At 64.7% G+C, this 56,071-nt stretch carries 53 protein-coding genes (2 of these 53 only partly in view); 9 read left to right on the top strand and 44 right to left on the bottom strand.

All coding sequences use genetic code 11. The annotated features are described in order from the left end of the window. From ACOOFO_RS07955 to ACOOFO_RS07935, 5 genes are all read right to left on the bottom strand, one after another. On the bottom strand, window positions 1-1,894 hold the 5' portion of the coding sequence (locus ACOOFO_RS07955) for a YjbH domain-containing protein (protein WP_420426264.1). Its footprint begins 212 nt before the window's first position; 1,894 of the gene's 2,106 nt are visible here — the first part of the coding sequence; the start codon lies at window positions 1,892-1,894; the stop codon falls past the left edge of the window. 89 nt (window positions 1,895-1,983) lie between these two features. Next, a complete protein-coding gene (locus ACOOFO_RS07950) occupies window positions 1,984-2,817 on the bottom strand; it encodes an SLBB domain-containing protein (RefSeq protein ID WP_420426263.1) in 834 nt (277 codons plus the stop codon). Between the two features lie 174 nt (window positions 2,818-2,991). Beyond that, entirely contained in the window at window positions 2,992-3,747 is a 756-nt protein-coding gene (locus ACOOFO_RS07945; protein ID WP_420426262.1) for a hypothetical protein, read from the bottom strand. A gap of 114 nt (window positions 3,748-3,861) precedes the next feature. Continuing rightward, on the bottom strand, window positions 3,862-4,212 hold the full coding sequence (locus ACOOFO_RS07940) for a hypothetical protein (RefSeq protein ID WP_420426261.1): 351 nt from the start codon (window positions 4,210-4,212) through the stop codon (window positions 3,862-3,864). 94 nt (window positions 4,213-4,306) lie between these two features. Further along, window positions 4,307-4,615 carry an H-NS family nucleoid-associated regulatory protein gene (locus ACOOFO_RS07935; RefSeq protein ID WP_420426260.1) on the bottom strand — a complete coding sequence of 103 codons (309 nt, stop codon included), beginning with the start codon at window positions 4,613-4,615 and terminating at the stop codon, window positions 4,307-4,309. Between the two features lie 1,460 nt (window positions 4,616-6,075). Between ACOOFO_RS07935 and ACOOFO_RS07930 the strand changes: the two genes are divergently transcribed. The 3 genes from ACOOFO_RS07930 to ACOOFO_RS07920 all read left to right on the top strand — a co-directional run bounded on the left by ACOOFO_RS07930 (window position 6,076) and on the right by ACOOFO_RS07920 (window position 9,010). Beyond that, the gene (locus tag ACOOFO_RS07930) at window positions 6,076-6,669 is read left to right on the top strand and encodes a TIGR04211 family SH3 domain-containing protein (protein ID WP_420426259.1); all 594 of its coding nucleotides are present in this window, start codon (window positions 6,076-6,078) and stop codon (window positions 6,667-6,669) included. A 155-nt stretch (window positions 6,670-6,824) separates the two neighbouring features. Continuing rightward, the gene (locus ACOOFO_RS07925; RefSeq protein WP_420426258.1) at window positions 6,825-8,492 is read left to right on the top strand and encodes a nitrite/sulfite reductase; all 1,668 of its coding nucleotides are present in this window, start codon (window positions 6,825-6,827) and stop codon (window positions 8,490-8,492) included. Continuing rightward, window positions 8,492-9,010: a DUF934 domain-containing protein gene (locus ACOOFO_RS07920; RefSeq protein WP_420426257.1), complete on the top strand. Its 519-nt coding sequence runs from the start codon at window positions 8,492-8,494 to the stop codon at window positions 9,008-9,010. Before ACOOFO_RS07925 ends, ACOOFO_RS07920 begins: the two co-directional genes overlap by 1 nt. A gap of 710 nt (window positions 9,011-9,720) precedes the next feature. Here ACOOFO_RS07920 and ACOOFO_RS07915 read toward each other — a convergent pair. The 5 genes from ACOOFO_RS07915 to ACOOFO_RS07895 all read right to left on the bottom strand — a co-directional run bounded on the left by ACOOFO_RS07915 (window position 9,721) and on the right by ACOOFO_RS07895 (window position 15,053). Then, the gene (locus tag ACOOFO_RS07915) at window positions 9,721-10,101 is read right to left on the bottom strand and encodes an endonuclease domain-containing protein (protein WP_420426256.1); all 381 of its coding nucleotides are present in this window, start codon (window positions 10,099-10,101) and stop codon (window positions 9,721-9,723) included. Between the two features lie 61 nt (window positions 10,102-10,162). Then, window positions 10,163-10,480, bottom strand: a complete 318-nt coding sequence (locus ACOOFO_RS07910; protein WP_420426255.1) for a high-potential iron-sulfur protein — start codon at window positions 10,478-10,480, stop codon at window positions 10,163-10,165. A gap of 148 nt (window positions 10,481-10,628) precedes the next feature. Then, window positions 10,629-11,519 (bottom strand): crotonase/enoyl-CoA hydratase family protein, encoded by an 891-nt coding sequence (locus ACOOFO_RS07905; RefSeq protein ID WP_420426254.1) that lies wholly within the window; start codon window positions 11,517-11,519, stop codon window positions 10,629-10,631. Between the two features lie 95 nt (window positions 11,520-11,614). After that, window positions 11,615-13,036 (bottom strand): alkaline phosphatase D family protein, encoded by a 1,422-nt coding sequence (locus tag ACOOFO_RS07900; RefSeq protein ID WP_420426253.1) that lies wholly within the window; start codon window positions 13,034-13,036, stop codon window positions 11,615-11,617. A gap of 802 nt (window positions 13,037-13,838) precedes the next feature. After that, the gene (locus ACOOFO_RS07895; protein WP_420426252.1) at window positions 13,839-15,053 is read right to left on the bottom strand and encodes a multidrug effflux MFS transporter; all 1,215 of its coding nucleotides are present in this window, start codon (window positions 15,051-15,053) and stop codon (window positions 13,839-13,841) included. Window positions 15,054-15,163: 110 nt separating this feature from the next. Between ACOOFO_RS07895 and ACOOFO_RS07890 the strand changes: the two genes are divergently transcribed. Beyond that, on the top strand, window positions 15,164-15,772 hold the full coding sequence (locus tag ACOOFO_RS07890; protein WP_420426251.1) for an LON peptidase substrate-binding domain-containing protein: 609 nt from the start codon (window positions 15,164-15,166) through the stop codon (window positions 15,770-15,772). A 22-nt stretch (window positions 15,773-15,794) separates the two neighbouring features. Here the strand turns inward: ACOOFO_RS07890 and ACOOFO_RS07885 are convergent, their stop codons facing one another. The 24 genes from ACOOFO_RS07885 to ACOOFO_RS07770 all read right to left on the bottom strand — a co-directional run bounded on the left by ACOOFO_RS07885 (window position 15,795) and on the right by ACOOFO_RS07770 (window position 44,005). Further along, entirely contained in the window at window positions 15,795-17,810 is a 2,016-nt protein-coding gene (locus tag ACOOFO_RS07885; RefSeq protein WP_420426250.1) for a hypothetical protein, read from the bottom strand. 172 nt (window positions 17,811-17,982) lie between these two features. Continuing rightward, the gene (locus ACOOFO_RS07880; RefSeq protein WP_420426249.1) at window positions 17,983-19,107 is read right to left on the bottom strand and encodes a methyl-accepting chemotaxis protein; all 1,125 of its coding nucleotides are present in this window, start codon (window positions 19,105-19,107) and stop codon (window positions 17,983-17,985) included. A gap of 8 nt (window positions 19,108-19,115) precedes the next feature. Further along, window positions 19,116-20,204 (bottom strand): protein-glutamate methylesterase/protein-glutamine glutaminase, encoded by a 1,089-nt coding sequence (locus tag ACOOFO_RS07875; RefSeq protein ID WP_420426248.1) that lies wholly within the window; start codon window positions 20,202-20,204, stop codon window positions 19,116-19,118. Continuing rightward, on the bottom strand, window positions 20,201-20,794 hold the full coding sequence (locus ACOOFO_RS07870) for a chemoreceptor glutamine deamidase CheD (protein ID WP_420426247.1): 594 nt from the start codon (window positions 20,792-20,794) through the stop codon (window positions 20,201-20,203). The genes ACOOFO_RS07875 and ACOOFO_RS07870 overlap by 4 nt, the downstream gene beginning before the upstream one ends. Next, window positions 20,791-21,630, bottom strand: coding sequence for a CheR family methyltransferase (locus ACOOFO_RS07865; protein WP_420426246.1), 840 nt, complete (start codon window positions 21,628-21,630; stop codon window positions 20,791-20,793). Before ACOOFO_RS07865 ends, ACOOFO_RS07870 begins: the two co-directional genes overlap by 4 nt. A gap of 196 nt (window positions 21,631-21,826) precedes the next feature. Beyond that, window positions 21,827-24,745: a methyl-accepting chemotaxis protein gene (locus tag ACOOFO_RS07860; RefSeq protein ID WP_420426245.1), complete on the bottom strand. Its 2,919-nt coding sequence runs from the start codon at window positions 24,743-24,745 to the stop codon at window positions 21,827-21,829. Window positions 24,746-24,807: 62 nt separating this feature from the next. Then, on the bottom strand, window positions 24,808-26,859 hold the full coding sequence (locus tag ACOOFO_RS07855; RefSeq protein ID WP_420429680.1) for a methyl-accepting chemotaxis protein: 2,052 nt from the start codon (window positions 26,857-26,859) through the stop codon (window positions 24,808-24,810). A gap of 27 nt (window positions 26,860-26,886) precedes the next feature. Next, window positions 26,887-27,396 (bottom strand): chemotaxis protein CheW, encoded by a 510-nt coding sequence (locus tag ACOOFO_RS07850; RefSeq protein WP_420426244.1) that lies wholly within the window; start codon window positions 27,394-27,396, stop codon window positions 26,887-26,889. A 22-nt stretch (window positions 27,397-27,418) separates the two neighbouring features. Then, window positions 27,419-29,434: a chemotaxis protein CheA gene (locus ACOOFO_RS07845; protein ID WP_420426243.1), complete on the bottom strand. Its 2,016-nt coding sequence runs from the start codon at window positions 29,432-29,434 to the stop codon at window positions 27,419-27,421. A gap of 11 nt (window positions 29,435-29,445) precedes the next feature. Further along, a complete protein-coding gene (locus ACOOFO_RS07840; protein WP_420426242.1) occupies window positions 29,446-29,808 on the bottom strand; it encodes a response regulator in 363 nt (120 codons plus the stop codon). 9 nt (window positions 29,809-29,817) lie between these two features. Then, window positions 29,818-30,129 (bottom strand): STAS domain-containing protein, encoded by a 312-nt coding sequence (locus ACOOFO_RS07835; RefSeq protein ID WP_420426241.1) that lies wholly within the window; start codon window positions 30,127-30,129, stop codon window positions 29,818-29,820. Between the two features lie 232 nt (window positions 30,130-30,361). Then, window positions 30,362-31,135 carry a chemotaxis protein CheW gene (locus ACOOFO_RS07830; protein WP_420426240.1) on the bottom strand — a complete coding sequence of 258 codons (774 nt, stop codon included), beginning with the start codon at window positions 31,133-31,135 and terminating at the stop codon, window positions 30,362-30,364. Between the two features lies 1 nt (window position 31,136). Beyond that, window positions 31,137-31,898: a ParA family protein gene (locus ACOOFO_RS07825; protein WP_420426239.1), complete on the bottom strand. Its 762-nt coding sequence runs from the start codon at window positions 31,896-31,898 to the stop codon at window positions 31,137-31,139. Continuing rightward, window positions 31,895-32,728, bottom strand: a complete 834-nt coding sequence (gene motD, locus ACOOFO_RS07820; protein WP_420426238.1) for a flagellar motor protein MotD — start codon at window positions 32,726-32,728, stop codon at window positions 31,895-31,897. The genes ACOOFO_RS07825 and motD overlap by 4 nt, the downstream gene beginning before the upstream one ends. A 12-nt stretch (window positions 32,729-32,740) precedes the next feature. Continuing rightward, a complete protein-coding gene (locus tag ACOOFO_RS07815) occupies window positions 32,741-33,481 on the bottom strand; it encodes a flagellar motor protein (protein WP_420429678.1) in 741 nt (246 codons plus the stop codon). After that, a complete protein-coding gene (locus ACOOFO_RS07810) occupies window positions 33,481-35,259 on the bottom strand; it encodes a chemotaxis protein CheA (RefSeq protein WP_420426237.1) in 1,779 nt (592 codons plus the stop codon). The genes ACOOFO_RS07815 and ACOOFO_RS07810 overlap by 1 nt, the downstream gene beginning before the upstream one ends. 9 nt (window positions 35,260-35,268) lie before the next feature. Continuing rightward, window positions 35,269-35,874 (bottom strand): protein phosphatase CheZ, encoded by a 606-nt coding sequence (locus ACOOFO_RS07805; RefSeq protein ID WP_420426236.1) that lies wholly within the window; start codon window positions 35,872-35,874, stop codon window positions 35,269-35,271. A gap of 2 nt (window positions 35,875-35,876) precedes the next feature. Further along, window positions 35,877-36,269 carry a chemotaxis response regulator CheY gene (gene cheY, locus ACOOFO_RS07800; RefSeq protein ID WP_420426235.1) on the bottom strand — a complete coding sequence of 131 codons (393 nt, stop codon included), beginning with the start codon at window positions 36,267-36,269 and terminating at the stop codon, window positions 35,877-35,879. Between the two features lie 23 nt (window positions 36,270-36,292). Continuing rightward, window positions 36,293-37,015, bottom strand: a complete 723-nt coding sequence (locus ACOOFO_RS07795; protein ID WP_420426234.1) for an RNA polymerase sigma factor FliA — start codon at window positions 37,013-37,015, stop codon at window positions 36,293-36,295. Next, window positions 37,012-37,875, bottom strand: coding sequence for a MinD/ParA family protein (locus tag ACOOFO_RS07790; RefSeq protein ID WP_420426233.1), 864 nt, complete (start codon window positions 37,873-37,875; stop codon window positions 37,012-37,014). Before ACOOFO_RS07790 ends, ACOOFO_RS07795 begins: the two co-directional genes overlap by 4 nt. Further along, window positions 37,868-39,121, bottom strand: a complete 1,254-nt coding sequence (gene flhF, locus ACOOFO_RS07785) for a flagellar biosynthesis protein FlhF (RefSeq protein ID WP_420426232.1) — start codon at window positions 39,119-39,121, stop codon at window positions 37,868-37,870. Before flhF ends, ACOOFO_RS07790 begins: the two co-directional genes overlap by 8 nt. A 19-nt stretch (window positions 39,122-39,140) precedes the next feature. After that, window positions 39,141-41,219 carry a flagellar biosynthesis protein FlhA gene (flhA, locus tag ACOOFO_RS07780; RefSeq protein WP_420426231.1) on the bottom strand — a complete coding sequence of 693 codons (2,079 nt, stop codon included), beginning with the start codon at window positions 41,217-41,219 and terminating at the stop codon, window positions 39,141-39,143. Beyond that, the gene (gene flhB / locus ACOOFO_RS07775; RefSeq protein WP_420426230.1) at window positions 41,216-42,334 is read right to left on the bottom strand and encodes a flagellar biosynthesis protein FlhB; all 1,119 of its coding nucleotides are present in this window, start codon (window positions 42,332-42,334) and stop codon (window positions 41,216-41,218) included. Before flhB ends, flhA begins: the two co-directional genes overlap by 4 nt. A gap of 129 nt (window positions 42,335-42,463) precedes the next feature. Next, entirely contained in the window at window positions 42,464-44,005 is a 1,542-nt protein-coding gene (locus ACOOFO_RS07770) for a long-chain-fatty-acid--CoA ligase (RefSeq protein WP_420426229.1), read from the bottom strand. Between the two features lie 150 nt (window positions 44,006-44,155). Between ACOOFO_RS07770 and ACOOFO_RS07765 the strand changes: the two genes are divergently transcribed. The 5 genes from ACOOFO_RS07765 (at window position 44,156) to ACOOFO_RS07745 (ending at window position 48,425) form a co-directional block, all read left to right on the top strand. Further along, on the top strand, window positions 44,156-44,734 hold the full coding sequence (locus ACOOFO_RS07765; RefSeq protein WP_420426228.1) for an RNA polymerase sigma factor: 579 nt from the start codon (window positions 44,156-44,158) through the stop codon (window positions 44,732-44,734). Between the two features lie 4 nt (window positions 44,735-44,738). Continuing rightward, on the top strand, window positions 44,739-45,452 hold the full coding sequence (locus ACOOFO_RS07760) for an anti-sigma factor family protein (protein WP_420426227.1): 714 nt from the start codon (window positions 44,739-44,741) through the stop codon (window positions 45,450-45,452). Then, window positions 45,445-46,068, top strand: a complete 624-nt coding sequence (locus tag ACOOFO_RS07755; protein ID WP_420429605.1) for a hypothetical protein — start codon at window positions 45,445-45,447, stop codon at window positions 46,066-46,068. The genes ACOOFO_RS07760 and ACOOFO_RS07755 overlap by 8 nt, the downstream gene beginning before the upstream one ends. A 229-nt stretch (window positions 46,069-46,297) precedes the next feature. Then, window positions 46,298-46,981: a hypothetical protein gene (locus ACOOFO_RS07750; protein WP_420429603.1), complete on the top strand. Its 684-nt coding sequence runs from the start codon at window positions 46,298-46,300 to the stop codon at window positions 46,979-46,981. Window positions 46,982-47,123: 142 nt separating this feature from the next. Then, on the top strand, window positions 47,124-48,425 hold the full coding sequence (locus ACOOFO_RS07745) for a tetratricopeptide repeat protein (RefSeq protein ID WP_420429601.1): 1,302 nt from the start codon (window positions 47,124-47,126) through the stop codon (window positions 48,423-48,425). Between the two features lie 30 nt (window positions 48,426-48,455). On the opposite strand, the gene ACOOFO_RS07740 is transcribed toward ACOOFO_RS07745, so the two are convergent. The 10 genes from ACOOFO_RS07740 to fliJ form a co-directional block, all read right to left on the bottom strand. After that, the gene (locus ACOOFO_RS07740; protein WP_420429599.1) at window positions 48,456-49,895 is read right to left on the bottom strand and encodes a WS/DGAT/MGAT family O-acyltransferase; all 1,440 of its coding nucleotides are present in this window, start codon (window positions 49,893-49,895) and stop codon (window positions 48,456-48,458) included. 233 nt (window positions 49,896-50,128) lie between these two features. After that, a complete protein-coding gene (gene fliR / locus ACOOFO_RS07735; protein WP_420429597.1) occupies window positions 50,129-50,905 on the bottom strand; it encodes a flagellar biosynthetic protein FliR in 777 nt (258 codons plus the stop codon). A gap of 7 nt (window positions 50,906-50,912) precedes the next feature. After that, window positions 50,913-51,182, bottom strand: a complete 270-nt coding sequence (fliQ, locus tag ACOOFO_RS07730; RefSeq protein ID WP_420429595.1) for a flagellar biosynthesis protein FliQ — start codon at window positions 51,180-51,182, stop codon at window positions 50,913-50,915. Beyond that, window positions 51,179-51,925, bottom strand: coding sequence for a flagellar type III secretion system pore protein FliP (gene fliP, locus ACOOFO_RS07725; protein WP_420429593.1), 747 nt, complete (start codon window positions 51,923-51,925; stop codon window positions 51,179-51,181). Before fliP ends, fliQ begins: the two co-directional genes overlap by 4 nt. Further along, on the bottom strand, window positions 51,922-52,272 hold the full coding sequence (gene fliO, locus ACOOFO_RS07720; protein ID WP_420429591.1) for a flagellar biosynthetic protein FliO: 351 nt from the start codon (window positions 52,270-52,272) through the stop codon (window positions 51,922-51,924). Before fliO ends, fliP begins: the two co-directional genes overlap by 4 nt. Before the next feature lie 4 nt (window positions 52,273-52,276). Further along, window positions 52,277-52,714 carry a flagellar motor switch protein FliN gene (gene fliN / locus ACOOFO_RS07715; protein WP_420429589.1) on the bottom strand — a complete coding sequence of 146 codons (438 nt, stop codon included), beginning with the start codon at window positions 52,712-52,714 and terminating at the stop codon, window positions 52,277-52,279. Window positions 52,715-52,717: 3 nt separating this feature from the next. Next, a complete protein-coding gene (gene fliM / locus ACOOFO_RS07710) occupies window positions 52,718-53,740 on the bottom strand; it encodes a flagellar motor switch protein FliM (protein WP_420429587.1) in 1,023 nt (340 codons plus the stop codon). Continuing rightward, a complete protein-coding gene (locus ACOOFO_RS07705; RefSeq protein WP_420429585.1) occupies window positions 53,737-54,240 on the bottom strand; it encodes a flagellar basal body-associated FliL family protein in 504 nt (167 codons plus the stop codon). Before ACOOFO_RS07705 ends, fliM begins: the two co-directional genes overlap by 4 nt. A gap of 69 nt (window positions 54,241-54,309) precedes the next feature. After that, complete coding sequence (locus ACOOFO_RS07700; RefSeq protein ID WP_420429583.1) at window positions 54,310-55,797, bottom strand: flagellar hook-length control protein FliK; 1,488 nt, start codon at window positions 55,795-55,797, stop codon at window positions 54,310-54,312. Continuing rightward, window positions 55,794-56,071, bottom strand: partial view of a flagellar export protein FliJ gene (gene fliJ, locus ACOOFO_RS07695; RefSeq protein ID WP_420429581.1) — the 3' portion only. It continues 151 nt past the right edge of the window; the window shows 278 of its 429 coding nt (coding positions 152-429); the start codon falls outside the window, past its right edge; the stop codon is at window positions 55,794-55,796. Before fliJ ends, ACOOFO_RS07700 begins: the two co-directional genes overlap by 4 nt.

Genomic DNA, 56,071 nt, shown 5'->3' with positions numbered 1-56,071 from the left:
ATTGCTGAGAAGACACATTGGTGAAGGTGGCGAATACACCAAAGCGGGCGCCGCTGCGGAATCCACGAGAGAAATCAAAGGTCATGCCGCGATCTCCGGCAAGGTACTGCCCCGCACTGACGACCGCGCGCACGTTGTACCAGGGGAGATCGTGATAGTAGGTTAGATGCCCCGTAGTAACTTCGTAGTCGCGGAAACTGAAGCGCTGGTCGAAATCCCGTTGCCGGACGCGGTTCACGTCGGCGCCCACGGCCCAACGCGCACCGGTGGGGCGATAGAGCACCTCGGTAGCGAGGCCACCGTACATTTCCTCAAAGATACCCGCCGATACCCGTCCGTAGAGATCGGAGGCGATCGGAAAAAGGTAGTTCGTTTCCAGCTGCGCCAGGTAGTAGTCCTTGCCTTCGCGTTGGTAGAGACCGATGTCGCTGCGTACACGCGGCAGGCCGGAGGGGAACTGCGTCCCCAAGCGGTTACCGATGTTTTCCACCACATTCAAAGCGGCCGCTCCGGTGAAGCTCCAGCCTTTGCTCACCTGCAAGGTGCCAGCCACGCGCGCCAGCACCTGGCCGACCGCAAACTGGTCCGGACCGCCAAGATTGGTGCGCACCTGTGGTGAGAAGTTGTACGTAAAGGCGGGATAGGCGAGCAATCGGTTGAAAGCCGCGTCCGAATAGCCCTTGCGCCGGGGCTGCTCGATGTAGAGGTAGGACAGAAACTCCTCGATGGAGGCGTCGCCAGCGATGGCATGATGAAAAGCGGCGCGTGGAAAGACAAAACGCGCGGACTCCATGCCGCCAGTGAGGTCAACCAGCGCGTACTCCTCATAGGCACGACCGGTGTATCGGATCACGGTACGGGCAATGCGCCCGGCGGCCGGCGCTAGGCTGTCGCTGAGGGACTGGCCAAACCAGATCGTCAGACGGCGGCGCCCTCCCTCGTCATCCATGGCGTGTACGTAAATGCCCTGTAGGCTGAGTTCGCGCGTGATGCGGCGCACAGCCGCGGGGTCAATCCGCTTGGAGGTGGGCCGGAGCTGCGCCGAACTGTAGGCGCGCACCGGAAAGGGCCCCGCCCCGAGCCCATTGGGCCGCTCCGGCTCCTGATCGAATTGCCCATGCGTATGGGCGCTCAGCACCAGTTCGCGTCCCCGCTGAAAACTCACACCAAGGTCAAGTGCACCCAAGACGCGCAGATTTGCACCGACATTGACCCGACTGTCCGCCGGTAGATTGAAGCGGCTGCCGCTCTGCTCGGACTGGTAGTCATTGCCCTCCAACTCCGCGTACAGGGACAACGGTCCGCGATTGGGGGTCCAGACCACTCCGCCGAAGACGGCCATGTCGCCGCGAAACCAGGTTTCCGCTTCGAGCTGGCCGGTGTTCTCGATGCCGCCTTGAAATCCGCGGGGACGTTCGTCAAAGCGGTCAAACACGATTCCCGCGGGGTTACTGAAATCCTCACTGCTGCCCAGGCGTCCCCAGCCAACACCCAGGTGGAAGTCAAAGTCGTAATAGCGTTTGCTGGCGACAAGGTACTCCGACGAGAACAAGCCCGTACCCGCAAAATCCATCAGCCCTAACGCGACCTGCGGCCACAGGTCACTCTCCTGCCATAGCCGCAACTGCAGATCGAAGCCCTTGTCGGTAAAGGTCTCGCCCGTGGTACTGGATGCAAACTGGCGATTGCGTACGTCCGTAAAACGGAAGGTGCCCTGCAGCCACGGCAAGGGCTGGGCATGCAGGGTGTAAGCGCGATAAGGGTCGAACTTCGCGAAGCCGAAATCCAGCGCGCCTTCGCCCATGGAGCGGGCGGTCGGTGTCTGCCCGAGCCCCACCTGGCCGTAGTTGTTCACCCATGTGGTGGCACCGGCGGCGAAAGGCGTCCACAGCATCGTGAGCAGACACGCGGCTGCCCAGTAGAAGGGAGTCTTTGACCGACCTTGCATGCGCGAATCTACGATGTTCCCGAGCGCCGCCGCATTCAGGGTGCGGGGCAGGACATCGTGGCTTCCGCGAGCGGGGGCAGCAGCGTCTGAGTCTGCCCGTCAACGGCGCTGTCTTGCCTGTCCTCGCGCCGCTGCAGGGTATGCAAGGCCAGCGTGGCCTGTGCGTCGCGTGCGTAGCGCTGTAGCGATTCTTCCCGATATGGGATGACGACAACCGACCCCGGGGGAATATCCTGCGGCTGGTACTTCCACGGGCTTAGGGCGAGCGCGCGCAACTGCCCGGAGGGCAGATACACACCTGCCGCCTCCAGACGGGCGCCGTCCAACAGACCGCCTGCCTCTTCAAGGTAATCCTCAACCAAGCGTCCGGTACTGAATCTCACCGTACCGGGTGCGGACACCGCGCCGATAACGGATACCGTTCCGGGCCGCTGCGGCACATACAGCACATCGCCCGCCTGTAGCCGGTGATCGCGGTCTGGGAATCTGCGCCGCATGGCCGGATCCACCGCCACCGGCAGTCGCATGAATCCGCGTTCACGCCGGAGGACGTCAATCAAGGCCTTGCGCGTATCACCGCCAAAAGGGCCGGTCATGGCGATCTGCAACGCTTCTATGGCGCCCGCGGAGAGATCCGCATAGGCCATGCCACCGCGCGGCGCAGTGGCCAACGGGGGAATGCGACGCAAAAGCATGGCGCCTAAGGGATAGGCGTCTTCGCGCAGTCCGCCTGCGCGGGCGAGCGCATCCGCAATGGAAAGGCCTCCATCCGCCCCGGGGGACACAAAGGTTGTCGACCGGTCGCTCAGCGCCCCGGCGACCGTAATGACGTCTGAAGGCAGCGCGATCTCCGTCTGCACCCCTGTCACGCAATACGCCGTGGCACCTGTCGTAAATGCCGCAGCCCAACACCCTATAACGACGCTCAACCAGGTTGATCGACGACGCATCTGCCCTCTCATGCGTTCTTTCGCTCCCAAAGACGGAGGGGGCGGAAAAACCGCCCCCTCGTCAGGCACGCTTACAACAACGGTCTTGTCCCGTTAGGAACCGGTACCGCCGGTGCCACCCGTGCCGCCGGTGCCGCCCGTGCCGCCCGTGCCGCCGGTGCCGCCGGTGCCGCCGGTGCCGCCCGTACCGCCGGTGCCACCGGTCCCGCCACCGTTACCGACCGGGTCCGGATCGGGATCTGGATCGGGGTCCGGATCAGGATCGGGGTCCGGATCTGGATCAGGATCGGGGTCCGGATCGGGATCAGGATCGGGGTCCGGATCGGGATCTGGGTCCGGATCGGGATCGGGGTCTGGATCGGGGTCCGGATCTGGATCGGGGTCCGGATCTGGATCTGGGTCTGGATCGGGGTCCGGATCTGGATCGGGATCAGGATCTGGGTCCGGATCGGGATCGGGGTCTGGATCTGGGTCCGGGTCAGGATCGGGATCAGGCGACGGGTCACCCACCACCCGGTCATCGTCGGCAATCGCCACGATTCCGAGACCCAGGATTGCAACACCAAACATTCCGGCGGTAATCGGAATAAGAGCACCCGACACCAGTCCAAGTGCGGAAGCCTGTTCAAGACCCGCAGAGGTCAGCGCGTAGCCGCCGTCAATGGCGACCAGATGGCCGGCTTTGATTGCATCATCAATACTGGCGTGACCGAGTCGGTCAGCCAGCTCGCGAGCATCCGCCTCGGACAGTGCTTCTTCTACAGGCTGCGCCATCGCGATGGGCGCATGCACCATCATCGATGACCCGGCAAAGGCGCTGGCTGCCAGCACAATTGCAGTTTTTTTCATTCGGGATACCCCTTACATTTTCCTCGGAAGCTAAACAGGCGGCTCGCGCACTGTCAAGCAAAGAACCCAAAGCACAACAACCTCACATACGCCGTCCCGAATAGCTTGGATGCACTATTCGGGCCAATCGTCGCGCAACCTCGCGAGATCCTGGCTTCCACTTCCGCCCCCGGCTACCGCCTGGAACATGGTGACGAACATACTGCTGGCCACTGCTGGCGGTACGCCCTCTGTAGGGGTTTGCCGCTCTGTCCACACCACATTCTGCAAACGCTCGATTAACTCGGCCTGACCAAGCGTGCCGCGTGGGTCGAGCACTTCCATCTCTACCACTTCCGTCGGCTCCGCGGTGACGATGGCCACCCCGGCGCTGCGCTGCTCATCCTCAAGCGCCTGCGCCCACACCGCAGATGGCGAAAACAACGCAATGACGCACGTGGAGATAAGACGGCCTTGCCAAGTCATGCGGGTGACTATACGCAATATATGACGACGGCGTCATCCTTCAGGCACCCCCCGTGGGAGTGCCTGGCAGCAGGTTGTTGCGCTGCAACGGAAATCACCGAATCAGGAAGGTGTCGCGACTCACACCGCGGTCCTCGGCTTCCTTGATCCAGCGCGGCGCGCGCCCGCGGCCCGTCCAGGTCTTGCCCGTGGCGGGGTCGCGATACTTGGGCGCCACCACTCCCTTGCTAGCCGATTTACTGCTTGCCTTGCCCGAGAAACCCAGATCAGCGGGCGTGATGCCGTACTTGGCCATCTTTTCCTTGATGTCGGCCACGACAGTCGCCAACTCGCGCTGACGCTCTTCCTCGGCCTGCGCTTTGAGGTTTTCGATCTGGTCCAGCAGCTCTTTGTACTTACTCATTGTCGTCTCCATTAAAGGATGAACTGAAATGCCCTATATCTGGCGCCGAGGAATATAGGGGATGAATCTCTCATTCACAAGTCTGTCTTTTCTATTTTATTACCACGGCGTTTGACATGAATTGGCAAAAGAGGTTAGCAACCAACACCTCACCCTTCCGTGGCATTGCCCGATGCGCGTTCTGCGCGATTGGAGGGTTGGCCCAAATAGCCACCATTGCACGAATACTGACCCGTCCGTCATATAAAGATGATTGCGAGTGAATCGCTGATGTATCTGCGCTGGGGATCACGTTTGGCTGGTTGCGCAGCGGGCTGGTAATTGATTTACGAGCTATGGATTTCGTTAGGTGATTTCGGTGAGGAAAAGCTTGCGTTGCTGGATTGGGATTGAACGCATCCGGCAGCTCCTCCTTCGCTCAATTTTTGACCATTCACTCTGCTCCCCATCTTGGCGCGACGGGAAATACTGAGGCCCGGTTGTACCCCGAGGGCAACTCATCTCATCTCCCTTCTCCCCTGGAGGGAGAAGGGCCGGGGTTGAGGGGGTGCGCGACGCGCTGCGGGTTCGCTCGCGGCTGAGTAGCAGCTTGCGCTGCTGCCCCTCACCCCTACCCCTCTCCCCATGGGGGCGAGAGGATTTTGTGTGGTCCGTTGTAACCGCAGAGCGTGACTTTGATTCTTCCTTCTCCCCTGGAGGGAGAAGAGTCGGGGATGAGGGGGATGCGCGAAGCACTGCGGGTTCATTCGCCGCTGGGCAGCAGCTGCGGCCGCTGACCCCTCACCCCTGCCCCTCTCCCCACAGGGGCGAGGGGATTTTGTGTGGTCCGTTGTAACCGCAGAGCGTGACTTTGATTCTCCCTTCTCCCCTGGAGGGAGAAGGGCCGGGGTTGAGGGGGTGCGCGAAGCGCTGCGGGTTCGCTCGCGGCTGAGTAGCAGCTGGCGCTGCTGCCCCTCACCCCTGCCCCTCTCCCCATGGGGGCGAGGGGATTTTGTGTGGTCCGTTGTAACCGCAGAGCGTGACGTTGATTCTCCCTTCTCCCCTGGAGGGAGAAGGGTCGGGGATGAGGGGGTGCGCGAAGCGCTGCGGGTTCGCTCGCGGCTGAGTAGCAGCTGGCGCTGCTGCCCCTCACCCCACAGGGGCGAGGGGATTCTTTGCGTCCCGTTGTAGCCACAAAGTGCCCCGTTAATCCTCCCTTCTCCCCCTGAGGGAGAAGGACCGGGGATGAGGGGGTGCGCGAAGCGCTTCGGGTTCACCGAAGGCTGAGTAGCAGCTGGCGCTGCTTCCCCTCACCCCTACCCCTCTCCCCACTGGGGCAAGGGGATTTCCTGTGCTCCGTTGTGGCCAGAGGGCGAGCCATCATTTCTCCCCTCGCCCCTGGATTGAGAAGGGCCGGGATTGAGGGTTGCGAGTGCCTGACCCCAAAGGCCTCTCGAATTCCATGCTGCTAAACTTCAAGCATGCTTTTTCGAACTCTTCTGGCGGCCGCTCTGCTCGCCGCACCTGCCGTTTGGGCGCAAGATCAGGTCCGCTACATCAATGGTGAGCGCACGCTCGCTGTGCGCGAAGAGCCGGACTCCGACTCGCGGCTCATCACCTTCGTGTCCACCGGCCAGAAGATGACGCTGATGCGCTCTCTGGGCGAGAACAGCTACGCCAAGGTGCGCTTGCCGGATGGCCGCGAGGGTTGGCTGGCGGGCCGTTATCTGACGGAGGAGGTTCCCCCGGCCCAGCAACTGGAGCGCACGCGCGAGCAGTTGGAAACCGAGCGCACGGAAGTTGCAGATCTGCAGCAGAAGGTTGAGTCGCTGCAGTCTCGCCTTGAGCAGGCCAAGCCTGCCCTGGAACTGGCGGACCGCAACGCCGAGCTGGAGGCACAGCTCGAAGCACGCCAGGCGGAGCTGGACCGCAGCCTGGAGGCCTTCAATGCGGAAGTGGCCAAGCAGCGCACCCTATTGATTGGCGGCGCCTTGGTCGGCGGCGGCATCATTTTCGGGTTGCTGCTTCCAGCCCTGACGCGCGGACGACGCCGCTCGGGCTACGGCGACCTCTGATCTGCGCTTCCTGACCGCGGCCGCGCGATAGGTCCAGATGGCAGGCAATACCGCCGCGCGCGTGATCTCATAATCTTCCGCTATATACCCTTTGCAAGGGGTCGCTGCGGGAGTATATTCCGCCCCGTTCTTAGGCACCGGCTGATCGATCCCCTATGTACCGTTACGACGCCATCGACAAGCAGCTCGTCAACGAGCGCGTCGCGCAGTTCCGCGAACAGACCCAGCGCTTTCTCGCTGGCGAAATCCCGGAAGATGAATTCAAGGCGCTACGCCTGCGCAATGGGCTGTACATCCAGCGCTTTGCACCCATGCTCCGTGTGGCGATTCCCTATGGCTTGCTGTCGTCAGCGCAGCTGCGTCGCCTGGCGCACATCGCGCGCACCTACGACAAGGGCTACGGACACTTCAGCACGCGCCAGAATATCCAGTACAACTGGCCGAAACTGGAAGAAGTGCCTGACATTCTCGCCGAATTGGCGGAAGTCGAAATGCACGCCATCCAGACTTCGGGCAACTGCATTCGCAATATCACCACCGATCACCTCGCTGGCGCCGCCCGCGATGAATTGGTGGACCCCCGCCCTTATTGCGAATTGACCCGGCAATGGTCGACCTTCCATCCGGAATTCAACTGGCTGCCGAGAAAGTTCAAGATTGCCTTTTCGTCCTCGACCACAGACCGCGCCGCGACCTTGGTCCACGACATTGGCATTCATATCGTCCGTAATGACGCGGGGGAACTCGGCTATCGCATCAATGTGGGGGGCGGGCTTGGACGCATGCCGATGATTGGCCATTGCATTCGCGAGTTCCTGCCCGAGACCGAGCTGTTTTCCTATCTTGAAGCCATTCTTCGGGTTTATAACCGCCTGGGCCGCCGCGACAATATGCACCGCGCGCGCATCAAGGTACTGGTCAAGGCCACCGGCCCCGAAGCCTTCCGCGACATGGTGGACGCCGAATGGCAACAGATTGACCACGCCCAATTCCGCCTGACGCAGGAAGATATTGCGGCGATGAAGGCCTACTTTGCGGATCCGCCCTATGCCGCTGAGGCATCCAGCGCGGATTTCCAGCAGAAGCAGGAAGACAACAGCGCCTTCGCCGCCTTTGTGAAGCGCAACGTGCATGCCCACCGGCAGGACGGGTATCGGGTGGTGTATGTCTCGCTGAAGGCCAAGGGCATCGCGCCGGGCGACTGCACGGCGGATCAGATGGACGTGGTCGCCGACCTGGCCGAGCGCTACAGCTTCGGCGAGTTGCGCACGACCCATGATCAAAACCTGGTGCTGCCGGACGTGGCCGAGAAGGACGTGTACGCGGTCTGGGAGCAGCTCGCCGCGCATGGTCTCGCCACGCCCAATATCGGCCTGGTGACGGACATGATCACCTGCCCGGGACTCGACTTCTGCTCGCTGGCCAATGCTGGCTCCATCGGCGTGTCCAACGAGATCTTCGATCGCTTCGAGTCGCTGGATTATCTCTACGACGTGGGTCCGATCAAGATCAAGATGTCGGGCTGCATGAATGGCTGCGGCCACCACAGCGTGGGCCACATCGGTGTGCTCGGCGTCGATAAGAAGGGCGAGGAGTGGTACCAGATCACCTTGGGCGGCTCGTCCGAGAACGACGCCACCCTTGGCGACCGTACCGGACCCTCCGTGGGGCGCGACGAAGTCGCCGGCGCCGTGGAAACCATCATCCGCACCTACCTGGACGTCCGTGAAGGCGAGGAAGAAACCTTTCTAGATTGCTATCGCCGTGTGGGTATGGCGCCCTTCAAGGACGCGCTCTACCCCGATAAACGGAAGGCTGCCTGATGCCCAAGCAACAACGCACGATCATTCGCGACAAGGCGCTGGCTGCAGACGACTGGCAACTTCTTGAGGAAGAGGCCGCCCTGCCCGACGGCATGCCGGTCATTGTGTCCTGGGAGCGCTGGCAGTCTTTACTGGATAGCGACCAGGACGACGGGCGTCATCCGCATGTGGGCGTGCAGATTCCGAACACCCTCGATCTGACGGAAGCCTGGACGCAGCTTCAGGCGCGTCCCCTCATCGCCCTCAGCTTTCCCGCCTTTCCCGACGGCCGCGCCTATTCGCAGGCGCGCCTGCTGCGCGACCGCTATGGATTTGCGAGCGAAGTGCGCGCTTATGGTGATGCCGTCGTGCGCGATCAGCTGGAGTTCATGGCGCGCTGCGGAATCAATGCCTTCGTGCTGCGCGACGATCAGGACCCAGAAGCCTGCCTGAAGGCCTTCGGCAGCTTCAGCGACGCCTATCAGCCGGCGTGTGACGGCGTGGAGCCGATCTGGAAGCGGCGGCGGGTGGCGGGCTAAAGCCAACGCGTTGCCCGGCTTCGCCTCCTCCTCATTACTGACCTTTCTCCCCTCGGGGGAGGAGGGATTACGGCGCGGGCGACGTGGATCGCGTTATGAAGCCCCTCGCCCCTCGGGGGAGAGGGGTTGGGGTGAGGGGGCGCACCACTGACGAATGCCGACGCTGCCATCCGATGCGCTGCTCGTTCGCTGCGCTCACCCCCCTCATCCCCGACCCTTCTCCTCGCGGGGGAGAAGGGAGCTAATGCCTGGTTGGTGAAGGTGGCGCTTTAAAGCCCCTCGGCCCTTGGGGAGAGGGTTGGGGTGAGGGGCTGGCCCGAACTCGCTGGTCGCTGCGCTCCCGCCCCCTCATCCCCGGCCCTTCTCCCCATGGGGGAGAAGGGAGTCTATTGCCTGCATCAAAGCGTATTCGCATCTAGAGCCCCTCGCCCCTTTGGGGAGAGGGGTTGTGGTGAGGGGCTGGCCCGAACCCGCAGGTCGCTGCGCTCCCGCCCCCTCATCCCCGGCCCTTCTCCCCGCGGGGGAGAAGGGGGTCTATTGCCTGCATCAAAGCGTATTTGCATCTAGAGCCCCTCGCCCCTCCGGGGAGAGGGGTTGGGGTGAGGGGCAGGTCCCAATCCGCAGGTCGCTGCGCTCCCGCCCCCTCATCCCCGGCCCTTCTCCCCGCGAGGGGAGAAGGGAGCTAATGCCTTAGTGGTTGAGGTGTCGCTTTATAGCCCCTCGCCCCTCGGGGGAGAGGGGTTGGGGTGAGGGGGCAACCTACCAGCGCCACCCAACGCAAGAAGGATGGCCTCGAGCACCTGATCCGTCTGGCTCAGGACCTCATCGTTCCAAAACCGCAGAACTCTGAAACCACAGGATTCCAGGTAGGCAGATCGCCGCGCATCAGATGCGCGTTGTTCAATGTGCTGGCTGCCATCCACTTCCACGATCAGACCAGCATCCAGGCAGACGAAATCGACGAAATAGGGCCCGATCGCATGTTGCCGGCGGAATTTCCAACCTGCCAGGCGGCGTCCGCGTAGGTGGTACCACAGCCGACGTTCCGCCTCCGTGCCTTGCTGACGCAGCTGCCTCGCCCGGCCATGCATGAGAACGACCCCGCAACCCACCCATACTCATGGGTAGATTACGTGATCGCGGCGCCGCTGTTTACTGCTGCGCGACCCAGGCCGTGCACCAGCCATCGTGGGCAACCTGCTTGCCAGGGAAGATGCCGCAGGCGCCCCACTCGCTTTCGCCGCCCTGCCACAGCGCGCAGTTGGCACAGATGCTGCCTTCCTTGTAGCGCTCGTGGTCCTTCGCGTCGACTGCGTTATGCACGTAATTCAGGGCCTTGGCCTGACCGGATTCCGGATCGACCTTCGGATCTTCGGCGAATAGCGACGGCGCGCGTGCGGCTGCGAGCGAACCCGTGCCGAGGGCGGCCAGCTTGAGCAGGGTACGGCGGTCGAAGGACTTGTTGGACATCGGGGGAAGCTCCATATCGTGAGTGCGAGTACAGCCTACTCAGGATACTGCCTCCGACCGCACTTGTCGAAAAATTGTCTTCTAAATCAGTGGTTTGCGAATCACTCTTGCATGCAATTGCAACTGTTTTGCATTGCGCTTCCGTGCATCAGCCACGCTTGCGCCACGCCTCGAAGAAGGACGGAAGATCCTTGGATACCGTGGCCTTGAAGTTCGGCGCACGCTTCTCGATAAAGGCCTGCACCCCTTCCTTGCCGTCATCGATGCTGGTGTAGAACATCGCCAGTGAATCAAGCTTGTGCGCCTCCAGCGGGTGTGCCGCGGCACTGTTGCGCAGCATCATCTGGCGCGTCAGGGCCACAGCCACCGGCGAACGGCCCTTGACCAGCGAGCGGGCGTATTCCACCGCGTGTTCGACGATACGGTCGACGGCCACCACTTCCCGGACCAACCCGCCGGCGCGCGCTTGCTCGGCGTCGAGAATGTCCGCCTGGTAGCACCACTCCAGCGCCTGGGTCATGCCGACGATGCGCGGCAGGAACCAGCTGGAACAGGCTTCCGGAACGATCCCCAGCCGACCGAATACGAAGCCGATGCGCGCCTTTTCGGAGGCAATCCGCGCATCCATTGCCAGCGTCATGGTCGCCCCGATGCCGACCGCGGCGCCGTTGATAGCGGCGATCACGGGCTTGCAGCAGTCGTAGATCGCCAAGGTGACGCGGCCACCGGTGTCGCGCACGCCGGCGATAAAGGCCGGATCCTCCAGCTTGCGGTCCATGTCTTCGAGCGTGGGTTGCATGGACTCATCCAGGCCAAAGACATTGCCTTCAGCGGAGAGATCCATCCCGGCGCAAAAGGCCTTGCCTTCACCGGTCACCACGATGGCGCGGACGCTGTCGTCGTCATTGACGCCGCGAAAGAATTGCTCGAGCTCATTGGCCATCTGCACGGTGAAGGCGTTCATCTGATCCGGGCGGTGCAGCCGGAGAATGCAGATGCCGTCTTCATTGGTCTCGGTGCGCAGCGTCTCAAAGGCCATGCGTGTCCCTCTTCCTTGTCGTAATGGAGGCGACAAGTGTGCCTTTCGCCGCCGCGCGGCGCAGCAGCGCGCAGTGCGTGTGCCGAAAGCGCCGATCAGTTACCGAGTTCGGCCGCCGTGATCGTGTGCTCCCAGAGCAGTTGGCCCTGAGTACCGCGTACCGAGACTTCCAGGCGCCGATCCTCCGCCGCGCCGGTTGCATGAATCCGGCAATAGTTGTGACGCGCGTGCAGCGTGCCCTCGACCAGCAAGGGGTTGTCGCCCTCATTGCCGAGGTCGCGCGCCGGGCCGGCCGTGAGCGGCGAGGTCACGATTTCGTAGAGTGGATAGGTGTTTTCACGCTGCTGGCGCAGCAGTTGCGTGAAGTGGCGATCGCCGCTCAGGAAGAGCACGCCGCGCACATCGTTGGTCTTCAGCCACTGCATGAAGCTTTCGCGTTCTGCCACAAAGTTGCTCCACCCTTCCGGTGCGTAGGCCCAATCCTGGCCCTGCATGACCCAGTTGGTCAGCACGCCAGTGCCATTACAGATCAGCTTGAAGCGTGCGGTGGACTGCAACAGGCTGTTCTGCAGCCATCGTATTTGCCCGGGCCCCAGCATCTGCTTGTCCGGCACGCCCTTCAGATACTGATCGTCGCGGTAGTAGCGGCCATCCAGCAGATAGAGATCCACATCCGAGACACGGTCCACGCCGAAAACGCCGTCCAGGCCGGGCAGGCCATAGCTGGCATTGGACCAATAACGCTTGAACAGCGCGAGGCTGGTGTCCTTGAAGATCCATTCCTGGCCCGGGTTGTTCGGCCCGTAGTCGTGATCGTCCCAGATGGCGATATGTCGCGGCCCACGCAGCAGCGGCTGCAGCGCCTCCAATGCGCGCGTGTGACGATAGCGATGATCCATGCCTTCGCGGTCAAAGGCGCGAAGGTGGCCGCTACCGGCGCGGAAGTAGACGTTGTCACCCAGCCAGACCATCGCATCGGCCTGTTCCCGCGCCACGGTCGTGAAGATGTCGTAACGCCCGTCCGTGGGCGCCGATTCGCCAAACAGCGGATCGTGCGTGCGCGCACAACTGCCGGCGAGTAGCGTGGCATCCGCGGCCTGTCCACCGCGCTGGAAGGCTGCCTCCGTGCGGAACACGACCGGCGCCTCGGTGACCTCCTCACCATCAATCAAGAGCCGAACGGCGTAGCTGGCTCCGGGCACGAGCTGTCCCAGGCGTGCGTGGAGGCAATGACTTTCTGCGGGCTGGGTCCGCGTCACCGGAGTCAGTAGCCGTTGGCCAGGGCTCTGAAGGTCCCAATATTCAAGGCGCACATCGCAGGCCCCTTCGGTCTGGAGCCAGAACCAGGCACTGCGCGGCGTGCAGTGACCACGCATGGGGCCGGCGCGAAGCTGGCCGACTGCTGCCCTCGCCGGCCGCACGAAGCCGGTCATCACCAGGGGCGCCGATACCCGCCGGACGCCCTGCGCGAGTGCCGCACCCAGAATGCGCCGCCGCGTCACATTGGTGTCAGACATTGCACGCCCTCACTGGCCTGAATCGGTGAAGGCTAGCGTCATGTGGTGAAGGCTGTGTGGCAGGGTGGTGCAGCCTTTATATCCGCGCCCTCGCCCTCTCGCCCCCTCACCCCCTCACCCCAACCCCTCTCCCCAGAGGGGCGAGGGGCTTCTCTTGTGCTGCATCTTAACCATGCAGCGCCCCCGCCCCTTCCCCGAGGGTCGAAGGGCTTTTGATGAGTAGGGCGTGCGACGCGCGTAAGATTCGATCGCTGCTGATGTTGAATGCGCAGCTGACGCTGTCCCCTCACCCCAACCCCTCTCCCCAGAGGGCGAGGGGCTTTTCTATGCTGCGTCTTGAACATGCAGCGAAGCGCGCCTTTCCCTTCCCCCTTCGGGGACTAAGGCTGGAGAAAGAGGAGGCGCGCGACGTGCGTCAGATTCGATCGCTACTCATGTTGCATGCGCAGCTGACGCTGTCCCCTCACCCCAACCCCTCTCCCCAGAGGGCGAGGGGCTTTTCTGTGCTGCGTCTTGAACATGCAGCGAAGCGCGCCTTTCCCTTCCCCCCTCGGGGACTGAGGCTGGAGAAAGAGGAGGCGCGTGACGCGCGTCAGATTCGCGCACTGCTGATGCTGAATGCGCAGCTTGCGCTGCTCCCCTCACCCCAACCCCTCTTCCCCTCAGGGGCGAGGAGCTCTCGTGTTCCTTGGCACGTAGAGAGCTTTTTCTCCCTTCTCCCCGTCGGGGAGAAGGGCCGGGGATGAGGGGGCATTAGGCGGATGAGGACGAGGGGCGATCAGCGCTCTCGTACCTCGACGCCTTACGCCAACTCGGCTACAAGATAGCGCTGGCCGCGTGCGAAAGCCGCGAAGGCGATGATCCCGCAAGCGGCTACAACAACGGCCAGCGGAATCGGGCTGTCGCTGTAGCTGATCGCCACCGCGATGCCGGCGGCAGCGCCGGCGGAGAGTTGCATGGTGCCCAGCAGTGCGGAGGCAGCGCCGGCTTCATAGACAAAGGGCTGCAGTGCCAGCGCCGTCGTGTTGGCCAGCGTACAGCCCACCGTGAACAGCACCACGGCCATGCTGCATAGAAAACTGAACAAGCCGAAGGCGGGGCTGGCACAGACCGCGAGCATCACCAGCGTCGCCACGGCAAAGGCGCCGACGGTCCAGGGCAGGATCTGTTCGGGTCGACGATGCCGCAGCAGACGCGCGTTGACTTGGGAGCCGACAATGAAGGCCGCGGCATTCAGGCCGAACCAGACGCCGTAGGCTGCCGGCTCGACACCGAGAAGGTCGATCAGCACGAAGGGCGACGCGGAAATGTAGGCAAAGAGCGCCGCCAGGGAGCTGGCCCCGGTCAGCACACAGAAGAAAAATTGCGGATGCGTCAACACGCGGCGGTAATCGCCCGCCACACGACTGACAGGCCGCGCCCGGTTGGTTCGCATCACGCCTTCGGGCAGCGTCTCCGCCAAGTGCAGTGCAACAGCCGTGAAGCAGATGAGCCCCATCAAGGCCAGCGCTCCGAAGATCCAGCGCCAACCCATCCAGATCAATACCTGACCACCCAGTGCCGGGGCGAGGATGGGTGCTGCACCCATCACCAGCATCAGCATGGAATACATGCGTGCGCCGCCCTGCGCGCTGAACAGGTCGCGCACGACGGCGCGCACCATGACCATGCCGGCAGCCCCGCCCAGCGCCTGCAGAGCGCGTAATGCGATGAGGGCATCAATACTGGTTGCCAGCGCGCAACCGATGGATGCAATGGTGAACAGCGCGATGCCGAACAGCAGTGGCCGCCGACGGCCCCATCGATCCGCCACTGGCCCGTAGATGAGCTGCCCTACCGCCAGGCCGAGGAGATAGGCACTGAGGGTAAGCTGCACCCGCGCCTCGGTCGCCCCGAAGACCTCGCCCAGCGTGGGCAGGCTGGGTAGATACATGTCGATCGACAGCGGACCGAAGGCCATGATGGAGCCGAGCAGCAGCACCAGGCCGCGGGGTATGGGTGCAGGCGCGTCGTTCATGGGCATGCGCCATGATACCGCCGCACCCTCTCATCACCTCCTCAATGTGGACGGTGGGCTGTGATTGGACGCCATCCCGCCGACAGGGCATGGCACGTATGCTGTGCGGCATGACGGATCCCGCCCCATCGCTGGAAATCCCCCTTTTTCCGCTGCGCAGTGTCCTGTTTCCTGCGGGCTTTCTGCCATTGCGCATCTTCGAGCCGCGCTATCTGGCCATGACCGAGACCTGCCTGCGCACCAACAGCGTATTCGGTGTCTGTCTCATCCGGGCCGGCTTTGAGACCGGTCAGCCTGCAGTGCCGCACGGGGTGGGCTGTACGGCGCGTATCCGGGAGTGGGAGCAACCGCAGCCGGGCCGCTACACCTTGATGGCCACCGGCGAAAATCGCTTCACCGTCCAAGACAGCTGGACCCGCGACGACGGCCTGCTCATGGCCACCGTGCGCCTGCTTGAACCACCCGACCCCCTCCCCGTGCCAGACGCACACAGCCACCTCGCCGAACTGCTGGAACGCGCCATCACCCAGATCGGTGACGCCCAGTTTCCCTCGCCCAAACGGCTCGACGACGCCGCTTGGGTGGCCAACCGGCTGACAGAGCTGCTGCCCGTGACCCCCGAGCGCAAGCAGCAGATCCTGGAGTGCGAAGACCCGGCACGCGCCCTGGCGAAAGTCGAGCAGATGCTGGCCGAACTGCGCGAAGATCCTCCGCTCTAGTCGCTTCCCGAATCGCGCCGTCTCACGGCCCGCCAAGCGCCCGGTCGTAGGCCCGCGCAAGCCCCAGCTGTGCGTTGACGCGGTGCTCGGCATAACGCTGCCAGACCTGCTCCATCGCCTCCGCCGCGCTGGCGCGGTAGGCCACGGCAAGGGCCTGGCGCAGCGTGAGCAGCGCCTCCACCGTCCGCGTGGCAGCTTCGTCTTCTTGCTCGCGCAGTCGTGCCACCAGCGGTGCCGTGGCAGCAAAGCTGTCCTGCAGGGCCACCGTCTCCGGACGCGTCACCCACTCCCTGAGCCACCAGTGCAGATCCGCTGCGGCGCTGGACGGATCATGGTCCAGTCGGGCGGAGGTCAGGGTCGGCGCAGCGCCCGCTTCGATCAGATCCATGGTCGCGTTCCACCGCGTCTGCACCACATCGAGACGGTCCAGCACCTGTTCGAGCAGGTCGATGCCCTGCCATCCATCGCCTACGGCGAAGGCGGCATCAGCCGCGGCCAGATAGCCTTCAATGACGCTCGGATCTCGGGCGTTGCGTGCAAACAGCGCGTCCCAGAACGGCATGGCGTTCTGCTGCGCCGTCGCCGCCGAATCAGGGACCTGTGCCCGCTCGAAGCGGCTGGCGTTGCGGCACGCGGACACGGTGTCGATGAAGTGCTGCAATTCGAAACAGCCGATGGTTCCTGTCTTGAACAAGGCGCGAAGCGCGGTTTCATTGAGACCGCCGGCGCTGAGATCCGGAATATTCTTGCGCTTGAGAGAGGGATTCTCTCCCGTGAGCATGGCCCAGCCGCGGCCCAGCAGCGCGCCTTCGGCATAGGGCCCGTCGAGTGACACCCGGTCGAAGGCCGCAGCGGCCTCGCGCCCCTGGCGCTGGCGCAGCAGGGCCCAGCCCAGCATGTGATTGGCCTGGTCACTCAGCGTCTGGCCCACTGGGCCGCGGGTTGTGCGCGCCGCCACCAGGTCAAAGACCGACATGGCCTCCACCAGCTTGCCCTGCTGTGCGAGTGCGATGCCGTAGTTGAGCAGCATGAAGAACAGGGTGGGATGGGCCGCCTCGCCCTCGCCCCAGATTTCCCCGACCTGAAGATGCGGACCACGCTGCAGCACCTCCAACGCCTCGGCACTCCGGCCGGCACGCAACAAGGCGACCGACAGGCGATCGCGCAGCTCGATGTCGCTTTCGAGTGGGTCGAGGTCCCTGCTCGCCTGGAGGATGGCAATGGACTGATCGAGTGCACCGCGAGCCGTGTCCATATCGGCAAAGGCAAGTCCGAGGTCGATCAGCGTTTCGTACGGTAGCGCTGCTTCCGACACCGTTTGCAGTACGCGCTCGGCCTCGGCCCGGTAGCCGCGCTGCAGCACGCATTGGGCATAGCTGCTGGCCAGCGAGGCGGGAACCGTCTCCGGGTAGCTTTCGACGGCAGCGCGCAACAGCAGCAATCCGTCGATGGAAGTGGCGTCGCCGCGCTGGCATTGCTGCCGGCCGAGACGCACGTCGGGCGCTTGAAGCGCTTGCGTGTACAGGCTGTTGCGCTGATGGTCGACCTGCACGGACAGGCCAATCCAGCGCACCAGCGACTGGAAGAAGCCCCCGGAGTCGCGTTCACCCCACAGAATGAGGTCAGGCAAGGCCTCGGCATCCTCCGGCAACTGCAGTTCGATGAGGCGCTCGTCCCCCTTCAGTTCCAACTCCATGGCATGCACTGCCATGGCTTCGTCGTAGCGCACGGTGAGCCGGTAGGTCCCCGGACCGGGATGCGGGGCACGGCCAAGGAATTCCGCCTCACCCGCTGCACGCCGGCTGCCCGCCCCCATCCGCGTATCGAATCGCACCAATTCGGCATCGGTAATCTCATGCAGACCTACCGAGACGTCACCAAGCCCTCCCTCCGACTGCACGTACCAGACGAGGGCATTTGGGGTTCGACCGGATTCCGGCAGCGGGAGCTGGGCGATGGCCTGTGCGGTGAGGCTGTCGAAGCGTGCATAGAGCGCCGTCCGGTCCGGCGGTGCCTCCGCCAGTACCGGCGTTGCCATCCAGAGCCACGCTATTGCCGCAAGCCCCTGTGCCCAGTCAGCCCATCGCCGTGAGCGATGACCGCCCGTTGCCATTCCTCCCATCTCGCACGCTCGCTGTCGCTTTTCTGATATGCCTGATCATAACGCGCGGCGGCAGCGCGCTTGTTCTGTTTCGGCGATCCTTCTTGCTTTAGAAGAGTTCAACCGAACCTGCCTTCAGGTCCGACTGGGAGACCGGCTTGTGCACGGGTCGGTTCAATTCGACGACCTTCGAGCGCGCGGCTTCCTTCGATGCCAGCGCCTGCGCCGGGTCCACACCCCGCTTGGTCACGCCATTGGCAGCATCTGCGGTGTCCTGCAATCGCTTCAGGTGGACCTCAGCCGCGCCCAGCGCCTGCGTGGCGATATCGTCAAACTGGAGTGCACGCACGGCCTCATCCACCGACCGCCCCACCTTCTGGCTCCCCTTGGTCGCCTGCTCCGCGGTGCGGTCGAGGGCTTCGCGAATGGCGCGCACGTGGCCCACAAGGGCCTCCGTCTGACGCGAGGCTTCCGCGGACAGATCGCTGTCTTGATCCACCATCTGCTCGACCGCCTCGCGTGCCGAAGCCACCGATTCCTTGGCTTCCGTCGCGAGCTTGCGAATCTGCTCGTTGAAGCTGTTCGAGCGCTGCGACAGCGAACGCACCTCTTCGGCGACCACCGCAAAGCCGCGACCGGCTTCACCGGCGCGCGCCGCCTCAATGGCCGCGTTCAGGGCAAGCAGATTGGTCTGATCGGCGATGGATTTGACGTCCTCAAGCAGCACGAACATGCCGTCCAGGCGCTGCGCCATGTCGTCGATCCGGGCAACCGTTGCCGCCGAACGCTTGCCGACATCGGACAGCCGTCCGGCAAAGGCCTGCATCAACTGCTGGGTTTCCTCTGCGAAGTTGCTGACGCTGATGTCCCGCCCTTCCGGCTGCGCCAGGCGACGCACCAACTGTTCCTGTTCCTTGGCCTGAGCCGCCATATCGGAAAAGTTCTTGCTGAGGCTACCGATGGCTTCGGATATCAGGCCGCGCACGCGCCCGATTTCATGGAAGACGCCACCGATCTCTTCATCCGCGCGTTCGCCCAGTTGCTCGAGCAGCTGATGGTCGCCGGCGCTGCTTGTCGCGTCGGGCGCATGCTGCAATGCCAGCCACAGCGATACCGCCCAGGCCGCGAAGGCGACGGCGCTGGCCGCCGCCACCGCCCAGGCGGGGACCCCTGCTATCGGTAGCAGCAGGGCTACGAGGGAAAGCAATGCGGCGGGAGCGAAATGCTTGATCATGGCCTGTCTCATGTTGAAATCCTCTTTTCGGAATATCGGCCAGCAAGGGAGGAACTTGATGACCGGGTACGGGCCGCATCGGCCACTGTCTGGGCGATGTACTGCAAGGGCACGACCCGATCTGCCGCCCCCAGGGAAACCGCAACGCCCGGCATGCCCCAGACGACGCTGGTGGCTTCATCCTGGGCAATGGTGAAGACGCCCAGTTCGTGCAGGGCCTCCATGCCGCGCGCACCGTCGTCGCCCATGCCGGTCAGCAGGACAGCGGCGACACAATCGTGCTTGAAGGTCTTCGCGCTATCGAAGAGCACGTCCACGGCGGGACGATGCCGATTGACCGGCGGGCTTTCGTCCAACTGGATGCCATAGCCGCCGCGCGAGCGCACCATGCGCATATGCAGGCCGCCCGGCGCGACATAGGCGTGCCCCGATTGCAGGGCCTGTCCGTCGACAGCGTGCCGCACGAAGAGTGGACTGCTGCGATCGAGGCGCTCGGCAAAGGAGGCGGAAAAGGCCGGCGGGATGTGCTGCACGATCAGCACGGCAACCTCGGGCAGCCGCCAGTTTGCCAGTACCTCGCGGATGGCTTCGGTTCCACCGGTCGAGGCGCCAATCAGGCAGAACTTGCTCGCCGTGGCGATATTGCCAGCGAATTTATTGGGGCTGACCGGCGCGGCCTGACGCATGCGCGGCCGGCTCTTCGAGGCCGCGCGGATCGCGCGCACCAGCTCGTCCTTGGCTGCGGCGAGCTCGGCATTGGTCGTGCCCGATGGCTTTTGCAGGACCTCGACCGCGCCAAGCGCGAAGGCCTGCAGCGTGGTCTGCGCCCCTTTCGCGGTCAGTGAGGACACCATCACTACCGGTGTCGGCCTCAGGCGCATCAGATTCTCGAGGAAGCGCAGACCGTTCATCCTCGGCATCTCGACGTCCAGGGTGATCACGTCCGGGTTCAGCGCCTTGATGCGCTCGCGCGCTTCGTAGGCGTCGGCCGCCTCGCCAATGACATTGATGTCTGCCGTATCCGCGAGCAGCTCGCGCAGCAGGGCGCGCATGGCCGCGGAATCATCCACTAGGAGTACACGAATGGGGGTGCTCATGAGAAAAGTTCCACTCGAGGCTTCTGGTACTGAGCCACGCGTTCGCGATACCGGGCCTCGGCATCGGCCAACTCCAGGCTGTGTGCCAGGGGAAGACGACGCACGCGTGCTTCGGAGGTCGCCGGAAAGAAGAGCACCTTGCGCGGATGCGGTCCCATCAGATCCTCACCCGTGATGGGGATGCCCTCGGTTGCAAGAAAGCGTTTGACGAAGGTCGCGTTCTGTCGACCGACATCGATGCTGGTCACGGCGGCGAGTACGGCACCACCTCCGAAGACCTTGGCGCGCAGCCGGTCGCGACGCGCGCCCAACTTGAGTACATCGTTGATCAGCAGCTCCATGGCATAGACGCCGTAGCGCCCGCTGGCCTGGTCACCATTTGGCAGCAGGAAATGATTCATGCCGCCGATGCCCGAGTCGCCCTCCTCATAAATGCAGGCGGCGACGCAGCTGCCCAGCGTGGTGGCCAATACGGGCTGCCCCGAGCGCGAACGCGCCTTCAAGGCCTGGTGTTCGCCCGGGAGAATCTTGATCACCCGCGCGTCCAGCTGTGTATCGATGTAGCCGTCGATGGTTGCCAAAGCATTCATGCCGCAAAACCGACATGCCGGGACCGGACGGGCGCATACACGGTTCGTCCGCAGGCCCGTACGACATCCGCAGCGTGAAAGAAGCTTTCGGAATGCCCTGCAAAAAACAGTCCGTCAGGCCGCAACATCGGCGCCATGCGTTCGAGCAATCGACGTTGGGTCGTTTTGTCGAAGTAGATCATGACGTTGCGGCAGAAGATGGCATCCAGCGGCCCTTGCACCGGCCACTGCCGGTCCAGCAGATTGCTGGGCGCGAAGCTGACCAGCTTCTGCAGCGATGGGATCACGCGGGCACTCCCCATGTTGTTGCCAGTACCACGCTGGAAGTAACGACGCTTGCGCGCTTCGGACAGCCCCTCAATGCGGGTCAGCGGGTACACCGCCCGGCGTGCAGTCTGCAGGCAGGCGGTGTCGATATCGGTGGCGATGATCTCGACCGGGGGCTGCAGCGAATCGAAGGCCTCGCAGGCCGTGATGGCCAGTGTCCAGGCCTCTTCACCGGTGGAGGCGCCCGCGCACCAGATACGCTGCTGTGCCGGTGCGCCCTTGCGACGCAGCAGCTCGCGCAGCATGTCGAAATGGTGGGATTCCCGGAAGAAGCTGGTGAGATTGGTGGTCAGGGCATTGATGAAATCCTGCCAATCGTCCGTCGTACCCTGCCGTTCCAGCTGATCCAGGTAGTCGTTGACGCTGCGCAGATGCGCCTTGCGCAGCAGCCGCGCGAGACGGCTGTAGGCCATGTCCCGTTTGCCGTCCGCCAGGGCAATGCCCGCGCGCTGACGGATCAGGGCGCGGATGCGGTCAAAATCTCGGTCCGTATAGGCAAATTCGCTCATCCAGGCACCCCCGGTGGACGCTGCCCCGTCCGGGCCGGTGGCGGCAGGGAGCGCGCCGAGAGACGCGCTCCGTAGTCGTTCACACCCATTCCGTCCAAGCCCGCTCCCCAGGCCGCGAACACGCGTGCCATGGAAGCGACACCTGGGGGAATCTCACGAACCACCAGCGAGAGCGGATTTTTCATGGCCCTGGCGCCTAGAAGCTCGTCCACTGCTCGTTGTCGTCATGGTCGCTTCCCGTGCTCACGGAAGGCGTGCCATAGGCGGCATGGCCATTAACCCAGGTCGGCGCAGCCTTGCCGTTCTTGCCGTTGTGGCTCCCTCCAGCCTTTACTGAGCCTCCGGAGTTGCCCTGCTTTTGCGCCGCGTAATGGGCGCCGTTCCGCACCGGGGTCTTGTCATTGCCTTCGGCGAGGGCATCCATCGCTTCCTGGCGACGGCGCTTCACTTCACGCGCCGCCTCTTCGCTGATGAGGAACTGCTGCACCAGCTTCTCCATCGTTCCGGCCTGCTCTTCCATTGAGCGTGCGGCGGCGGAAGCTTCCTCCACCAGGGAGGCGTTCTGCTGCGTGACCTCGTCCATCTGCGTCACGGTCTGGCTGACCTGCTCGATGCCCGAGCTCTGCTCCGCCGAGGCCGAGCTGATCTCCGCCATGATGTCCGTCACCCGCTTCACCGAGGCCACGATCTCTTCCATCGTCGAGCCAGCACGGTTCACCAGTTCGGTGCCACCGCTGATCTTCTCCACCGAGTCGGAAATCAGCTGCTTGATCTCCTTCGCCGCAGAGGCCGAGCGCTGCGCCAGATTGCGCACCTCGCCCGCCACCACCGCAAAGCCCCGGCCCTGCTCGCCCGCGCGGGCAGCTTCCACCGCCGCGTTCAGCGCCAGAATGTTGGTCTGGAAGGCAATGCCGTCGATGACGCCAATGATGTCGGCAATCTTCTTCGAGCTGGCGTTGATCTCACTCATCGTGGTCACCACCTGCTGCACCACCTCGCCACCGCGGGTCGCCACATTGGAGGCGCTGATGGTCTGCTCATTCGCCTGCTTGGCGTTGTCCGCGTTCTGCTTCACCGTGGCCGTGAGCTCTTCCATCGACGAGGCCGTCTCTTCCAGGCTCGCCGCCTGCTCTTCAGTGCGCGAGGACAGATCACTGTTGCCAGCCGCAATCTCGCGCGCCGCCACGTTGATCGACTCCGAGGCCTGACGGATCGACACCACCATCTCGGTGAGCTTGTCCATCGTGCTGTTGGCGTCTTCCTTCAGCTTGGCAAAGGTGCCGGAGTATTCCGCCGTGATCCGCTTCGTCAGATCGCCTTCGGCCATGCTGCCCAGAATGCCCAGCACCTCATTGAAGGCCTTCTCGTTGGTGTCCAGCAGCTGGTTCATGCCTTCGGCCAGCCGCAGGAAGAAGTCTTCCTTGTCCACCACCGCCACGCGGGCCGAGAAGTCCCCGTTCACCGCGCCCTGCACAATCCCGCTGATCTCCTGCTCCACCGCCACTTCCGCCGTGCGGTCCAGCCACTCCACCACCGTACCGGCACGCTGGCCACTATCGTCGTGGATCGGGTTCAAGGTCAGTGACATGGTGCGGCCGCCCACCTTGATCTGGGTGCTGAAGGTATCGCGCAGCGCGTCGATGACGCGGATCTGGTGTTCGGGATGCTTGTGGAAGCTGTCGATGTTGGTGCCCAGCACCTTGCGCACATCGAACTGCGGCAGGTCCTTGCGCAGGTCCGATTCCACACTGGCCAGCATTTCGTGCAGCGAGTGGTTGAGATAGACGATGTTGCGGTCGTTGTCCGCAATCATGACGTTGGTGGAGACGTTGTCGAGGGCGTTGCGGATGCGGAGATTCTCCTCGGCAACGGCCTTCTCCTTCTCGGCCCGTTCCTCGATCTCGCGCTGCATCTTGAGCTCGGCGGTGCGGTCCTTCCACTCGACCACTGTGCCAGCGCGCGTGCCGTCATCACTGAAGATCGGACTGGCGATCAAGCCGAAGGTGCGGCCGCCCAGCTTGATCTCGGTCTTGTAAGGTTGCTCGAGTGCTTCCAGCATGCGCTGCTGGTGCTCGGGCTTCTTGTGGAAGCCGTCGATGCAGGCGCCCATCAGCTTCTTGACGTCGAAGGCGCCCAGTTCCTTGCGGATATCGGACTCCGCCTCGCTCAGCATTTCGACGACGGACGGATTCATGTAGATGATGCGGCGGTCGTTGTCCGCGATCATCACATTGGTAGTGACCGAGCCGAGCGCGTTGCGGATGCGCAGGTTCTCTTCGGCAATGGCCTTTTCCTTGCGCGCGCGCTCTTCCACTTCCTGCTGCAGCTGCAGCTCGGCGGTACGGTCCTGCCACTCCACCACTGTGCCGGCGCGGGTGCCGTCTTTCTCGAAGATGGGACTGGCGATGAGCCCGAAGGTGCGGCCACCCAACTTGATCTCGGTCCGATGCGTGGACTGCAGGGCAGCCAGCATCCGCTCCTGATGCTCGGGATGTTTGTGGAAGCGGTCGATGGAGGCATGCATCAAGCCGTCGACCTTGAAAGACGGAATCTCCTTCTGGATATCGGCTTCGGCCTGCGTGAGCATCTCGCGCACCGCCGGATTCATGTAGACGATGCGCCGATCATTGTCGGCGATCATCACATTGGTGGTCACATTCTCCAGGGCATGGCTGACGCGCAGGCTGTGCGCATCGTTGCGCACGGCCTGGGTCACGTCCATGGCGTACTTGATGACCTTGACCGGACGGCCGTGCTCGTCCCGGATCGGGTTGTAGCTGGCTTCAAGCCAGATTTCGCTGCCATCCTTGGCAAAGCGGCGGTAGCGACTCGCCTCGCGTTCGCCCTGCCCCAGCCGCTGCCAGAAGTCGCGGTACGCCTGCGTTGCGGCTTCAGTCGGGTCCACGAAGATGCGGTGGTGCTTGCCGCGGATCTCCTCGAGACGGTATCCGGTGGCGCCCAGAAAGAGTTCGTTCGCATCGAGGATGTTGCCTTGCAGATCGAACTCGATGACGGCCATCGCCTCGCGAACCGCGCGTGCCTGGTTTTCCATCTCGGCGACATGCGTCGCGTACTGCTTGCCGAGGCGGGAAAAGATGTTATGGGGCTTGCTCATGGTGGTGCTCGTCTAGAAATAGTTATGGGTAACTGCGTGGGCGAGCTGGTTCTCCTCGCACACTAGAAATTGGTCCATTGCTGATCTTCCTCGTGTGTACTTCCGTTCAGCGCCTTGTGGGCGATGGACGGCATATGTCCGTTGATGGAATGACCGTTGCGCGGTCTGGCTGCGACCGGAGAAGCCTTCTGCACGGTCTCCGCACGCGGTCGCGGATCGACATCCGCTCGATGCCCTGCCTCTGAAGAAGGCACCATCAGCGAGCGCCGTTGCAGCTCGCGCGTCATCGCTTCGCTGATAGAGAAGCGCTGTACCAGAGCCTCCATGGACCTGGCCTGCTCTTCCATTGAGCGTGCGGCGGCGGAAGCTTCCTCCACCAGGGAGGCGTTCTGCTGCGTGACCTCGTCCATCTGCGTCACGGTCTGGCTGACCTGCTCGATGCCCGAGCTCTGCTCCGCCGAGGCCGAGCTGATCTCCGCCATGATGTCCGTCACCCGCTTCACCGAGGCCACGATCTCTTCCATCGTCGAGCCAGCACGGTTCACCAGTTCGGTGCCACCGCTGATCTTCTCCACCGAGTCGGAAATCAGCTGCTTGATCTCCTTCGCCGCAGAGGCCGAGCGCTGCGCCAGATTGCGCACCTCGCCCGCCACCACCGCAAAGCCCCGGCCCTGCTCGCCCGCGCGGGCAGCTTCCACCGCCGCGTTCAGCGCCAGAATGTTGGTCTGGAAGGCAATGCCGTCGATGACGCCAATGATGTCGGCAATCTTCTTCGAGCTGGCGTTGATCTCACTCATCGTGGTCACCACCTGCTGCACCACCTCGCCACCGCGGGTCGCCACATTGGAGGCGCTGATGGTCTGCTCATTCGCCTGCTTGGCGTTGTCCGCGTTCTGCTTCACCGTGGCCGTGAGCTCTTCCATCGACGAGGCCGTCTCTTCCAGGCTCGCCGCCTGCTCTTCAGTGCGCGAGGACAGATCACTGTTGCCAGCCGCAATCTCGCGCGCCGCCACGTTGATCGACTCCGAGGCCTGACGGATCGACACCACCATCTCGGTGAGCTTGTCCATCGTGCTGTTGGCGTCTTCCTTCAGCTTGGCAAAGGTGCCGGAGTATTCCGCCGTGATCCGCTTCGTCAGATCGCCTTCGGCCATGCTGCCCAGAATGCCCAGCACCTCATTGAAGGCCTTCTCGTTGGTGTCCAGCAGCTGGTTCATGCCTTCGGCCAGCCGCAGGAAGAAGTCTTCCTTGTCCACCACCGCCACGCGGGCCGAGAAGTCCCCGTTCACCGCGCCCTGCACAATCCCGCTGATCTCCTGCTCCACCGCCACTTCCGCCGTGCGGTCCAGCCACTCCACCACCGTGCCAGCGCGGCTGCCGTCGTCCTCGAAGATCGGACTGGCGGTCAGCCGGAAGGTGCGTCCACCCAGCGTCATCTGCGTGCGGTGACTGCTTTCCAGCCGCGACAGCAGGGTCATCTGGTGTTCTGGGTGCTTGTGGAAGCGATCGATCAGTGCGTTTTCGAGTTGATCGACCGTGAATCCGGGTACGTCCTTGCGGATATCCTCTTCGGCGTGCGTCAGCATCTCGCGCACCGAGGCGTTCATGTAGACGATGCGCCGGTCGTTGTCGGCGATCATCACATTGGTCGGCACATTTTCCAGCGCACCGCGGATGCGCAGATTCTGCTGGTTGTCCTTGGCCACCTGCGTGCGGTCCATCGCGTACTTGATGACCTTGATGGGGCGGCCGGCGGCGTCGAGGATGGCGTTGTAGATGGCTTCCAGCCAGACCTCATTGCCGTTCTTGTCGAAGCGCCGGTAGAGCCCCGATTCGCCCAGACCGCGCCCGAGGCGGTCCCAGAACTCGCGGTACGCTGGCGTTCTCGCTTCCTCGGGGTCGACGAAGATCTGGTGATGGCGTCCCTGGATTTCGGGCAGGGTGTAGCCCACCGTCGTCAGGAAGTTCTCGTTGGCATCGAGAATGTTGCCCCTAAGGTCGAATTCAATGACGGCCATGCCTTCATTGATCGCCCGTACGCGGTTCTCAAGCTCGTTCACGTACTCGGCGTGGCGCTTGCCGAAGCGAGAGAAGAATCCAGTGGGCTTGCGCATCATGACGGGCGTTGTCCTTGGTGTGCGTTACTGGGTCAGCCGCTGCACCAGCTGCATTTCGCGGCTGCTCATCAGGCCTTCGATATCCAGCAGGATCAGCATGCGTTCGTCGACCGACCCCAGGCCGGTGATGAAGGCGATATCCACCGTGTGCCCGAACTCGGGCGGATCGAAGATCTGGTCGGGCTGGAGGGCGATGACATCCGAGACGCGGTCCACCACAGCGCCCACCACGCGATCCGAGAGATTGAGCACGATCATGACGGTGAATTCGTCGTATTCCGCCTTGTCCAGCTTGAACTTCAGGCGCAGATCGATCACCGGCACGATCGTGCCGCGCAGGTTGATGACGCCCTTGATGAAGGAGGGCGCGTCGGGGATGCGAGTCACGGTGTCGTAACCGCGGATCTCCTTCACCTTGAGAATGTCGACGCCATACTCCTCGTCGCCCAGCACAAAGGTCAGGAATTCGCGCGAAGCCCCGCTTTTGACGTGGCTCTCCTCGGTGGCGCGTTCGGCAATGGCTTGTGCTTGCATGGATACTCCGTGATGGAAGCGGCTAGGCAGCCTGCGGTTGACGCAGGCCGCGGACGATGTCGCCCACATCGAGGATCAGCGCCACCCGGCCGTCGCCGAGAATGGTCGCGCCCGCGATGCCGTCGACCCGTCGGAAATTGGTACTCAGGCTTTTCACGACGGCCTGTTGCTGGCCGATGAGTTCGTCGACGATGAGCGCAATCCGACGTCCCTCGGCCTCGACCAGAATGGCAATGGATTCGGTCAGCGGCGGCGCCTCTCCTGGCGTGCCGAGCCGGGCGCGCATGGGTACGATCGGGACAAACTCCCCGCGCATGCGCAGCAGACGCGGATGGCCCGCCACCCCTTCGATATCGCAGGGGCGCGGCTGCATCGACTCGATGACCTCGCCCAGTGGCAGCACCAGTACCTGGTCCCCCACAGCGATCTGCATGCCATCGACAATGGCCAGCGTCAGCGGCAGCCGGATGGTGAGGCGGGTGCCGGCACCAGGCGTGGAGCTGATGTCCATGCGTCCGGACAAGGCGGCAATATTGCGCCGCACCACATCCATGCCCACCCCTCGCCCGGAGACATCGGTGACGTTCTCCGCGGTGGAGAACCCAGGCTCGAAGATCAACTGCCAGATTTCCTCATCGCTGGCAGGGTCTTCCTGGATGATGCCGTTGGCGCGGGCCTTTTCCAGAATGCGTTCACGGTTGAGGCCGCCGCCGTCATCGCTGATCTCGATCAGCACCTGACCCGACTCATGCCGGGCGGCAAGAGACAGCGTGCCCTCCGGCGACTTGCCGGCGGCGGCGCGCTTCTCGGGCGTCTCGATACCGTGGTCCACGGCATTGCGCACCAGGTGCGTGAGCGGATCGGACAGGCGCTCGATCAGGCTCTTGTCCAGCTCGGTTGCCTCGCCGGTCATCTGCAGCCGCACCTGCTTGCCCAGCTTGCTCGCCAGGTCGCGCACCATGCGCGGGAAGCGGCTGAAGACCATGCCGACCGGCATCATGCGGACCGACATCACGGCTTCCTGCAGATGCCGGGTATTGCGTTCCAGTTCGGACAGGCCGTTGAGCAGTCGCTCATTGGCCACCGGGTCCAGTCCACTCGAATCCTGCGCGATGGCCGCCTGGGTGATGACCAGTTCGCCGACCAGATTGATCAGGGCGTCGACCTTGTCGACCGGCACGCGGATCGACGCCTGCTCAGATGCCTGCGCAGGCGCTGCCTTGCGTGCCGCAGCGGTTGCCGCCCGCTTGGTATCCGGCTTCTGCGGAGCGTTTGATTCCGACTCCGCAGTGCTCGCGCCAGAGGCGACGGTGGCTTCCACGCTCAGTGTGCAATCGTCCTCGACCCACTCGAAGATTTCGCGAATCTGCGCTTCGCTGATGCCGCCGCCGAGAGTGATATCCCAGGCCAGCAGCAGGGCTTCGGCATTGAGTTCCTGCAAGGACGGCAGGGCCGTGATGTCGCATTGCGCGCGACAGTCGCCGAGATGGTGCAACTCGCGCAGGATGCCGATCGGGTCATTCCCCGTTTTCAGCAGGTGCGGCTCGGGCACGAAATGAATATGCCAGCCGGCGTGATCGGCCGGGTAATCGGCCTGCGCGCTCGCCATCGACGGATCCGATTTCGCGGTTTGTCCGGCCTTCGATGGCGAGGCGTCGTGCAATTCCTCCAAGGCCGCAAGAATGGGCTTGAGGGTGGCCGCGTCCACCGCCTCCCCCGCGCGCGCTGCCTCGATCTGCTGGCGCACGCAGTCTGCCGCGGACAACAAGGCATTGATTTCCGTGCTGCCAAGCGTGCGTTGGCCAGAGCGTGCCTGATCGAGCAGCGACTCCAGATGGTGCGTCACTTCGGCGATATCGGGAAAGCCGAAGGTCGCCGCACCGCCCTTGATGGAATGCGCCGCACGAAAGACGGCATGCAGTGTGTCGTCATCCGCCTGGCCGTTTTCCAGTGCGAGCAGGCCGGCTTCAAGCGTGGCGAGACCTTCCTCGGATTCGTCGAAGAAGGCTTCCCGAAAGCGCGAGACGTCGATCCCCACGGCGGCGCCTCTTAACCGAGCACGCGGCGAATGGTCGCCACGAGGTTATCGGGCTCGAAGGGCTTGACGATCCACCCCGTCGCCCCTGCTTCCTTGCCCTCGGTCTTGCGTTCCATCGAGGACTCGGTGGTGAGCATGAGCAGCGGGGTGTACTGATAATCGGAAAGCTCGCGCAGCTTCCGGATCAGTGAAATGCCATCCATCTTCGGCATGTTCACGTCCGCAAGCACGAGATCGAATTTCTCGTTCTCCGCGATCGACAGGGCTTCGGTGCCGTCTTCGGCCTCGGAGACCTCGTAGCCGGCATCGCGCAGCGTGAAAGCGACCATCTGTCGCATGGAGGCGGAGTCGTCGACAGTCAGGATGTGTGGCATGAATCAGCTCTATGAGGTCTGTGGGTGGGAGGAAAGCGCGAGATGTTCAGCAAGACCCAGCCAATGGACGGCATCGCGCAGAGGGTCCGAGACCTGCGTCCACTGCGTGGACCGCTGCGCAAGCATGCGATCGCGGAAGAAGGCAACGAGCAGCTGGATACCGGCCGTACTCACGCGGTCGACAGCAGCGCCATCGACGGCCAGCGGGGCGTCCTGCTCGACATGGGCGACCAAGGTCTGACGAAGACTTTCAATGCCGCCCATATGCAGGTCGGCAGGTAGCGTGATGGAGGCCGATGTGACGTCCGACTCGACTGGCATGCCTCAACTCCTTGTTGGATGTCATTGCGGTCTACGCAGCAATTAACGGCCAATCGCGCATGGGATGAGCGTTCAAGCCGACCGGCGGCGGCGCGGTCGGCATGAGTGGTTATTCGGGTTGAGTCGCTCGCCACTGGGGCGGTGTTTGCCTCCTGTAGAGGCCGCTGGCGCCCGTGCCGGCGTCAGCGTGTCGACAGTCACTGTCGATGCATCGACAGCGCTATCGAGGTGCCTAGGCGTTCTGCGCGAAAAGGGTGCTGGGGTCGAGCAACTGCACCAGGCTGTTGGGACGCCGCAGCAGTGCCACCACGTGCTGGGTGATTGCGCCCACCGAAGGCGGCGGCTCCACCTTGGCGCCATCGAAGCGCAGGATTTCCTGGACCGCGTCGACCATCAGACCCAGCAGATCGTCGTCGTGCTCAATGACGATGACGCGCGCCAGCCCGTCGCGGGCCTCCGGCTGCCAGCCGAGCAGCTTGGCAATATCGAAGACCGGCACGACGATGCCGCGAAGATTGGCCATGCCCACCAAAGTGTCCGGTGCGTGCGGCATCGGTTCCATCTGCGGCGGGCGTACGATCTCGCGCACCAGATTCACATCCAAGGCATAGGTCTGCGACCCGAGATTGAAGACCACCCACTCCCGTGGGGGCTCGGCACTCGGGTTTGGCTCCTCCGGCATCGGCGCTGGCACCTGTACCGGAATCCCCCTGGGCGGCTCGCTGCGTTGTCCGCCCAGCCCGGCCGATGCAGCGGGTCTTGTCGGGCTGGATGGCCGTGGTGGCACGGCGGTGGCGACGGTCGCGGCAGCGGGCTGTGCGGCTGCACTGATGACCGCCGCAGGCGCGCGCTCCGCGGCGGCAACGGCTTCGTCCGCAATGGTGGCCTCGGTCGTGCCATTGCCGATCGGGCTGGGCATTGCTACCTGGTCATGGGGCGAAGGCGCTGCGTCATCCGGCGCCAGCATGCTGTCGAAGAACCCTTGTAGGTCGTTGTTTTCCACCATGTCAGGCTGCCTTTTCGGAGGAAGCCGCATCGCCGACCAGATGGGTGTAGAGGGCTTCATAGGTTGAGGATGCGTGGCGGTAGGGCGCGCAGAGCGTCACCGGCTTGCCGTCACGTGCCGCTTCGCGAATGCGGGTATCCATCGGCACCACGCCGCCGGCGAAGACCTTGTCACCCCAGCGTTCGCGGATCTCCGCCAGGGTCTCGTGCGCGATGCGTACCCGACGGTCCATGATGGTGGGCAGCAGAATGGGCTCGGGCACGGAGGCACCGGCGTTGCGCATCATTTCCACCGTACGCAGCAAGCCTTCCAGCCCGTTGAGCGCGAGTGGATCGGTTTGTACCGGCACGACAATGGCGTCGGCGGCCGCCAGCGCATTGATGAGCAAGCCGCCGAGCATCGGCGGCGTATCGATGATGATGCGTGGGAAGCGCTCGCGCAGCGGCTGCAGCGCCTGGCCCAGCCGGCGACCCATGCCTGCCGAACCGCCCTGCTGGCGTTCCAGGGTGGCGAGGCGGGCGTTGGCGCCAAGCATCATGATGCCGTCGACGGTGGTCGCGCAGGGCTCGGACTTGCCCGTAGTCAGCAACTGTTCGGCACCGCTGCCATCGCGCGCACGCAGATAGCTGGTTGCGGAGGCATGAGGATCAAGATCGATCAACAGACAGGGCTCGCGCAGCTCCGAAGCGATGCCGGCAAGGGCGACGGCGGTGGTGGTCTTGCCCACTCCGCCCTTCTGATTGGCGACGGCCCATACACTCATGCTCTGGCTCCCGGCTGGGGGGGCGCGACATTCTCGTCGGCGAGCACGACGATGGTGACGCGACGATTGCGATTGCGCCCCTCGATGGTGGAATTGCTCTGCAGCGGTCGGAACTCACCGAAACCGGCCACGGTCATGCGTTCCGGCTGTACGCCGCCACCGCGCAGCATGTGCACCACGCTGGCCGCACGGGCAGCGGAGAGCTCCCAGTTGGACGGAAAGCGCGCCGTGCTGATCGGCAGATTGTCGGTGTGGCCTTCAACGCGCAGCGGGTACAGGAACTGCGCCAGGATCGTGCTGATTTCCGCAATGACCTTCTGTGCCGGTGGCGTCAGCTCGGCCGAACCGCTGGTGAAAAGGATGTCGGCCTGAATTTCCACTTCCAGCCAGTCGCGGCCGTTGTGCACACGTACAGCCCCTTCCTCGACCAGGTGCGCCAGCTTGCGCTCCAGATCGGCGCCGAGTTCCACCAGGTCCGGATTGGCGGCGTTGTCCGTGGAGCGCTGCGGCGGTAGCCGAGACATCGGCATGTCGGCCTGCAAGCCCGCGGGATGGGGAATCGGCCGCGTGATCGAGACCAAGTCCATGGAGCGTTCCCGCATCGCGCGCCGTGGTGCCAGATCGCCCATCTCGATGGGCTCTATCATGCGCGGTGGACCGCCAAAGGCCACGATCATCGCGTCGGAGAGCACGCGCATCTTGCCCTCGTTGACCGAGCTCACGGCATACATCACGACGAAGAAGGCCAGCAGCAGGGTCACCAGATCGCCATAGGGAATGGCCCAGGCTTCGTGGTTGATGTGATCTTCGTGCTTGGCTTTGCGGCCCATGACGGTCTGCTCCTAGTGCAGAAAGCCGCGCAGACGCGCTTCGATATTGCGCGGATTGTCGCCGCGGGCGATGCCGACGAGGCCTTCCACGAACATTTCGCGGGTACGCGTCTGGTCGGCGATGACCGCCTTGAGCTTGGCCGCCACCGGCAGGAAGAAGAGATTGGCCGCGCCGATGCCATAGATGGTGGCTACGAAGGCGGCCGCAATGCCCTTGCCAAGCTTGCTCGGGTCGGCGAGGTTCTGCATGACCGCCATCAGGCCGAGCACCGCCCCGATGATGCCGAGCGTAGGGGCATAGATGCCCATACCCTCGAAGACCTTGGCGCCGGCGTTGTCGCCGTGCTCACGGGCGTCGATCTCGACTTCCAGCGTGCTGCGCAAGACGTCGGGTTCGGAGCCATCCACCAACAGCTGCAGCCCCTTCTTGATGAAGGGATCGCTCTGCTCTTCCACCGCTGGTTCCAGCGCGAGCAGGCCCTGCTTGCGCGCCAGGTTGCTCCATTCCACCAGTTCGTTGATCAGGGCCTCGGCTTCCTGGGCTGGCGGACGGAAGATCCACTTGAAGATCTTCATCGCGTGCTTGAGCGTGGCTGGCGGCGTATGGATGCAGATCGCCGCCACGGTGCCGACAAGAACGATGACGAAGGCCGCACCTGACAACAGCGCCATGACCCCTGATCCCTTCAGCACGCTGCCCCCCACCACCGCGATGGCGGCGAGGAGGAGCCCGATTGGCGTCATCTTGTCCATCACGCGGCAACCCTGCGATAGGCGCCGGCGCGAATCAGGCTCTGCGGATCCAGCACCAGCGCCACCTCGCCGCGCCCGGTCACCGTAGCCCCGCTATAGCCCGGGATGTGACGCAGATGCTTGGCAAGGGGACGGACCACGATATCTTCACGGCCGATGACGCTGTCCACGACCAGCCCCCAGGGCTGCTGCTCGACAAAGGTCTGCACGATCAAGCCCGGATGCGTGCTCTCGTCACCCGCCATCCAGCCGCGCATGAAGCGCAGCGGCAATACATTCTTCTCCAGCGGAAGCTGCCAGCGGTGCCCGACCTGCTCGACCTGCTCGACATTGAGTGAGCTCAATTCGCGCACTTCGGCCAGCGGTAAGGCGAAGACCCGGTCGGCAACCCGCACCATCAGCGACGGCAGCACCGCCAGGGTGAGCGGCAGGCGCAGGCGAATGCGTGTGCCCTGCCCGACTTCCGATTGCAGGGAGACGCTGCCGCCCAGCTCGACGATGCGGCTGTTGACCACATCCATGCCGACACCGCGGCCCGACACATCCGACACCGACTCGCGTGTCGAAAAACCGGCCGCAAAGATCAAGCCCTGCGCCGTCTCCGTATCCATGGCGGCAGCGGCGTCTGCGGTGATCACACCACGCGCCACCGCCACCTTCTTGACGACTTCGGGATCAATGCCCTTGCCGTCGTCGATCAGGTCGATCTCGATATGGTCGCCGGCCTGCCGCGCGGACACCGTCAAGGTGCCGGCTTCGGGCTTGCCGGCGGCCTGGCGTTCGGCAGGATTCTCGATGCCGTGGTCCAGGCTGTTGCGCACCAGATGCACCAGTGGATCACTCAGCGCATCCAGCATGTGCTTGTCCAGCTCGGCCGATTCGCCTTCCAGCTCTACCTCCACCTTCTTGCCGAGACTGCGCGCCAACTCGCGAACCTGTCTCGGGATGCGCGAGAACAGTCGACCTACCGGCTGCATACGCACCGCCATGACGCTGCGCTGCAGCGCACCGGTGACGTGGTCCAGCTCGGCTACGGCGCGACGGGCAACCTCATCCAGGCCTTCCGGCTGCGCCTTGAGTCGATTGCGCACCAGCACCAGCTCGCCAACCAGGTCCATGAGCTGATCCAGCCGCTTGGCATCCACGCGCACCGGTGCCTCGGCAGGTGCACTGCCTTTTTTGGGTGCCGCTTCGCCACCGCTCTTATCCGCTTTGGCGGGCTCCGTGGCGCGTGGTGCCGGGCTGGGGGTCTTCGGAGCCGGTGCCGCTTCGGTCTCCGGCGCCGTTATGGCGGCTGCGGGTGCGGCTACGGAAACACCGGGCGCGCCGCCTTCGCCATAGAGCTGATCGAGCAGGGCTTCGAAATCATCTTCATTGATTTCATCCCCACTGCTCTTGCCGTCTGGATAACGCGCGGCATGCAGGGCCTGCATGATTTCTTCCGGGGCCGGGTCGATATCGGCGCCCTGGGCCAGCTGTCCGAGCATGTGCTCGGTCTGCATCAGCGCGCGGGCAACGGCATCGATACCCGCGTCATCAAGAGCAAGCGCCCCCGACCGGACCTCCGACAGCAGGTCCTCGGCCTTGTGGCACAGGTCCACGACGGCATGGATTCCGATGAAGCCTGCTCCACCCTTCACCGTATGAAAGGCGCGAAACATCCGATTAAGCAGGTCCTTGTCCTCTGGGTTGGCCTCCAGCGCCGTGATATCGCCATTGGCGGCATCGATCAGGTCCTGGGCCTCGTTGAGGAAATCGGAAATCAGCTCGGGATCCATGCGCGGCTCCTACAGGCCGAGTTCGGCGAGCAAGTCGTCGGCTTCGTCCTGGGACGAACGCCGCTTGTCGACACCCGGAACCCCCGGGCCGGTGGCGGTGAGCCCCTCGTCGGTGCCCGCCAATGCATTCAGGCTGTGCTCAAGACCGGTGAGCAGATCGCGCACCCGCTTGAGAATCTGCCCGCTCAGGTCCTGGTAGCTCTGCGTCAGCGTCAGTTCGTTGAAGATGCCGCGCAGCTCCACGCAGGCGGTGGCGTGGTCCGGCGTGCTGTCCAGACAATCGACCAGCACGCGTCCCTGCTCGACCAGGTCGAGGGTCCGGTGCGCGGCCTGCTCGGTCAGTTCCACCACGTGGTCCAGCGACTGCACCGCCTCGGTGTTGCTCAGCGACGCACTGCCTGGCTCGAGCGCCCCGGCCACCTGCGACGGCAGGGCGGCCGTGCGTTCGTGCAGCACTTGCGCCAGACGCGCCACGCGTGCGCGCAGCTGGGCGGCGTCCAATGCCGCCAAGGCGGACAGGGCTTCGGCAGCGGCACCATCGTCCTCGGCCTGGAGCGCATGCACCAGGGCGTTGGCGTGTTCGGCCAGGCTGCGCTCGCGCGTCGAGCCATCCATGATCAGGCCGCCTGTTCCAGGCGCTCGAAGATCTTTTCGAGCTTTTCGCGCAGGGTCTGCGCGGTGAACGGCTTGATCACATAGCCGTTGACGCCGGCCTGGGCGGCTTCGACGATCTGATCCTTCTTGCCCTCGGCGGTGACCATCAGCACCGGCAGACGCTTCAGCTTCTCGTCCGCGCGGATCGCCTTGAGCAGGTCGATGCCGGTCGTACCCGGCATGTTCCAGTCGGTGATGACGAAATCGAAGTGTTCGGATTGCAGCGCAGTCAGCGCCGTGCTGCCATCGTCGGCTTCCGATATCTGACTGAATCCCAGGTCCTGCAGCAGGTTCCGGATGATCCGTCGCATCGTCGAGAAGTCGTCGACGACCAGTATTTTGAGATTGGTATTCATAGCAGGCTCTCTTAGGTAGTGACTCACAGCCAGGAGGCCAGACGCCCACGCAGACGGGCGACCGCCTGCGCGTGGATCTGACAGACACGGGACTCGGTAACGCCCAGCACGGATCCGATCTCGCGCAGGTTCAGGGATTCGTCGTAGTACAGCCCCATCACCTGGCGCTCACGCTCGGGCAAGCCATCGATCGCTTCGGCAAGGGCGCGGCGGAATCCGCTGCTCGACACCGCATCAAGGCTGTCGCCCCCATCGATATCGGCAATATCATCCGGGTGGTGATCGCTGTCGACGATGGCGTCCAGCGACATCAGCGGCCCACGCGCGGCATCGGCCGCAATGGCCTGGTAATCGCTCAGCGACATGCCCAGCTCTGCAGCCACCTCGCTTTCGCTGGCCGCGCGGCCTGTGCGGGATTCCACCGCGCGCACGGCGGCGGCAATGGAACGGGCATTGCGGTGTACCGAGCGCGGCATCCAGTCGCCCCGGCGCAGCTCATCGAGCATGGCGCCGCGGATGCGCGTGCTGGCAAAGGTCGTGAAGCGTGCACCCATCTCGGGCCGGAAGTGCCGCGCGGCCTCGATCAGGCCGATCTGACCGGCCTGGATGAGGTCGTCGACCTCGACGCTGTCGGGCAGTCGCGCCAGCAGATGCCAGGCGATCCGCCGCACCAGCTCCTGATGCTCGACGACCAGGGCGTTGAGATCCCCCGCCGCTGTGTTCTGGTACGCCGCAAGGGCCGTCACGCCGCCACCCCGCTCCCCACCAGCCGTTCGACGAAGAACTCGGTATCGCCGCGCGCACCTTCGGGCAAGGGCCACCGCATGACCTTGGCGGCGAGATCGCGGAAGGCCGCCGACGCCGGCGCGCCGGGATAGGCCTCGACCACGCCGCGCTGGCGCTGCACCGCGCGACGCAGGTAGTCGTCCTGCGGCACATAGCCGAGGTAGTCGACCTTGACCTCGAGGAAGCGCGCCGCGACCCGCTTCAGGCTCTCATAGACATCGAAGCCCTCGGGCGCACTCTTGACCATGTTCGCCACCAGAAAGACGCGCGGTACGTGGTAGTCGCGTGACAGCACCTTGATCAGTGCATAGGCGTCGGTGAGCGACGCCGGTTCATTGGTGGCGACCACCAGTACTTCCTGCGCGGCGCGCGAGAAGGTCACGACACTGTCGGAGATGCCGGCAGCCGTATCGATGATGAGAGTATCCAGTGGCCGGGTCAGCGAGGAGAAGGCGTTGACCAGACCAACGTGTTCAGCGTGCGCCAGATCGGCCATGCGCTGCTTGCCGGAAGCGGCCGGCACGATCGACAGTCCGAGCGGACCGTCGAGAATGGCCTCGTCCAGCGTGCAGCGGCCGTTGACCACGTGCATGAGATTGAATTGCGGCTGCAGGCCGAGCAGCACGTCGACATTGCCCATGCCGAGATCGGCATCGAGCAGCATCACCTGTTGCTCGGCGAGCTGCAGGGCGAGCGCAAGATTGACGGAGACATTGGTCTTGCCCACGCCGCCCTTCCCGCTGGCCACGGCGATGACACGCACCGGCCTGGATGCTTCATTCACCAAGCCTGCCGCCTGTCCTGGAACATGGTCATGCATGGGCGCTCTCCTGGCTGCGCTCGAGAGTGGATTCACGCTGCCGGGCGTCACGCGCGTGCCAGACGGCCCGCATCACGACGTCGCCGGCCCGAGCCCTGTGTATATCGCGCGGAACGCCCTGGCCATCGGCGAGCCAGGCCAACGGCAGGCCACAGCCGATGAGCGCCGAGATGGCTGGACCGAGGCGCGTACTTTCGTCGACCTTGGTCAGGACCACGGCCATTGGCCGAGCCGGTGCAAAACGCGCACTCGCAGAAATAAGGTCATCGCGCTGGACATTCGCCGGCAGCACCAGCAGGCTGCACAGCGCAATGTCGGGGTCGTTGCCCAGCCGCGCCAGTTCCGGCAGCAGACGCGCCAATCGCTGGTCATTGGGACCCAGCCCAGCGGTATCGACGAAGACGTGGCTGCAATCCGCGCAGGCCAGCAACGCGGCGCGCAGTTCCTTGGCGTCGCGCACCACCCGCAGCGGCACGCCCAGCAAGCGGGCATAGACGCCAATCTGTGCCTCGGCACCGGCGCGGTGACCGTCCATGGTGATCAGCGCCACATTGCGCGCACCCACGTCCGCGACCGCTTTGGCGGCCAGCTTGGCGAGCGTGGTGGTCTTGCCGGCTCCGGTCGGTCCGACCAGTGCGAGTCGCGTGGCGCGCGCCAACTGCAAGGGGTTGACGGTCTTGAGGCGCTTGGCGAGCAAGGACAGCGGCAGATTGCGGTGCTTGCTGGGGTCGCCATCGGGCACATGGGCTGCCAACTCGCGCGCCAGTTCGTGATCGATGCCCAGGGCTTCCAGCGAGCGCATGGCGCGCGCCCGCTGCGGGTGCGCGCGCAACGCGGCTTCGGTCTGCTGGCTCAGGGTTTCGCTGAGCATGCGGCGCACCCCCTGCATCTCTTCCTGCAAGCGCTTGAGTTGCGGGTCCTGCGCCCAGACCAGCTGGCCGCGGCGGGTTGACCCGCGTTCGCCACTTGTAGTGGCAGCGGGCTCTCGCGGCCGGCTTTCCGACGGCGGCGTCGATGGCGCGTCATCATCGGCAATGGGCGTCAGCGGCGCCTCTGACAAACGGCGGCTTGGCTCACGACGAACGGCCTGCTGAAGCAGGGCTTCGTCGTAGTCCACCGCGGCCACCACCTCGATGCCGCCGTCGCGGGATTCGCTACCGAGAATCACTGCGTCGGCACCCTGCTCCTCCCGGACCCGGCGCATGGCCTCGCGCATGGTGGGGGCGAAATAGCGTTTGATTTTCACGGACTAGTACTCCTCCGCCTTATTCAACAGTGCCGGCCAACCGCAGCCGGGTGGTATCGGGAATCTCATCGAAGGCCAGCACATGCGCACTGGGTGCCGCCGCCCGGACGAAGCGCGCCAGGGTGGCGCGCACATTGGGAGGCACCAGCAGCACGGTGGGCTCGTTGCGGGCTTCCTGCCGCTGCGCGTGCTGCGTGATCGCGTTCTGCAGTCGTTCGGCCAAGCCAGGCTCCAGGGCATTGCTGTTGGCTCCGTCCTGCAATAGGCGTTCCAGTGACGGCGCGAGATTCAGCACCGGCAACTCGTCGGTGCCACCCGAAATGCCCTGCACAATCTGACGGCCGATGGCGCCGCGCACCGCCGCCAGTAAGCCGCTGGGGTCGGTGGTACCGGCTGCGGCACGCTCGGACATCGCGCCGAAGATGGCGCGCAGATTCTTCAGCGAAACGCGCTCGGCGAGCAGGCCCTGCAGCACGCGCGTGACCGTCGCCAGCGGCAAGGTCTTCGGTACCAGATCCTCTGCCAGCTTGGGTGCCGAGCGCGCCAGTACGTCAAGCAGACTCTGGGTCTCGTCAGCGCCGAGCACCTCGTGCGCGTTCTGCTGCACGACATGGGAGATGTGGGTGGCGATGACGGTAGCTGGGTCGACCACGGTGTAGCCGTTGGCCTGCGCCTGAGCGCGCGTCGAGGTCTCGATCCACAGCGCCGGCATGCCGAAGGTGGGGTCGCGGGTCGCCTGACCCTGCACGCTGGCAATGACATTACCCGGGTCCAGCGCCAGCCAGCGGTCCGGCAGGATTTCGCCATGACCCACCACCGCCCCACCGATGAGGATGCGGTACTGGGTGGGTTCCATGGTCAGGTTGTCGCGCACGTGCACGGGCGGCACCAGAAAGCCCAGTTCGTCGGACAGGCGGCGGCGCACGCCGCGGATGCGGCCCATCAATTCGCCGCCGGCGGTGGCGTCAACCATCGGTACCAGCCGATAGCCGATTTCCAGGGCCAGCGGATCGGCCGGAGCCAGATCGTCCCAGCTCAGTTCGGTGGGCTTCTCGGCCTCCACTGATGGTTCGGCCTCGGCCTCGGCGGCCGCCTGGCGCGCGCGCCGGGCAATCCACCAGGCACCCGCCAGGCAGGCGCTGCCCAGCATCAGGAAAACCACATTCGGCATGCCCGGAATGAACCCCAAGGCCAGCAGCAGGCTGCCGGTGACGATGAGGGCCCGGGGGTCCCCGAGCAGCTGGCCGCGCACTGACTGGCCCATGGCCTGCGAGCGCGACAGACGGGTGACGAGAATGGCGACCGCGGTGGCCAGCAGCAGCGCCGGAATCTGAGCCACCAGGCCGTCGCCGATGGTGAGCAGGGTGTACTTGGCGGCGGCGTCACCCGCACTGAGCCCGTGGGTCCCCATGCCGATGGCCAGGCCACCGATCAGATTGACGGCGAGAATGAGCAGGCCGGCCACGGCATCGCCGCGCACGAACTTGCTGGCACCGTCCATGGCGCCGTAGAAATCGGTTTCCTCGCGCAGCTCGTCGCGCCGATGCTTGGCTTCCTCGCGCGTGATGCTGCCCGCATTCAGATCTGCGTCGATGGCCATCTGCCGGCCCGGCAAGGCATCCAGCATGAAACGCGCAGACACTTCCGAAACGCGGCCCGCACCCTTGGTAATGACCACGAAGTTGACGATGGTCAGAATCAGGAAGACGGCAATACCGACACCAAAGTTGCCGCCCACCACGAAGGCTCCGAAGGCCTCGATGACCTTGCCCGCGGCATCGCTCCCCTGATGCCCGTTGAGCAGTACCACCCGGGTAGAGGCCACATTCAGCGCCAGGCGCAGCAGCGTGGCCAGCAGCAGAATGGTCGGGAAGACACTGAAATCCAGTGGCCGCATGACGTAGACCACCGCCAGCACCACCATCAGCGAGACCGCGATGTTGAAGGTGAACAGCAGATCGAGCAGGAAGGGCGGCAGTGGCAGCACCACCATGGCCAGCATCGTAAGCAGCAGCAGCGGCGCCGCCGCGGCGGCGAAGGGTAGCCCCCGCAACCGACCGAGGACGCCCCCGTTCATGCTGGACTGGGCCGCGCTCATTCGATCGGCCTCCCGAGGCTGTCATCGACGCTGGGCTGCGGCCGATCCAGACCGTGAATATTGCCTGCCTTCAGGCGGTAGACCCAGGTCAGCACCTCGGCCACGGCAGTGAACAGACCGGGCGGGATGCTCTGCTCGACCTCGGTGACGCGATACAGCGCACGCGCCAGCGGCGGCGCTTCCAGCACTGGCACGGCGTGCTCCTCGGCAATGCGGCGGATATTGGCCGCCACCTCGCCCAAGCCCTTGGCCACCACCTGGGGCGCATCCATGCGCGCGGCGTCATAGCGCAGGGCCACGGCCACGTGCACCGGGTTCACGATGACCACATCGGCCTCCGGAACGCGTTCCATCATGCGCCCATTGGCGGCCTGCATCTGCAGTTCGCGCTGACGCTGCTTGATTTCGGGCTTGCCGTCAGTGTCCTTGGCCTCGCGCTTGACCTCTTCGCGCGTCATGCGCAGTTGCTTGGCGTGGTTGTAGAGCTGCCACGGCGCGTCGATGGCACTGATGATCAACAGTGCCAGCGCGCCGGCGGCGAACACCGCCATCAGAATCTCGCCGGCGCGACCGAAGCCGGCGCCGGCATCCATACGCGGCAGGCGCGAGATGTCGTCGCGCAGCCACCAGATCACGGCGAAACTCAGCCCTGCAACCAGCAGAAACTTGAGCAGCGTCTTGGACACCTCGACCCAGGCGCTGACGCCAAACAGACGCCCCATGCCCTTGACCGGATCCAGCCGCTCGCCCTTGGGTACCAGTGCCTTGGCGCTGAGATTCCAGCCGCCCAGAACCAGGGTGCCGCCGACACCGGCCACCAGCACGATGAAGAGCCAGGGCAACAGAATCAGGGTGCCGTGCAGTCCCATGGCATCCAGGCCGGCCTGGACGTCATCATGACGCGCGCCGGCCTGGTGAATGGCGTGGGCGAACCAGCCCGAATAATGCGCGACGATCTCGCCACCGAACAGCCAGGCAGCACCCACGCCGGCCATGGCGATCAACGCGCCCGGCAGCTCGCGCGAACGCGCCAGCTGGCCGTCCTCGCGCGCCTGCTCGATGCGGCGCGGGGTTGCTGGTTCGGTTTTTTCTTGACCGCTTTCGTTCTCGGCCATCGGGGCGGGCTATGGGAATGAGCGACCACTCCCCCCTGCAACCCCTTCGCCAGCACGGCCGGCCTTGAGCCGGCGCCGGACAGCCGGCTCGCACCCGCCGACGAGCGCGCCGATGCCTATTGCAAAGCGCTAGCCTGCTGCAGCTGTGGCGTGGGCCTTGCGCAGTTCCGTCTTCAGTACCTTGCCCGCCCCGCTCACCGGCAAGGATTCCGTCCGGAATTCGACGCTGTGCGGCACCTTGTAACCCGCGATCAGGGTGCGGCAGTGCTGCTGGATGTCCTCGGCCGAGGCCTGCGATCCGGATTTGAGCACCACCACCGCGTGCACGCGCTCGCCCCACTGTGCGCAGGGCAGACCGATGACGGCGGCCTCCTGCACAGCCGGATGCTGATACAGGGCACCCTCGACTTCCACGCTGAAGACATTCTCGCCACCGGTGATGATCATGTCCTTGACACGGTCCACCACAAAAATGAAGCCATCGTCATCCATGTAACCGAGGTCGCCGGTGTGCAGCCATCCGTCGCGCAGGGTGTCGGCGGTCTGTTCGGGCCGCTTCCAATACCCCTGCATCACGTTGTTTCCCCGCGCGCAAATCTCACCGACACTGCCCCGGGGAAGCTCGGTGCCCTTGTCGTCCCTGATGGCCGCCTCCACCCCGTAGGCGGGGCGCCCGGCGCTGGTCAACTTGGGGCTGCCGGCGTAATGCCATTCCGGCGGCAGGAAGCTGATGATAGGCGCCGCCTCCGTCTGCCCGTAGCCCTGGGTGAAACGGGCATTGGGAAGCGCTTCCATCGCCTGCAGCAGCAGGGCCTCCGGCATGGGCGAGGCACCGTAGAGCAAGCGTCGCAGGCTCGACAGGTCGTACTCCGAGACGCGTCCGGACTGCAGCAGCAGGTTGATCATCGTGGGCACCAGCGTGGTGTGGGTCACACCGGCACGCGCGATCATGGTGAGCAGCGCGTCGACATCAAAGCGCGGGATTATGGCGTGTGTCCCGCCCACCACCGTGACGCAGTGGGTATTCGACATATCCGCGAGATGGAACATGGGTGCGGCATGCAGATAGACCGCCGACGGGTCGTAGTCGAGCGCCGGCAATCCGTTGAGCGTGTTGAACATGATGTTGTCGTGCGACAGCATCACCCCCTTGGGCTTGCCGGTGGTGCCCCCGGTGTAGAACAGGCCGGCGAGCGCATCGCCGCCCACCTCCGCATCGTCGATGCGCGCGTGGCCCGCAATGATTTCCTCGTAGGCATGACAGCCCTCGGGCCGGTCGGCATCGTCGGTGTAGACCACATGCGACAAGGAGGGCGCCGCCGCGCGCAGCGCGGGCAGCATGGGCGCGAAGGTCGCGTCGACAAAGAGCACCCGCGCATCGGAGTCCTCAAGCGTGTAGGCGATCTCCGCCGGCGCCATGCGGATGTTGACCGGATTTGCCACCGCCCCCGCCCAGGCGACGGCGTAGATCACCTCCAGGTAGCGGTCACTGTTCAATGCCAGGATGCCCACGCGGTCACCCTCTGCAACGCCCAGGGCGCGCAAGCCGGCGGCCAGGCACGCGACACGCGCCTCCAGCGTTTCCCAGGTCTGTTCCCGGTCGCCACACAGGGTGGCAGGGGCCCGGGCCCGCGTCTGTACGGCCCGCCGCAAGGTCTGTGTGATCCGCATATCGCTTGGTCTCCTCTGTTGTGTGCAACGTCTGTTATTGCACGCAGCCTACACGCTGCCGCCTGCCGCTTCGCGCTACGATGCCGCGCCTTGCGCATCATCGCGCTGTTGCATGGAACCAAAAGCGGCATCCTGTCGTGTAGGAAGGCTATGACCCGGCGTCGCGTTTCCTCTCTGTTCGCCCATCGACAGCAGCGCTTCGAGGCCGCGGTGCGTCCCCACCTCGATCGACTCTATCGCTACAGCCAACAACTCACACGGGATCCGGCGTTGGCCGAAGATCTGGTGCAGACCTTGCTGCTCAAGCTGTATCAGCGCGAGGTACGCCTCGACACGCTGGAAAAGGCGGGACCGTGGCTTGCGCGGGCGCTGCACAACCTTTACGTGGATCAGGTGCGCAAGCACACACGCACGCCATTGGATATGGCCGACACCGACGACGACCTGCTATGTGGCTGGCCTACCGACACGGCGAGTTGCCCGGAGGCGCTCACCGATCGCTCCTTCGAACGGGACCGTCTGCAGGCCGCGCTCGGGCAACTCAATCCCGAGCATCGCGCCGTCGTTGCCTGGCATGACATCGAAGGCTATTCCCTGGAGGAACTGGCACGAGACGGTGACGTCGCACTTGGAACCCTCAAATCGCGGCTGCATCGCGCGCGCGCCAACCTTCGCCGTATCCTGATGGAACCAACCTCCGTTCAGGCGCGTGTAAGGGGTGGAGATTGATGCCATGAACTGCCAAGACTTTCTCACCCACCTCGACCCCTGGCTTGACGGCGCCCTTGCCGAACCCAGCGCGATGGAGACGCACGCACAGCAATGCACGCATTGCGCGTACCAGCTGATGCTGGAACGCAGGCTGCGCCAGGGTCTGCGCGCCATGCGCGATGCGGTGGAGCACGACCCGGAGCGCAATAACCGGCTGCTCGCCGTGTTGTCCTCGACGCCAGCAGCCGCACCCTCGCGGGGTCGGTATCGTTCGGCCCTGGCCGCTGCCGCCTGCCTGCTCGCCGGCATTGCCATCGGTGTGCTGTGGTCCCCTGGTCAGCTACCTTCGACGCCGCTCAAGGGCGTGGAGGCCGTGCTGCTCGAACCGCATCGCGACCAGTATGTGCGCCTGGCCTTCCGCAGCCCCTCGGCATTGCGCAACGCCGAGATCCACCTGCAGGTATCGGACGCCGTCCAGCTCGCCGGTTACCCCAATCAACGGGAACTGCGATGGACCACGGACCTGTCCGAGGGTACGAATATGTTGGAGTTGCCGGTGCGCCTGACGGGCAGCGAAGGCCGCGTCGTGGCAACCGTCCGCTACGGCAGCGGTGAACGCCGCTTCGAGGTGGACCTTCGCGCCCGCGACGGTCAAGGCGCACAATCCCCATCACCGGCCAGTCCGCAGCGTCGCGAGCCGGCCCAAAACGCCATGCAGGACGCGCCCTATGCATAAGCTGATCTATGCGCTCGCCACCAGCGCGGCATGCGGTCTTGTCTCCCTACCCGCGCATGCCGATCCTCTCGACGGCCTGGAAATGGACGTCATCGGGATCGACGAACGTCCGGAAGCGGCCAGCCGTCGCATCGAACTTCCCGAAGCGGCGGACCGCCGCCAGGCGCCGGCGAAACAGGACCCGCCGCCCGGCCTGGATACCGCCAACGAGGCCCGGGACCGCGTGTCCGATCTTGGACAGCAAACGGCCGAGCAGGCACGGGAAGGCGCGGGTCCGCCCGACGACATCGGTCAACCGGACAATCCAGGCGAACAGGGCAATCGACCCGACGATGCCGGACCGCCGGATGACAGTGGACGACCCGCGCAACCCGGCGATGGCACAGGCAACCGACCGGATGACGCGGGTCCGGCTGAACGGCCGCAGCAGCCCAATGACGATCGTCCGTCGGACGCGCGCACCGAGCCGCCCGCTACGGACCGCCCCGATTCCGAACAACGCCCGCGCGACGCAGCGACCCCCGCCGAGCGGCCTGACCACACCAGCATCGATTCCACCGATCGCAATGCGCGCTCCAGCGTCGTCGATACCCCCAACACGGAGCGGCCGCGCTAACGCGTCGCCCTGCTTCTTCCGATTCTCGCGGTCCTGCCGGCTGACGAAGCCCCCAGACCGGCACTTGAGCCTCGGTCCGATCCTCGGTCCGAGGTTTTTTTTTGTCGCCCGGGCTGACCGACGCTGCGACAGGGAACCGGGCCCCGTTCTCCTGCGTGTAAGGGGGTGAGCAAGACAGCGCTGATCGCCCTGGTGTCTTGCTTGACACACCCATTCAAGGAGGCACTCCATGCCCAAGATGCACCCCCTCGTGGTGAGCGCCATTGCTGCGATTGCGTTCTCCACCGCACATGCCCAGCAGGGCGATGACCCGCTCGACGGTCTCGAAGCCGATGTCATGGACCAAGCCGAAGGCGACGTCGCAGGTGGCGATGCGCAGATTGAAATGGACGCCGAGACCGATGTGACCGTCGATGGCGCGGAAGAGGCGTCTACCACCGGCAACGACAACAACGGAGAGGCACTGGCCGAGGCCGCTGAAGAAGAGGCGACATCTGAGGCGGAAGGCACGGGCAACGATGCAGACGCGGACGTAGACGCTGAAGCGGAAGCGACGGCGGACGCCGAGTTCGGACTGCCCGAGCAGGCCAGTGATCGCGCCGTCGAAGCGTCTCGCGAAGGCCTGAATCGCGCCCAGCAGGCGCGCGAGAATGGCGCAGCCTTTGGCCGAGACCAGGCGGAAGCGGCACAGGCGCGTCGGCCCGATGAGACTGGTCGCCCGGATAGCTCCGGCCGTCCCGACGAGGCCGCGCGTCCCGACGACACGGATCGCCCTGACGAAGCCGGCCGTCCGGATCAAGCCGAGCGTCCCGCGGAAACCCAGCGTCCCGACGATACCGGTCGCCCGGACAGCACCAGCCGCCCCGGGGATGCAGACAGGCCCGAGCAGGCGGGGCGCCCAGCGGATCGTTAATGGCCGAGACATCGCTCACCCTTCGGTGAGCCACGATGAACGCACAAGGAGCGGCATCCGCCGCTCCTTTTTGCGTGTACACCTTTATGCTGGCCGCAAGCTCACGCACCCTGGAAGCCTGGGTCGAATCAAAAGGAGTGACATGCGCCCTTCCCGCGCCGCAGCCTGCATCCTGGGCATCGTCATCGTCGTCGCCACGATGGGCCTTCATACCCCTGTCGCCGGTGCGCAGACGGGCGCCTACCATTTTGAACAGGGCGTGACGCACTACCGGCAGGGCGATTATCGGAAGGCACGTGCTGCCTTCCTGAACGCGCGCGATGCGGGCATGGACTCGCCCCGCCTGACCTTCAACCTGGCACTGACGCACTACAAGCTCCGCGACTACGCGCCTGCAAAACGCCTTTTTGAGGCGCTGACGTCGACGCCGGATTTCTCCGGCATGGCGTACTACCACTTGGGCTTGATCGAAGAGCGGAGGGATCGCGATGCGGCCGCGGCACGGCGGTACGCCGACGCCCTGGAGCGAAGCGATGCCGGCAGTTCGCTGCAGGCACTGGCCGAGGCTGGACTGGGTCGGACCCGTGGTGTCAGGAAGACCGATCTCTACCTCTTTGCCGGCGGCGGATCAGACGACAACCCGCTCCTGCTCAACGAAAGCACCCTCGGCAACGGCAGCCGCGACACCTATTTCGAGGCCTTCGGCTTCGCCGGCCATCAACGCGGCGCGGGTCTGTTCGAGGCGAGCCTCTATGCGCGTCGCTACAACGATAGCGACAGCGCCAATACCAGCGTATTGAGTGGCGCCATCGGCCGTCAGCGCGACCTGGCAGGCGGAACTCTTGAATATCGCGCCGAAGCCGCCACGGTGCGCGTGGACAGTGAAGGCTTGCAGGAAGAGTACTCCGCCCGCCTCGATTGGGATCGCCGCATCGCGCAGCGGCAGTACCTCGACGCGCGGCTGCGAATAACGCGCGTGGAAGCCGGCGATGATTTCGACTTTCTGACCGGCTGGCGCCACCGCGCCCGCCTGCGCACCATCGGCACTCTTGCGGCGGGATGGTGGCGGCTGGGCTATCGCCTGGAGTGGAACGACCGCGAGGATATCGACGAGGGCGCTGCCTTCTTCAGTCGCTCACCGATACAACATCGCCTCCGGCTCGATCTCGGCCATCCGCTCCACGGTCCCTTTTCACTGGAGACGCGCGCCTCCTATCGGCACAGCCGCTACCAGGACGCCGACCGCTTCACCAATGCCGACGGCGGCACGACGGAAAAGCGACGCGTCGAGGATCGACTGCTGGCACGATTGGGCGCACGCTGGAGGCTGGCCTCGGATTGGAGCGTGTTGCTCGAATACGAATATCAGCGCAACAGCAGCAGCTTCGACAGCTTCGACTATGAGCGAAACAGCCTGCTGCTGGGCGTGGAGTGGTCCACCTAGGCAGCCTGAAGACTGCGGTCCGTTTTCCCGCTATTCGGCGAGACTGTCCTCCGTCGCCTCGGATGCGCGCGACGCGGGCGCTGGCGCGGCCTTCGCGCGCGGCAGGGTCGCCTCCAGTTCCTCGATGGATTCCTCCAGGTATTCGAGCAGCCGCTGCAGATGCGGCACTGTCTTGCGGCAGCCGATGAGTCCGAAGTCGATGCTGTCGTTGCGACTGATCAAGGTGATGTTGAGCGCGATCCGGTGGATGACGACGGAGACCGGATACAGCCCTTCCAGCCGGCAGCCCTGCCAATACAGATCCTCGCGGGGCCCCGGTACGTGCGAGATCACCACGTTGACGATGGTGCGCTGCCGCTGCAGGCCCGTGAACAGGCTGACTGCACCGGGGGCAAAGAGCATGCCTTCATAGGTCAGCAACTGCGCCGCGCTCAGCGAACGCAGGGCCCGCTTGTTGTAATCCATGCAGCCCTTGATGGCGCGAAGGCGCTTGGCTGGCTCGGCCAGATGGGTGCCGAGATGCGTCAGCGCGAAGGCCACCTCGTTGCCGGAAGTGCCATCATCCTTGCGCGTGGACACCGGCACCGCCGCCACCAGTGGGTCGGCTGGCAGCGCATCGTTTTCCAGCAGGTACTTGCGCAACGCCGAGCCGCACATGGCCAGCACGACGTCATTGGTGGTGGCATCGAAGGCGCGGGCAATGGCCTTGATGCGGGCCGTGGAGTAGGACTGCGCCGCGAAGCGTCTTGACCCGGTGATGCGCTGGTTGAACATGCTGACCGGCGCCTGCAAGCCACCGACGCAGTCCGGATTACCGTCACGGTAGTCGCGTCGTGTCTCGGCCAGACGCTTGAAGATAGGCGCCACATTGGCCACGCCCTCCCGTGCCAGGGAGCGCAGGGCATCCACACTGCGCAGCGCCGGCGACGGCACCGGCAAGGAGCGCTTGCCGCCGCGCTTGGTGTAGGCCTCCCAGGGTGCCGGAATGGCAAGTGAGCGCTCGGGATCCGCATCCATGGTCTTCATCAGCAGGCGAATGCCGGCGACACCATCGACCAGGGCGTGGTGAATCTTGGAATACAGCGCGATGCGCCCGTCTTCCAGTCCCTCGATCAGGTACATCCGCCACAAGGGATAGGCCCGATCGAGATGGGCGGCGTGCACGCGCGAGATCATCGCCAGCAACTCTCGCATGCGGCCCGGCTTGGGCAGGGCCAGATGCACGAAGTGCTGCGCGATGTCGAAATCCTCGGCTTCCTCCCAGAAATTGACGCCCGCGCGGGTCACCAACCGGCGGTTGAAGGGGGGCACCGCCTGGCCGGAGCTGCGCAGGCGTTCGGCCAGCTGGTAGGCGAAGTCTTCCGGCGCGCCTTCGGGTGGAGCAAACAGACACAGCGCACCCACATGGAGTGGCTGCTGGCGTTGCTCCAGCATCAGAAAGGCGCTGTCGATCAGGGAAAGCGGCTTCATCGAATCCTCCTGCACGTCGAATGTCGGCCATCGACGGCAACCCACTCCCCTTCCCCGACCGCACGAGCACCGGACCAGGAAGGCGTGCGTCGCCTGTCGCGCTGCGACCGGCTATGGCACACAGGATGCGGCCAAAAATCGCGTCTGGCCACCCCCCGGACGCGACGGCCGCAATAAAGGGTGCGTCAGCCCCGCCCGCTCAGGATCGGCTCGAAGGGCGACACAGCCCCGGCCTAGGCCCCTTGCTTGGCGACCGCGATGGTCTCGTTGAACAAGGCGCCCAGCGGTTCGGTAATGGCGGGCAGCCAGGCCCACATGGCGAGCAGCACCAGCAACAGGGTGGCGGGAAAGCCGATCGCAAAAAGATTCAGTGCGGGAGCCGCACGCGACACCAGGCCGAGTGCCAGATTGGCCGCAAGCAGTGCGGTCAATACCGGCAGGGCGACTTGTGCCGCACCGGTGAAGATGATGGCCGAGAACGTCAGCCAGACCATCAGTTGCGCGCCGCTCGGCAACTCCGATCCGACCGGGAAGAGGCGAAAACTGGTGGCCAGGGCATCGATGAGACGCAGGTGGCCATCCATAGCGAGAAAGATCAGCATGACGATGACCGTCATGAAGCTGGCCAGCACGCCGGAGCTGGTACCGCGCAGCGGATCGGTGATCTGCGCGAAGGACAGACCGGAAGCGGCGCTGATGGCTTCCGCACCCAAAGCGACCGCCTCGAAAGCGAACAGGAAGATGAAGCCAATGGCCAGACCGATGACCACCTGCTGCAAAGCGGTCAACCACCAATGCGCCGTGAAGACCTCGAGTGGCGGTGGCTCCGGCAGCACCGCCACGAGCAGAATCGTCAGGCCCATGGCCACTGTCAGCCGGATGCGATTCGGCACCCCGCGCCCGCCAAGAATGGGCGCAATGGCGACAAAGCTGGTGGTGCGCAGCAGCGGCCAGAGCACCATGTGATAGACCTGCCCGAGCGTCTCCAGTGCCAGCACGCCGCCGTTCATCGCAAGCCTATCCGATCAGGCCGGGAATGCTGGAGAACAGGCGCTCGGTGTAGTCGACCAGCAGGCTCAGCATCCAGGGGCCAGCCACCAGGATGGAGCCCGCCACGGCCACGAGCTTGGGAATGAAGCTCAGCGTCATTTCGTTGATCTGCGTGGCTGCCTGGAATACACCGATGACCAGGCCTACCAGCAGCGCCACCACCAGCATCGGAGCTGCCAGGAGCACCACGACCTCGAGCGCACCGGCGCCGATGGAGAGGACGGATTCGGGACTCATGCGAAGCTCCCGGCAAGGGCACCGATGACCAGGGTCCAGCCATCCACCAATACGAACAGCATCAGCTTGAAGGGCAGGCTTATCAGCATCGGCGACAGCATCATCATGCCCAGCGACATCAGCACGCTGGCCACGACGAGGTCGATGATCACAAAGGGAATGAACAGCAGAAATCCGATCTGAAAGGCGGTCTTCAGCTCGCTGGTCACGAAAGCCGCGGCCAGCACGTGGAAGGGCACCGCGTCAGGCCCCTCATAGGGCCCGTCGCCGGCCAAGGCCGCAAAGGCCGCCAGATCCTTCTGCCGGGTCTGCTTCAGCATGAAGGCGCGGATCGGCTGCTGTGCGGCGGTAATGGCCTCGCCAAAGTCCATCTCCTCAGCGGTATAGGGCTCGGCGGCCTGCTCCCAGACCTGCTGCGCGGTCGGCTGCATGATGAAGGCCGTCAGCAGCAGTCCGAGGCCCAGCAAAATGGGATTGGACGGCGTCTGGCCCGTGCCCAATGCCTGACGCAGCAGACCGAGTACCACGATGATGCGTACGAAGCCGGTCATCGACAGCAGCAGTGCCGGCAGCATGGTGATCAGGGTCATCGCCACCAGCACCTGGAAGCTCAGGCTCCAGGTCTGGCCGTCTTCGCCCTCGCTGACCGTCAATGCCGGCAAGCCGGTCTGCTGCGCTTCTGCTGGCAGCACCAGCAGCAGCCCGAACAATCCCAGCAGGCGGATCAGCGCCAACCCTTTCATTGCGCCGGCCCCTGGCGCAGACGTGCCATACGCTCTGCGAAGGGCACGCTGGGCGCTGCCTCCGGCAGATCGGGGCGTTCCTCAAAGGTATGCAGCACGCGCACGCCCTGCGGCCCGACCGAGAGCAGAAGATGGGCGCCGGCGGCGTCGACCAGAACCACCCGCTCGCGTGGACTCAGCGCATGGGTAGCGCGCACCCGGAACCAGCCGCCGCCGACCACCGAGCCGCCACGCAGCCGGCGCACCCCCCAGGCCGTACCCAGGATGAGTGCCACCACCACCAGCAGCGACAGGAAGGTTCGAAGCGCGGTTGCCGCGGAACCGTCAGCAATCTGACCCGCATCCATGGCGCTAGCGCAGCTTGCGGATGCGTTCGGCCGGGCTGACCACATCGGTCAGGCGGATGCCGAACTTCTCGTTGACCATGACCACCTCGCCATGCGCGATCAAGGTGCCGTTGACGAAGACATCCAGTGGTTCGCCGGCCAGCCGATCCAGCTCAACTACCGAACCCTGCGAGAGCTGCAGCAGGTTTCGGATCGGAATCTTGACCCTTCCCACTTCCATCGACAGCGTGACGCCAACGTCCAGGATCACATCCAGATTGACGTCCGAACCGTCGGCATTCGCCTTCTTTGAGTGATCATGCAGCGCATCGAACTGGGCAGGCTCGGCCGAGGGCGTGTCGCCAAAGGCGGTGTCCTTGCCCTTGGACGGCTGGGGCACTTTCTGCTGCGTGGTTTCGGCGGCCGTTTCGGCCTCGGTGTCACCGTAGGCGGTATCGTTCATGGATCAGCTCCCGGCAGGTGCGGTGGCGGGGCGGCCGGGCTTGCTCGCCGGCTGCTCCCGCGTGACGAATTCGTTGATTTGCACGGCATAGTTGCCGTTCGAGTGGCCCAGATGACCACGGAATACGGGCAGATCCTCCACCGACAGATCGACCTGCTCGGGCCATTCCAGCGGAATGACGTCGCCCGGCTTGAGCTGCATCAGGCGACGCAACGAGATTTCCGGGGTACCGAGCACCGTCGACAATTCGACGTAGGCATCCTGCATGCGGCTCTTGAGCGCCGCGGCCCAGCGATCGTCGCGATCGTCGCGGTCGGACTGCAGTCCGGCGTCGAGCAGATCCTTGATCGGCTCCACCATGGCGTAGGGCAAGGTGACGTGGATATCGCCACTGCCCCCCTCCAGCTCGACGTGGAATTTCGAGACCACCACCAGTTCGCTGGGCGACACGATGGTGGCGAAGTGCGGATTGACCTCCGATCCGCTGTGCTCGAACTCCAGCCGCATCACCGGCCCCCAGGCCTCGCTCATGTCATGGAAGGCCTGGTGCAGCATGAGCTGGATGACGCGCGACTCAACCGGTGTGAACTCGCGCCCTTCGATCTTGACCGGGTACTTGCCGGCACCACCGAAGAAGGTGTCGACGGCCGTGACCACAATCTTGGGCTCGAACACGAACAGTGCGGTGCCGCGCAGCGGCTTCACCTTGGCCAGGTTGAGGCTGGTCGGCACGAACAGCGAATGCACATAGTCCGAGAACTTGAGCATCTCGACGCCGCGAATGGAGATCTCGGGCGAGCGCCGCAGCATGTTGAACAAGCCGATTCGGAAATAGCGGGCGAAGCGCTCGTTGATCATTTCCAGCGTAGGCAGACGGCCGCGGATGATGCGGTCCTGCGCCGCCAGATCGTAGGGCCGCGGTTCGCCCGAAAGCACATCCTCTTCCTCGGTATCGACCGCACCCGAGTCGACGCCGCCGAGCAGCGCGTCGATCTCGTCCTGGGATAGAAGATCGTTGCCGCTCATTGCATCACGAAGTTGGTGAAGTAGAGGTCCTGGATGCCCTCGCCGGCCTCAGCAACCACACCAAGCTCGACCAGCCGCACATTCAGCGCGTCGATGATGGAGAGTCGCAGGCCGTCCTTGCCTTCCAGGGTCAGCAATGACTCGTACTGGGCGCTGGATACCAGCATCAGGATGTCGCTGCGCATCACCGGAATATGCTTTTCAAGCGCTGCCGGCAATTCGGGGTCGTGCGTCATCACGGCGATATCCAGCTTGACGTAACGCATGTAGGCACCGTCGGGCAGGTTCACCACGAAGGAGGGCTCGAACTGCCAGTACACCGGGTCCGCCTTCTTCTTGGGCGCCTCGGCCCCGCCTTCTTCCGCAGTGGCGGGCGCGGCCACATGCTTGAAGTAATACCAGGCGCCACCCGCGCTCAAGGCCGCAACGAATACGACAATGGCCAAGGTCTTCATGAGACCGCCACCTCCCGACTTCTTCTTCTTTTCCGCTTCAGCCATTGCGCACCATCACTGGATTTCTGTGGGTCGTGCCGACGCCAGAGAACCTGCAAATGGCTTGCCGCCGGCTCAGGCCCAGCCTTCGAACAGCCCCTGCGCCCGGCGAACGGTTGCCGCATTGGTGACGAGCGGTTCACCTGCCCCCTCACTGGCGGCGCTGTTCGAGCCTGCCCCCGGTTCGCCATCCCGTCCATTCGACGACTGACCGGACCGTTCCTGCGAGACCGAGCTGTCGGCCAGACTCATGCCCTGTTCGGCCATCTGCGCCTGCAGCATGGGCATGGCCTGTTCCATGGCGGCCCGCGCCGCCGGCGTCGAGGCCACGAAGTGCGCGGTAAGCGCACCCTGCTCGCGCGCGATCTGCACATCCAGTCGGCCGATGTCGGGGGGATCGAGTCGCAGGCTGACCCGCCAGTTGCCTTCACTGGCGGCATCCACGAGCACCCGCGCCGCCATTTCCGCCATCTGCTGCGGGGCGGCCGTGGGCAGTGGCGGTGATCCCGGCGGTACGCCGCCGGCCGGCAAGGCTGTGGCGGCCGCCGCCGTCGCCAGCCCTGGCGTTGCCACCGGCGCCACACCTGGTGTCGTAGCAGCGCCAGAAGCCGCCTCCGTGAGCAGGCGTGCCGGTCCCGATGCGGACCGGGCAGAGAGCACCTGCTCCAGCTCACGCACCAGCGCGCGTGGCAGTGCAGGCGCTTCGGCCTTGCTGGCGGCGATGGACTTGCCGGCCTCGGCAGAGCCCATTGACGCCTGGCTGAGAAAGCGCTCTGCCGCGCTCCATCCGCGCGCTTCGCGGGGGCTGCCGCCAGTGGCTTCCGAGCCCTTTGCCAGCAGGCCGACGTCCGCCGGTACGAAGCGTGCTTCCGTATTGGTCGCCGGCTTGGCAGCCGATGCAGGCGCAGCGCCATCGTTCACTGCAGTTGCCCGCTGGGCGCGCACGGTGCCAGCTGCAGGCACGGTCTCGGTCGCCGCCTGCTTTGATTCCTGGGTCGCAGAGGCCGCAGTCGCCGGGGCCGATGACGCGGCCACCGCGGCATCGGCATCCACGCGCGCTGTCACCATGGGGCGCTCACCTTCGGCATCTGCGCTCTGGGCGGATGTATCGGCCACCGCAACCAAGCCCTTCCCTGGGCTTTCGGCGTCGGTGGTAGGTGGTGCCGGACGCGTAGCGCCGTCAATGACAAGGACCGCAGCGCCCTCTTGGTCACTGTCTGCTTCAGGCTCTTCGGAGTGCTTTGTCACCATCGGCGTGGCAGTACCCTCGCGCTTGACGTCGCTTGCATCGCGCGCCAACGGTGTCTCGGGCCGTTCCGGCTCGGACTGCGCAGGCGCCGGCGTGGTGCTCCTCTCCTCGGCCTCTTCCGGGAGCGGAGCCGCGTTGCGCTTCGTCGTGCCAGCCGCATCGCGCGGCTCGGAGGTCACCTTTTCCTGCAGTTGCCCTAGCGCGTGCGCAAAACCCTCGCGATCTCCGGAAAGGATCGCCAGTGCATTCTCCGGACCGCGCCGGACTGCACCGGCAGCACCTGGCCCGGCCGGCGGCATCGAGACCTGGGTCACTGCATCCCTCCCTGTCGACTCGCTACCCACTCATCGATGGCCGCTTGCGCGCGCTGTTCCTGCGCATACTCCGCGGCACGCCGATAGCTGGCTTCCAGTCGGTCGAGCACCTGACAATCCTGGCGTGCCAGGATGTAGCGGGTTCGACAGGCCTCCACGGCCTGCTCCGCCTGACGCAGACGCTGCGTCTGTGCCATCACCGCTTCCTGCAACTTGGCGACGAATTGCGCGCGATTGGCGAGCCAGTGCACGGAGGCAACGGCCGGCGCATGTT

Origin of the sequence: Algiphilus sp. (assembly GCF_965216485.1) — a bacterium.
Lineage (GTDB): Bacteria > Pseudomonadota > Gammaproteobacteria > Nevskiales > Nevskiaceae > Algiphilus.
The sequence above is the reverse complement of the archived record's forward strand: the minus strand, read 5'-3'. Positions and strand labels throughout refer to the sequence as shown.

What these genes read in the sequence shown, in the direction of transcription:
- ACOOFO_RS07825 (WP_420426239.1), bottom strand. Translation starts at nt 31,898, where the DNA reads ATGAGTGTATGGGCCGTCGCCAATCAGAAGGGCGGAGTGGGCAAGACC.
- ACOOFO_RS07830 (WP_420426240.1), bottom strand. Translation starts at nt 31,135, where the DNA reads ATGGTGGAAAACAACGACCTACAAGGGTTCTTCGACAGCATGCTGGCG.
- ACOOFO_RS07745 (WP_420429601.1), top strand. Translation starts at nt 47,124, where the DNA reads ATGCGCCCTTCCCGCGCCGCAGCCTGCATCCTGGGCATCGTCATCGTC.
- fliQ (WP_420429595.1), bottom strand. Translation starts at nt 51,182, where the DNA reads ATGAGTCCCGAATCCGTCCTCTCCATCGGCGCCGGTGCGCTCGAGGTC.
- ACOOFO_RS07755 (WP_420429605.1), top strand. Translation starts at nt 45,445, where the DNA reads ATGCATAAGCTGATCTATGCGCTCGCCACCAGCGCGGCATGCGGTCTT.
- ACOOFO_RS07905 (WP_420426254.1), bottom strand. Translation starts at nt 11,519, where the DNA reads ATGGCCTTTGAGACGCTGCGCACCGAGACCAATGAAGACGGCATCTGC.
- ACOOFO_RS07895 (WP_420426252.1), bottom strand. Translation starts at nt 15,053, where the DNA reads ATGAACGACGCGCCTGCACCCATACCCCGCGGCCTGGTGCTGCTGCTC.
- ACOOFO_RS07885 (WP_420426250.1), bottom strand. Translation starts at nt 17,810, where the DNA reads ATGGCAACGCCGGTACTGGCGGAGGCACCGCCGGACCGGACGGCGCTC.
- motD (WP_420426238.1), bottom strand. Translation starts at nt 32,728, where the DNA reads ATGGGCCGCAAAGCCAAGCACGAAGATCACATCAACCACGAAGCCTGG.
- ACOOFO_RS07900 (WP_420426253.1), bottom strand. Translation starts at nt 13,036, where the DNA reads ATGTCTGACACCAATGTGACGCGGCGGCGCATTCTGGGTGCGGCACTC.
- ACOOFO_RS07920 (WP_420426257.1), top strand. Translation starts at nt 8,492, where the DNA reads ATGCCCAAGCAACAACGCACGATCATTCGCGACAAGGCGCTGGCTGCA.
- flhA (WP_420426231.1), bottom strand. Translation starts at nt 41,219, where the DNA reads ATGAGCGCGGCCCAGTCCAGCATGAACGGGGGCGTCCTCGGTCGGTTG.
- fliP (WP_420429593.1), bottom strand. Translation starts at nt 51,925, where the DNA reads ATGAAAGGGTTGGCGCTGATCCGCCTGCTGGGATTGTTCGGGCTGCTG.
- ACOOFO_RS07860 (WP_420426245.1), bottom strand. Translation starts at nt 24,745, where the DNA reads ATGAGCAAGCCCCATAACATCTTTTCCCGCCTCGGCAAGCAGTACGCG.
- ACOOFO_RS07805 (WP_420426236.1), bottom strand. Translation starts at nt 35,874, where the DNA reads ATGGATGGCTCGACGCGCGAGCGCAGCCTGGCCGAACACGCCAACGCC.
- ACOOFO_RS07870 (WP_420426247.1), bottom strand. Translation starts at nt 20,794, where the DNA reads ATGAATGCTTTGGCAACCATCGACGGCTACATCGATACACAGCTGGAC.
- ACOOFO_RS07945 (WP_420426262.1), bottom strand. Translation starts at nt 3,747, where the DNA reads ATGAAAAAAACTGCAATTGTGCTGGCAGCCAGCGCCTTTGCCGGGTCA.
- ACOOFO_RS07890 (WP_420426251.1), top strand. Translation starts at nt 15,164, where the DNA reads ATGACGGATCCCGCCCCATCGCTGGAAATCCCCCTTTTTCCGCTGCGC.
- ACOOFO_RS07765 (WP_420426228.1), top strand. Translation starts at nt 44,156, where the DNA reads ATGACCCGGCGTCGCGTTTCCTCTCTGTTCGCCCATCGACAGCAGCGC.
- ACOOFO_RS07875 (WP_420426248.1), bottom strand. Translation starts at nt 20,204, where the DNA reads ATGAGCACCCCCATTCGTGTACTCCTAGTGGATGATTCCGCGGCCATG.
- ACOOFO_RS07850 (WP_420426244.1), bottom strand. Translation starts at nt 27,396, where the DNA reads ATGCAAGCACAAGCCATTGCCGAACGCGCCACCGAGGAGAGCCACGTC.
- ACOOFO_RS07705 (WP_420429585.1), bottom strand. Translation starts at nt 54,240, where the DNA reads ATGGCTGAAGCGGAAAAGAAGAAGAAGTCGGGAGGTGGCGGTCTCATG.
- ACOOFO_RS07880 (WP_420426249.1), bottom strand. Translation starts at nt 19,107, where the DNA reads ATGATCAAGCATTTCGCTCCCGCCGCATTGCTTTCCCTCGTAGCCCTG.
- ACOOFO_RS07790 (WP_420426233.1), bottom strand. Translation starts at nt 37,875, where the DNA reads ATGCATGACCATGTTCCAGGACAGGCGGCAGGCTTGGTGAATGAAGCA.
- ACOOFO_RS07835 (WP_420426241.1), bottom strand. Translation starts at nt 30,129, where the DNA reads ATGCCAGTCGAGTCGGACGTCACATCGGCCTCCATCACGCTACCTGCC.
- ACOOFO_RS07930 (WP_420426259.1), top strand. Translation starts at nt 6,076, where the DNA reads ATGCTTTTTCGAACTCTTCTGGCGGCCGCTCTGCTCGCCGCACCTGCC.
- ACOOFO_RS07840 (WP_420426242.1), bottom strand. Translation starts at nt 29,808, where the DNA reads ATGCCACACATCCTGACTGTCGACGACTCCGCCTCCATGCGACAGATG.
- flhB (WP_420426230.1), bottom strand. Translation starts at nt 42,334, where the DNA reads ATGGCCGAGAACGAAAGCGGTCAAGAAAAAACCGAACCAGCAACCCCG.
- ACOOFO_RS07740 (WP_420429599.1), bottom strand. Translation starts at nt 49,895, where the DNA reads ATGAAGCCGCTTTCCCTGATCGACAGCGCCTTTCTGATGCTGGAGCAA.
- fliO (WP_420429591.1), bottom strand. Translation starts at nt 52,272, where the DNA reads ATGGATGCGGGTCAGATTGCTGACGGTTCCGCGGCAACCGCGCTTCGA.
- ACOOFO_RS07750 (WP_420429603.1), top strand. Translation starts at nt 46,298, where the DNA reads ATGCCCAAGATGCACCCCCTCGTGGTGAGCGCCATTGCTGCGATTGCG.
- ACOOFO_RS07915 (WP_420426256.1), bottom strand. Translation starts at nt 10,101, where the DNA reads ATGCATGGCCGGGCGAGGCAGCTGCGTCAGCAAGGCACGGAGGCGGAA.
- ACOOFO_RS07935 (WP_420426260.1), bottom strand. Translation starts at nt 4,615, where the DNA reads ATGAGTAAGTACAAAGAGCTGCTGGACCAGATCGAAAACCTCAAAGCG.
- ACOOFO_RS07810 (WP_420426237.1), bottom strand. Translation starts at nt 35,259, where the DNA reads ATGGATCCCGAGCTGATTTCCGATTTCCTCAACGAGGCCCAGGACCTG.
- ACOOFO_RS07910 (WP_420426255.1), bottom strand. Translation starts at nt 10,480, where the DNA reads ATGTCCAACAAGTCCTTCGACCGCCGTACCCTGCTCAAGCTGGCCGCC.
- ACOOFO_RS07770 (WP_420426229.1), bottom strand. Translation starts at nt 44,005, where the DNA reads ATGCGGATCACACAGACCTTGCGGCGGGCCGTACAGACGCGGGCCCGG.
- fliM (WP_420429587.1), bottom strand. Translation starts at nt 53,740, where the DNA reads ATGAGCGGCAACGATCTTCTATCCCAGGACGAGATCGACGCGCTGCTC.
- ACOOFO_RS07760 (WP_420426227.1), top strand. Translation starts at nt 44,739, where the DNA reads ATGAACTGCCAAGACTTTCTCACCCACCTCGACCCCTGGCTTGACGGC.
- ACOOFO_RS07855 (WP_420429680.1), bottom strand. Translation starts at nt 26,859, where the DNA reads ATGCGCAAGCCCACTGGATTCTTCTCTCGCTTCGGCAAGCGCCACGCC.
- cheY (WP_420426235.1), bottom strand. Translation starts at nt 36,269, where the DNA reads ATGAATACCAATCTCAAAATACTGGTCGTCGACGACTTCTCGACGATG.
- fliN (WP_420429589.1), bottom strand. Translation starts at nt 52,714, where the DNA reads ATGAACGATACCGCCTACGGTGACACCGAGGCCGAAACGGCCGCCGAA.
- ACOOFO_RS07940 (WP_420426261.1), bottom strand. Translation starts at nt 4,212, where the DNA reads ATGACTTGGCAAGGCCGTCTTATCTCCACGTGCGTCATTGCGTTGTTT.
- ACOOFO_RS07815 (WP_420429678.1), bottom strand. Translation starts at nt 33,481, where the DNA reads ATGGACAAGATGACGCCAATCGGGCTCCTCCTCGCCGCCATCGCGGTG.
- fliR (WP_420429597.1), bottom strand. Translation starts at nt 50,905, where the DNA reads ATGAACGGCGGCGTGCTGGCACTGGAGACGCTCGGGCAGGTCTATCAC.
- ACOOFO_RS07865 (WP_420426246.1), bottom strand. Translation starts at nt 21,630, where the DNA reads ATGAGCGAATTTGCCTATACGGACCGAGATTTTGACCGCATCCGCGCC.
- ACOOFO_RS07925 (WP_420426258.1), top strand. Translation starts at nt 6,825, where the DNA reads ATGTACCGTTACGACGCCATCGACAAGCAGCTCGTCAACGAGCGCGTC.